At 69.0% G+C, this 53,099-nt stretch carries 58 protein-coding genes and 11 pseudogenes (2 of these 69 only partly in view); 29 read left to right on the top strand and 40 right to left on the bottom strand.

What is annotated here, in order from left to right:
• Positions 1–550 carry the 3' portion of a TetR/AcrR family transcriptional regulator gene (locus ACQUSR_RS02390; protein ID WP_431040845.1) on the top strand. It extends 44 nt beyond the left edge of the window, so the window shows 550 of its 594 coding nt (coding positions 45–594); its start codon lies off the left edge, out of view; its stop codon occupies positions 548–550.
• 176 nt (positions 551–726) lie between these two features.
• Positions 727–849 (top strand): PmrA, encoded by a 123-nt coding sequence (locus tag ACQUSR_RS02385; protein WP_431040844.1) that lies wholly within the window; start codon positions 727–729, stop codon positions 847–849.
• Between the two features lie 167 nt (positions 850–1,016).
• Here the strand turns inward: ACQUSR_RS02385 and ACQUSR_RS02380 are convergent, their stop codons facing one another.
• Together ACQUSR_RS02380 and ACQUSR_RS02375 are read right to left on the bottom strand one after the other, a co-directional pair.
• Positions 1,017–1,742, bottom strand: coding sequence for a LysR substrate-binding domain-containing protein (locus ACQUSR_RS02380; protein WP_431040843.1), 726 nt, complete (start codon positions 1,740–1,742; stop codon positions 1,017–1,019).
• Positions 1,743–1,752: 10 nt separating this feature from the next.
• Positions 1,753–2,370: pseudogene (locus ACQUSR_RS02375) on the bottom strand (transposase family protein); the annotation flags it as partial.
• Positions 2,371–2,556: 186 nt separating this feature from the next.
• Between ACQUSR_RS02375 and ACQUSR_RS02370 the strand changes: the two are divergent.
• Positions 2,557–3,045 (top strand): GNAT family N-acetyltransferase, encoded by a 489-nt coding sequence (locus ACQUSR_RS02370; RefSeq protein WP_431047329.1) that lies wholly within the window; start codon positions 2,557–2,559, stop codon positions 3,043–3,045.
• Positions 3,046–3,374: 329 nt separating this feature from the next.
• Here the strand turns inward: ACQUSR_RS02370 and ACQUSR_RS02365 are convergent, their stop codons facing one another.
• Positions 3,375–3,968, bottom strand: coding sequence for an MBL fold metallo-hydrolase (locus ACQUSR_RS02365; RefSeq protein ID WP_431040842.1), 594 nt, complete (start codon positions 3,966–3,968; stop codon positions 3,375–3,377).
• 130 nt (positions 3,969–4,098) lie between these two features.
• Between ACQUSR_RS02365 and ACQUSR_RS02360 the strand changes: the two genes are divergently transcribed.
• The 3 genes from ACQUSR_RS02360 (at position 4,099) to ACQUSR_RS02350 (ending at position 6,222) form a co-directional block, all read left to right on the top strand.
• The gene (locus ACQUSR_RS02360) at positions 4,099–5,007 is read left to right on the top strand and encodes a GlxA family transcriptional regulator (RefSeq protein ID WP_431047327.1); all 909 of its coding nucleotides are present in this window, start codon (positions 4,099–4,101) and stop codon (positions 5,005–5,007) included.
• A 212-nt stretch (positions 5,008–5,219) separates the two neighbouring features.
• Positions 5,220–5,537: a hypothetical protein gene (locus ACQUSR_RS02355; protein ID WP_431040841.1), complete on the top strand. Its 318-nt coding sequence runs from the start codon at positions 5,220–5,222 to the stop codon at positions 5,535–5,537.
• A 268-nt stretch (positions 5,538–5,805) separates the two neighbouring features.
• Positions 5,806–6,222 (top strand): VOC family protein, encoded by a 417-nt coding sequence (locus tag ACQUSR_RS02350; RefSeq protein WP_431040840.1) that lies wholly within the window; start codon positions 5,806–5,808, stop codon positions 6,220–6,222.
• A 106-nt stretch (positions 6,223–6,328) separates the two neighbouring features.
• Here the strand turns inward: ACQUSR_RS02350 and ACQUSR_RS02345 are convergent, their stop codons facing one another.
• The 4 genes from ACQUSR_RS02345 to ACQUSR_RS02330 all read right to left on the bottom strand — a co-directional run bounded on the left by ACQUSR_RS02345 (position 6,329) and on the right by ACQUSR_RS02330 (position 9,185).
• Positions 6,329–7,552 (bottom strand): RNA polymerase sigma factor, encoded by a 1,224-nt coding sequence (locus tag ACQUSR_RS02345; RefSeq protein ID WP_431040839.1) that lies wholly within the window; start codon positions 7,550–7,552, stop codon positions 6,329–6,331.
• A 7-nt stretch (positions 7,553–7,559) separates the two neighbouring features.
• The gene (locus tag ACQUSR_RS02340; protein ID WP_431040838.1) at positions 7,560–7,979 is read right to left on the bottom strand and encodes a YciI family protein; all 420 of its coding nucleotides are present in this window, start codon (positions 7,977–7,979) and stop codon (positions 7,560–7,562) included.
• A gap of 141 nt (positions 7,980–8,120) precedes the next feature.
• Positions 8,121–8,264 (bottom strand): hypothetical protein, encoded by a 144-nt coding sequence (locus ACQUSR_RS02335; protein WP_431040837.1) that lies wholly within the window; start codon positions 8,262–8,264, stop codon positions 8,121–8,123.
• 351 nt (positions 8,265–8,615) lie between these two features.
• Entirely contained in the window at positions 8,616–9,185 is a 570-nt protein-coding gene (locus ACQUSR_RS02330) for a pyridoxamine 5'-phosphate oxidase family protein (protein WP_431040836.1), read from the bottom strand.
• Positions 9,186–9,458: 273 nt separating this feature from the next.
• Between ACQUSR_RS02330 and ACQUSR_RS02325 the strand changes: the two are divergent.
• Positions 9,459–9,650: pseudogene (locus ACQUSR_RS02325) on the top strand (VOC family protein); the annotation flags it as partial.
• Position 9,651: 1 nt separating this feature from the next.
• Positions 9,652–9,929 (top strand): annotated as a pseudogene (locus ACQUSR_RS02320) (IS5/IS1182 family transposase); the annotation flags it as partial.
• Here the strand turns inward: ACQUSR_RS02320 and ACQUSR_RS02315 are convergent.
• On the bottom strand, positions 9,833–10,171 hold the full coding sequence (locus ACQUSR_RS02315; RefSeq protein WP_431048003.1) for a hypothetical protein: 339 nt from the start codon (positions 10,169–10,171) through the stop codon (positions 9,833–9,835). The pseudogene ACQUSR_RS02320 and the gene ACQUSR_RS02315 overlap by 97 nt on opposite strands.
• On the opposite strand from ACQUSR_RS02315, the pseudogene ACQUSR_RS02310 reads away from it, so the two are divergent.
• Both ACQUSR_RS02310 and ACQUSR_RS02305 read left to right on the top strand, forming a co-directional pair.
• A pseudogene (locus ACQUSR_RS02310) lies at positions 10,170–10,310 on the top strand (flavin reductase family protein); the annotation flags it as partial. The gene ACQUSR_RS02315 and the pseudogene ACQUSR_RS02310 sit on opposite strands and share 2 nt — an antisense overlap.
• 365 nt (positions 10,311–10,675) lie before the next feature.
• A complete protein-coding gene (locus tag ACQUSR_RS02305; RefSeq protein ID WP_431040835.1) occupies positions 10,676–11,332 on the top strand; it encodes a hypothetical protein in 657 nt (218 codons plus the stop codon).
• 31 nt (positions 11,333–11,363) lie between these two features.
• Here the strand turns inward: ACQUSR_RS02305 and ACQUSR_RS02300 are convergent, their stop codons facing one another.
• Positions 11,364–11,579 (bottom strand): hypothetical protein, encoded by a 216-nt coding sequence (locus ACQUSR_RS02300; RefSeq protein ID WP_431040834.1) that lies wholly within the window; start codon positions 11,577–11,579, stop codon positions 11,364–11,366.
• A 755-nt stretch (positions 11,580–12,334) separates the two neighbouring features.
• Here ACQUSR_RS02300 and ACQUSR_RS02295 point away from each other — a divergent pair.
• Positions 12,335–13,168, top strand: a complete 834-nt coding sequence (locus tag ACQUSR_RS02295) for a recombinase family protein (protein ID WP_431040833.1) — start codon at positions 12,335–12,337, stop codon at positions 13,166–13,168.
• A 227-nt stretch (positions 13,169–13,395) separates the two neighbouring features.
• Here the strand turns inward: ACQUSR_RS02295 and ACQUSR_RS02290 are convergent, their stop codons facing one another.
• The gene (locus ACQUSR_RS02290) at positions 13,396–14,130 is read right to left on the bottom strand and encodes an SDR family oxidoreductase (RefSeq protein ID WP_431040832.1); all 735 of its coding nucleotides are present in this window, start codon (positions 14,128–14,130) and stop codon (positions 13,396–13,398) included.
• A 71-nt stretch (positions 14,131–14,201) separates the two neighbouring features.
• On the opposite strand from ACQUSR_RS02290, the gene ACQUSR_RS02285 reads away from it, so the two are divergent.
• Complete coding sequence (locus ACQUSR_RS02285) at positions 14,202–15,149, top strand: LysR family transcriptional regulator (protein ID WP_431040831.1); 948 nt, start codon at positions 14,202–14,204, stop codon at positions 15,147–15,149.
• A gap of 46 nt (positions 15,150–15,195) precedes the next feature.
• Here ACQUSR_RS02285 and ACQUSR_RS02280 read toward each other — a convergent pair.
• Positions 15,196–15,756: pseudogene (locus ACQUSR_RS02280) on the bottom strand (HAD-IC family P-type ATPase); the annotation flags it as partial.
• Between ACQUSR_RS02280 and istB the strand changes: the two are divergent.
• Positions 15,706–16,534: pseudogene (gene istB / locus ACQUSR_RS02275) on the top strand (IS21-like element helper ATPase IstB). The pseudogenes ACQUSR_RS02280 and istB overlap by 51 nt on opposite strands.
• Positions 16,535–16,616: 82 nt before the next feature.
• Here the strand turns inward: istB and ACQUSR_RS02270 are convergent.
• Both ACQUSR_RS02270 and ACQUSR_RS02265 read right to left on the bottom strand, forming a co-directional pair.
• The gene (locus tag ACQUSR_RS02270) at positions 16,617–17,027 is read right to left on the bottom strand and encodes a RidA family protein (protein WP_431040830.1); all 411 of its coding nucleotides are present in this window, start codon (positions 17,025–17,027) and stop codon (positions 16,617–16,619) included.
• A 299-nt stretch (positions 17,028–17,326) separates the two neighbouring features.
• Positions 17,327–17,733, bottom strand: a pseudogene (locus ACQUSR_RS02265) (DUF305 domain-containing protein).
• A 40-nt stretch (positions 17,734–17,773) separates the two neighbouring features.
• On the opposite strand from ACQUSR_RS02265, the gene ACQUSR_RS02260 reads away from it, so the two are divergent.
• Positions 17,774–17,962 carry a hypothetical protein gene (locus ACQUSR_RS02260; protein ID WP_431040829.1) on the top strand — a complete coding sequence of 63 codons (189 nt, stop codon included), beginning with the start codon at positions 17,774–17,776 and terminating at the stop codon, positions 17,960–17,962.
• A gap of 561 nt (positions 17,963–18,523) precedes the next feature.
• On the opposite strand, the gene ACQUSR_RS02255 is transcribed toward ACQUSR_RS02260, so the two are convergent.
• Positions 18,524–19,015 (bottom strand): DUF4396 domain-containing protein, encoded by a 492-nt coding sequence (locus ACQUSR_RS02255; protein WP_431047325.1) that lies wholly within the window; start codon positions 19,013–19,015, stop codon positions 18,524–18,526.
• A gap of 829 nt (positions 19,016–19,844) precedes the next feature.
• Between ACQUSR_RS02255 and ACQUSR_RS02250 the strand changes: the two genes are divergently transcribed.
• Complete coding sequence (locus ACQUSR_RS02250) at positions 19,845–21,287, top strand: MFS transporter (protein ID WP_431040828.1); 1,443 nt, start codon at positions 19,845–19,847, stop codon at positions 21,285–21,287.
• Positions 21,288–21,376: 89 nt separating this feature from the next.
• A complete protein-coding gene (locus ACQUSR_RS02245) occupies positions 21,377–21,544 on the top strand; it encodes a hypothetical protein (RefSeq protein WP_431040827.1) in 168 nt (55 codons plus the stop codon).
• A 76-nt stretch (positions 21,545–21,620) separates the two neighbouring features.
• Here the strand turns inward: ACQUSR_RS02245 and ACQUSR_RS02240 are convergent, their stop codons facing one another.
• Positions 21,621–22,181: a CGNR zinc finger domain-containing protein gene (locus ACQUSR_RS02240; RefSeq protein ID WP_431040826.1), complete on the bottom strand. Its 561-nt coding sequence runs from the start codon at positions 22,179–22,181 to the stop codon at positions 21,621–21,623.
• Between the two features lie 139 nt (positions 22,182–22,320).
• On the opposite strand from ACQUSR_RS02240, the gene ACQUSR_RS02235 reads away from it, so the two are divergent.
• Together ACQUSR_RS02235 and ACQUSR_RS02230 are read left to right on the top strand one after the other, a co-directional pair.
• Positions 22,321–22,773 (top strand): VOC family protein, encoded by a 453-nt coding sequence (locus tag ACQUSR_RS02235; protein WP_431040825.1) that lies wholly within the window; start codon positions 22,321–22,323, stop codon positions 22,771–22,773.
• A 33-nt stretch (positions 22,774–22,806) separates the two neighbouring features.
• Complete coding sequence (locus ACQUSR_RS02230) at positions 22,807–23,760, top strand: pyridoxamine 5'-phosphate oxidase family protein (protein ID WP_431040824.1); 954 nt, start codon at positions 22,807–22,809, stop codon at positions 23,758–23,760.
• Positions 23,761–23,961: 201 nt separating this feature from the next.
• Here ACQUSR_RS02230 and ACQUSR_RS02225 read toward each other — a convergent pair.
• From ACQUSR_RS02225 to ACQUSR_RS02215, 3 genes and pseudogenes are all read right to left on the bottom strand, one after another.
• A pseudogene (locus tag ACQUSR_RS02225) lies at positions 23,962–24,690 on the bottom strand (IclR family transcriptional regulator); the annotation flags it as partial.
• Between the two features lie 677 nt (positions 24,691–25,367).
• Positions 25,368–25,805, bottom strand: a complete 438-nt coding sequence (locus ACQUSR_RS02220) for a DUF2511 domain-containing protein (protein WP_431040823.1) — start codon at positions 25,803–25,805, stop codon at positions 25,368–25,370.
• 122 nt (positions 25,806–25,927) lie between these two features.
• Positions 25,928–26,542: a TetR/AcrR family transcriptional regulator gene (locus tag ACQUSR_RS02215; protein WP_431040822.1), complete on the bottom strand. Its 615-nt coding sequence runs from the start codon at positions 26,540–26,542 to the stop codon at positions 25,928–25,930.
• Positions 26,543–26,693: 151 nt separating this feature from the next.
• On the opposite strand from ACQUSR_RS02215, the gene ACQUSR_RS02210 reads away from it, so the two are divergent.
• From ACQUSR_RS02210 to ACQUSR_RS02200, 3 genes are all read left to right on the top strand, one after another.
• Positions 26,694–27,152, top strand: coding sequence for a cupin domain-containing protein (locus ACQUSR_RS02210; protein ID WP_431040821.1), 459 nt, complete (start codon positions 26,694–26,696; stop codon positions 27,150–27,152).
• Between the two features lie 84 nt (positions 27,153–27,236).
• A complete protein-coding gene (locus ACQUSR_RS02205; RefSeq protein ID WP_431040820.1) occupies positions 27,237–28,043 on the top strand; it encodes an alpha/beta fold hydrolase in 807 nt (268 codons plus the stop codon).
• 109 nt (positions 28,044–28,152) lie between these two features.
• Positions 28,153–28,953, top strand: coding sequence for an alpha/beta fold hydrolase (locus ACQUSR_RS02200; protein ID WP_431040819.1), 801 nt, complete (start codon positions 28,153–28,155; stop codon positions 28,951–28,953).
• 254 nt (positions 28,954–29,207) lie between these two features.
• Here ACQUSR_RS02200 and ACQUSR_RS02195 read toward each other — a convergent pair whose 3' ends face one another.
• The 4 genes and pseudogenes from ACQUSR_RS02195 to ACQUSR_RS02180 all read right to left on the bottom strand — a co-directional run bounded on the left by ACQUSR_RS02195 (position 29,208) and on the right by ACQUSR_RS02180 (position 31,595).
• Complete coding sequence (locus tag ACQUSR_RS02195; protein ID WP_431040818.1) at positions 29,208–29,534, bottom strand: recombinase family protein; 327 nt, start codon at positions 29,532–29,534, stop codon at positions 29,208–29,210.
• Between the two features lie 651 nt (positions 29,535–30,185).
• Positions 30,186–30,749 carry an MBL fold metallo-hydrolase gene (locus tag ACQUSR_RS02190; protein ID WP_431040817.1) on the bottom strand — a complete coding sequence of 188 codons (564 nt, stop codon included), beginning with the start codon at positions 30,747–30,749 and terminating at the stop codon, positions 30,186–30,188.
• Positions 30,750–30,906: 157 nt separating this feature from the next.
• Positions 30,907–31,098, bottom strand: a pseudogene (locus tag ACQUSR_RS02185) (IS21 family transposase); the annotation flags it as partial.
• Positions 31,095–31,595: a hypothetical protein gene (locus ACQUSR_RS02180; RefSeq protein ID WP_431040816.1), complete on the bottom strand. Its 501-nt coding sequence runs from the start codon at positions 31,593–31,595 to the stop codon at positions 31,095–31,097. The gene ACQUSR_RS02180 and the pseudogene ACQUSR_RS02185, both read right to left, overlap by 4 nt.
• A 122-nt stretch (positions 31,596–31,717) precedes the next feature.
• Here ACQUSR_RS02180 and ACQUSR_RS02175 point away from each other — a divergent pair.
• Positions 31,718–31,933 (top strand): annotated as a pseudogene (locus ACQUSR_RS02175) (transposase); the annotation flags it as partial.
• Between the two features lie 216 nt (positions 31,934–32,149).
• Positions 32,150–32,335 (top strand): hypothetical protein, encoded by a 186-nt coding sequence (locus ACQUSR_RS02170; RefSeq protein WP_431040815.1) that lies wholly within the window; start codon positions 32,150–32,152, stop codon positions 32,333–32,335.
• Between the two features lie 380 nt (positions 32,336–32,715).
• Here the strand turns inward: ACQUSR_RS02170 and ACQUSR_RS02165 are convergent, their stop codons facing one another.
• Complete coding sequence (locus ACQUSR_RS02165) at positions 32,716–33,198, bottom strand: MarR family winged helix-turn-helix transcriptional regulator (protein ID WP_431040814.1); 483 nt, start codon at positions 33,196–33,198, stop codon at positions 32,716–32,718.
• A 110-nt stretch (positions 33,199–33,308) separates the two neighbouring features.
• Between ACQUSR_RS02165 and ACQUSR_RS02160 the strand changes: the two genes are divergently transcribed.
• From ACQUSR_RS02160 to ACQUSR_RS02150, 3 genes are all read left to right on the top strand, one after another.
• A complete protein-coding gene (locus ACQUSR_RS02160) occupies positions 33,309–33,653 on the top strand; it encodes an EthD domain-containing protein (RefSeq protein ID WP_431040813.1) in 345 nt (114 codons plus the stop codon).
• Between the two features lie 135 nt (positions 33,654–33,788).
• A complete protein-coding gene (locus ACQUSR_RS02155; protein ID WP_431040812.1) occupies positions 33,789–34,379 on the top strand; it encodes a dioxygenase family protein in 591 nt (196 codons plus the stop codon).
• Positions 34,376–34,618 carry a hypothetical protein gene (locus tag ACQUSR_RS02150; protein ID WP_431040811.1) on the top strand — a complete coding sequence of 81 codons (243 nt, stop codon included), beginning with the start codon at positions 34,376–34,378 and terminating at the stop codon, positions 34,616–34,618. Before ACQUSR_RS02155 ends, ACQUSR_RS02150 begins: the two co-directional genes overlap by 4 nt.
• 38 nt (positions 34,619–34,656) lie before the next feature.
• On the opposite strand, the gene ACQUSR_RS02145 is transcribed toward ACQUSR_RS02150, so the two are convergent.
• From ACQUSR_RS02145 to ACQUSR_RS02095, 11 genes are all read right to left on the bottom strand, one after another.
• Positions 34,657–35,808 (bottom strand): abortive phage infection protein, encoded by a 1,152-nt coding sequence (locus ACQUSR_RS02145; protein ID WP_431040810.1) that lies wholly within the window; start codon positions 35,806–35,808, stop codon positions 34,657–34,659.
• Between the two features lie 11 nt (positions 35,809–35,819).
• Positions 35,820–37,469 (bottom strand): ankyrin repeat domain-containing protein, encoded by a 1,650-nt coding sequence (locus ACQUSR_RS02140; protein WP_431040809.1) that lies wholly within the window; start codon positions 37,467–37,469, stop codon positions 35,820–35,822.
• Between the two features lie 338 nt (positions 37,470–37,807).
• Positions 37,808–39,295, bottom strand: a complete 1,488-nt coding sequence (locus ACQUSR_RS02135; RefSeq protein ID WP_431040808.1) for a S41 family peptidase — start codon at positions 39,293–39,295, stop codon at positions 37,808–37,810.
• 19 nt (positions 39,296–39,314) lie between these two features.
• A complete protein-coding gene (locus tag ACQUSR_RS02130; RefSeq protein WP_431040807.1) occupies positions 39,315–40,202 on the bottom strand; it encodes a dimethylarginine dimethylaminohydrolase family protein in 888 nt (295 codons plus the stop codon).
• The gene (locus ACQUSR_RS02125; protein WP_431040806.1) at positions 40,199–41,059 is read right to left on the bottom strand and encodes a DUF1028 domain-containing protein; all 861 of its coding nucleotides are present in this window, start codon (positions 41,057–41,059) and stop codon (positions 40,199–40,201) included. The genes ACQUSR_RS02130 and ACQUSR_RS02125 overlap by 4 nt, the downstream gene beginning before the upstream one ends.
• A complete protein-coding gene (locus ACQUSR_RS02120; RefSeq protein ID WP_431040805.1) occupies positions 41,056–41,493 on the bottom strand; it encodes a YybH family protein in 438 nt (145 codons plus the stop codon). The genes ACQUSR_RS02125 and ACQUSR_RS02120 overlap by 4 nt, the downstream gene beginning before the upstream one ends.
• A gap of 93 nt (positions 41,494–41,586) precedes the next feature.
• Positions 41,587–41,778 carry a ferredoxin gene (locus tag ACQUSR_RS02115; RefSeq protein WP_431040804.1) on the bottom strand — a complete coding sequence of 64 codons (192 nt, stop codon included), beginning with the start codon at positions 41,776–41,778 and terminating at the stop codon, positions 41,587–41,589.
• A gap of 82 nt (positions 41,779–41,860) precedes the next feature.
• Positions 41,861–43,174, bottom strand: coding sequence for an NADH-ubiquinone oxidoreductase-F iron-sulfur binding region domain-containing protein (locus ACQUSR_RS02110; RefSeq protein ID WP_431040803.1), 1,314 nt, complete (start codon positions 43,172–43,174; stop codon positions 41,861–41,863).
• Positions 43,175–43,177: 3 nt separating this feature from the next.
• Positions 43,178–44,356 (bottom strand): cytochrome P450, encoded by a 1,179-nt coding sequence (locus ACQUSR_RS02105; RefSeq protein ID WP_431040802.1) that lies wholly within the window; start codon positions 44,354–44,356, stop codon positions 43,178–43,180.
• Positions 44,353–45,315, bottom strand: coding sequence for an LLM class flavin-dependent oxidoreductase (locus ACQUSR_RS02100; RefSeq protein WP_431040801.1), 963 nt, complete (start codon positions 45,313–45,315; stop codon positions 44,353–44,355). Before ACQUSR_RS02100 ends, ACQUSR_RS02105 begins: the two co-directional genes overlap by 4 nt.
• Positions 45,316–45,330: 15 nt before the next feature.
• Entirely contained in the window at positions 45,331–46,560 is a 1,230-nt protein-coding gene (locus tag ACQUSR_RS02095) for an MFS transporter (protein ID WP_431040800.1), read from the bottom strand.
• Between the two features lie 26 nt (positions 46,561–46,586).
• Between ACQUSR_RS02095 and ACQUSR_RS02090 the strand changes: the two genes are divergently transcribed.
• On the top strand, positions 46,587–47,171 hold the full coding sequence (locus ACQUSR_RS02090; RefSeq protein ID WP_431040799.1) for a TetR/AcrR family transcriptional regulator: 585 nt from the start codon (positions 46,587–46,589) through the stop codon (positions 47,169–47,171).
• A gap of 8 nt (positions 47,172–47,179) precedes the next feature.
• Here the strand turns inward: ACQUSR_RS02090 and ACQUSR_RS02085 are convergent, their stop codons facing one another.
• The 3 genes from ACQUSR_RS02085 to ACQUSR_RS02075 form a co-directional block, all read right to left on the bottom strand.
• Positions 47,180–47,944 carry an alpha/beta fold hydrolase gene (locus ACQUSR_RS02085; protein ID WP_431040798.1) on the bottom strand — a complete coding sequence of 255 codons (765 nt, stop codon included), beginning with the start codon at positions 47,942–47,944 and terminating at the stop codon, positions 47,180–47,182.
• On the bottom strand, positions 47,944–49,080 hold the full coding sequence (locus ACQUSR_RS02080; RefSeq protein ID WP_431040797.1) for an aromatic ring-hydroxylating oxygenase subunit alpha: 1,137 nt from the start codon (positions 49,078–49,080) through the stop codon (positions 47,944–47,946). The genes ACQUSR_RS02085 and ACQUSR_RS02080 overlap by 1 nt, the downstream gene beginning before the upstream one ends.
• A 78-nt stretch (positions 49,081–49,158) precedes the next feature.
• Positions 49,159–49,752 (bottom strand): TetR/AcrR family transcriptional regulator, encoded by a 594-nt coding sequence (locus ACQUSR_RS02075; protein ID WP_431040796.1) that lies wholly within the window; start codon positions 49,750–49,752, stop codon positions 49,159–49,161.
• 153 nt (positions 49,753–49,905) lie between these two features.
• On the opposite strand from ACQUSR_RS02075, the gene ACQUSR_RS02070 reads away from it, so the two are divergent.
• Positions 49,906–50,037, top strand: coding sequence for a hypothetical protein (locus ACQUSR_RS02070; protein WP_431040795.1), 132 nt, complete (start codon positions 49,906–49,908; stop codon positions 50,035–50,037).
• A 566-nt stretch (positions 50,038–50,603) separates the two neighbouring features.
• Positions 50,604–51,881, top strand: a complete 1,278-nt coding sequence (locus ACQUSR_RS02065) for an IS110 family transposase (protein ID WP_431040794.1) — start codon at positions 50,604–50,606, stop codon at positions 51,879–51,881.
• Positions 51,882–51,914: 33 nt separating this feature from the next.
• Here ACQUSR_RS02065 and ACQUSR_RS02060 read toward each other — a convergent pair.
• The 3 genes and pseudogenes from ACQUSR_RS02060 to ACQUSR_RS02050 form a co-directional block, all read right to left on the bottom strand.
• Positions 51,915–52,154 (bottom strand): annotated as a pseudogene (locus ACQUSR_RS02060) (transposase); the annotation flags it as partial.
• A 40-nt stretch (positions 52,155–52,194) separates the two neighbouring features.
• Positions 52,195–52,458: a transposase gene (locus tag ACQUSR_RS02055; RefSeq protein ID WP_431040793.1), complete on the bottom strand. Its 264-nt coding sequence runs from the start codon at positions 52,456–52,458 to the stop codon at positions 52,195–52,197.
• A 293-nt stretch (positions 52,459–52,751) separates the two neighbouring features.
• Positions 52,752–53,099, bottom strand: partial view of an EamA family transporter gene (locus ACQUSR_RS02050; RefSeq protein WP_431040792.1) — the 3' portion only. Its footprint extends 558 nt past the window's final position; 348 of the gene's 906 nt are visible here — the last part of the coding sequence; its start codon lies off the right edge, out of view — the gene reads right to left on this strand; its stop codon occupies positions 52,752–52,754.

Raw genomic sequence — 53,099 nt, 5'->3', positions numbered from 1 at the left:
AGCGGGCACCGCCATCACCGAGCAAGGCGTCGACGTGTCACTGCGCGACATCGCGCGGAGGGCCGATGTCGGGCTCGCGACGCTGCTGCGTCACTTCCCGACGCGCGAGGCGCTGCTCGATGCCCTGCTCCGCACGAGGTTCGACGAACTGACGGCAAAGGCAGGCGAGCTCGAGACGTCGAGCTCGCCCGAAGACGCTCTCGTTTCGTGGCTACGCGACTGCGTCGCGTGGACAACCGAGTATCGGGGCGTGACCGTGCTGATGGCAGCCGCCATCGAGGACACCGAATCCGCACTCCACGCTTCGTGCGTCACCCTGCGCGCAGCCGGTGCGCGGCTCCTCACCCGTGCCCAGGCCGCGGGCATGGCGCGGAGCGATATCGATGGCGCCGATTTGTTTGCGCTGGTGGCCATGCTCGCTTGGCTCGGCGATCAACCCTCGCTCGCGCCACGCGCCGATCGCCTCTTCGATGTTGTCGCGAGCGCGATTCTGACGAGCGCGGGGAGCAGCCGTGCCAAGGGGGAACGCCGCCCTCAGACCCGTAGCTGACATGGCCACACGCTGACCAGCGGACTCGGCCGCGCGCTCGGCAAGGAGCGGTTCGACGCCGAGTTCGCCAAGGCGGTCAAGGGCACCGGCGTCGAGCCGCGCCCGACGGCTGGACACTGCACCGGATCCGCCACAGCACCCTGACACACGACGCCGAGGGCGGTACCACCACCCCGATGCTGGTGGCCCGCTCCCGCCACGTCTCCGTCCGCTCCCTGGAGCGGTACGCACGTCCCAGCGTCGACGCGGTCGCCCGGCACGTCGCCGAACGCGACCCCGCCGCCAGACGGATGCGCTGACACCTCAAGATCAACAATTGGCGGCTTCTGGGCTCACCTCGGCGACACCCCAGAAAGGGAAGGCGTCCCGCCGCGGAGCTGGTACGTCCACGACGCCAGCGTATGGGCGCCTGGCCAACTCCTGTTGCGGGTTGGACGCAAACCGGCGCGCTGGCCAGCCGTGAAACTCAGATCATGCGTCGTAGCGCGGTCTCAACGGCATCGATCAGCGGATCACCTTCGGATCGTGGGTGCCGTGCGAGGCCGAGCTCGACGTCCGGCAGGGTGGGCAGGGCGTCCGCGTCGTGGCAGGCCATGGCCGGTTCAAGGTTCGTGGGCATGAGCGCCGCGACGCCGAGCCCTGCCCGTACCGCGGCGAGCACACCGACCAGGCTGTTGCTTTCGAACGCCACCCGCCAGGGCCGATCGGCACGTTCCAGGGTTTCCAGCACCGACGTACGCCAGGAGCACGTGTTCGAGAACAGCACCACCGGCAGCGGATCGGCAGCCACGTCCACACCCTGGCCGATCGCCCAGACCAGCGGGCGGCGTACCGTCCAGCGCGGCGGCCCGGGAACGGCCGGCACCTCGTTGAGCACGAGTTGGACGCGGCCCGTGTCGTAGGCCTCGCACATCGCGGCGTTGGACATGCTGAGCACCTCCAGGGTTGCGCCGGGGTGCAGCCGGGCGAGGTCGGCGAGGGCCTGCGGAAGCTGGGACGCGGCCAGGTCTTCGAGCAACCCGACGCCGCAGCGGCCGGTGAGCGTGCGCCCGGTTTCGGTGAGTGCCTGCGCGGAGAGCGAGAGAATGCGTTCGGCGTACGGCAGGAGCTCCTCGCCCGCCCGGGTCAGCGAGACACCGGACGGTGATCGGTGAAGCAGTGGACGGCCGATGGCCCTCTCGAGCTTGCGCACCTGCTGGCTGAGCGCGGGCTGGGTTGTGGAGGCGGGCGACGCCGCTCATGGCGTCCTGGACACCGTCGCCCTTGAGGCGGCAGTCGCGCAGGATCTTCCAGGTCTTCATGCCGGCGAAGGCGTGCTCAACCCGAGCGCGGACCTGCTTGTGGGACTTGTTGTGCGCCTGCTTCCATTCGGGGAGTTCTTCGCCTTTGCGGTGCCGATGGGGCATCAGAGGCCGGTGCCCGGGTAGCCGCCGTCGGCGATCGTCATGGTGTTGCCGACGGCGGCCTTGGCCCCGGATTCCACGCATGCCTTGCAGTCATTGCGGTTGCCGGGCACCGGTCGGCCGAGGCTTGCGCTGCCGCAGGGCCAGTAACGGCCCGAGCTGATCGACGATCCGGTCCGCAGCCGACTTGGACACCCCGAACAGCGGAGCGAGTTGCCGCAGCGTCAGGTTCGTTCGCCAGTACGCGGTGACCAGCAGGACCCGGTCCTGCAGCGGCACTCTCCACGGCCGACCCTTGCGGACCGGGTCCGCACCTTCGCGGCGCAGCGCGGTGACCAGCTTGCCGAACTGCCGCGGGCTCAGCCCGGTGAACGGGGCTATCCAGGACGGCTCGGACGCCGTGATCACACCAGACACAGCAAGATCATCTCAACTGCCGGTCATTCGCGGTGGCCTCTCGCGGCTGGCTTCGTTCGCTTTCAGTAGCAGCGTTCGTCTGATTGCTTGAGCAGTGGTGGCCCGTGAGCCAGGAGTGTGGGTAGAGGAAACGGCTTTGTGCCCTGTGTGATCGGCATGGATGCTGGCTCGCCGGAGGTACTGAAGATGATCAACGTTGTGTTGAAGCTGTCAGCCCGTGATCTGGTGCATGCGGACATGGCGTCGTGCGGGTGGGCAGGGTCTGACCACCACCTGGCCAGCGTCGCCAAGCAGTTGGAACGTGCCCGGATCGGCGAGGTCGACTACCTTGCGGTCTGCCCTGCAACGGACATCCCTGTGGCAAAGGGCGGCGTCGACTACCAGGTCAAGAAGGGTGTCGGCACTTTGTGGCAGCTGGCAGTCCAACCCGCATTGCAGTCGTGCGGGATCGGCACGTTCCTTGTTGAAGCCGCAGAACTGCGGATCAGGAACCGCGGTCTGCGGCAGGCCGAGCTCGGTGTGGAGGAAAGTAACCCCCGGGCACGTGCGCTATACGAAAGGCTGGGTTATGTCGCGTACGGCCGTCAGCCGGACTCGTGGGACGAGCAAGCCCCTGATGGATCGTTGCGCCGCTACGAAACGATGTGCACGTTGATGCGGAAGGAACTCACGTAGGCTCAGTCACCTTCGCGGGATCTGTCAGCGGACGCGTCGTCCCAGGTCATGTAGTCATCAGATCCGGGCGCCGTCCTCCAAGGCTGTCGGCCACGGCGGAGGCTTCTTCCTCAGATCCAGCCAAGCTGTGGTCGCGTGGCGGGCTCATCCGCACCCAGTTCGCCCTGCCCGTGCATGCTGCACTGCGGCACGTGCGTACTCGATGGAACGCAGCCAGACTCTGCGGGACGGCTTGCCCGACGGCGAGAGCGTGCGGACGTGGCGACGTAGCCCGAGCGGTGACGAGATAGCCCACCACCGCCCCCCGACGATCTTTTACGGGACAAGCCTTAGCGTGGCGTGGTGTCGTCGGCCCTGAACGGGCCGCCGTGGCCGGGCACGATCAGGTCCGCGGCGGTCAGCACCCGCAGCCGGGAGGCGCGCAGCACCTCACGGTCGGGGGCTACTGGGTCGTCCGCCGGGCCGTCCGCGTGCCACCACAGGTCACCGGCGAAGGCGACCACGCCCGATTCCGTGCCCGCCAGCAGTGTGATGTCCTCGGCGCTGTGGCCCGGAGTGCGGATCAACCGTAGCGACGGGGTGAGTTCGTAACCCTCCGCATCCCGGTTCCTCCACTGATCGCCGAGGTACTCCACCTTGTGGTCGTGCACCCGGGCCCGTGGGAACAGGCCCACGTTCATGGTGTTGTCCGGGTGGTGGTGGCTGAGCACCACGTCGGTGATGTCGTCGGGGCCGAGCCCCAACTCCTCGAGCGGGGCGAGGATACGGTCGCGGCTCGCCACCATGCCCGGGTCGAAGATCACATGCCGGCCAGCGTCGGATACGTAGGAGACGGTGGCGGCGACTCCGGGGCCGGTGGAGCCGACGTATCCGGTGGTCAGGATCGTGTACACGGCGCTGCGGCCGAGCGGTGCGTCTGTCATGGCCTCAATCCTTCCGGGCAGGCCGATCGTTCACGAGTGGCACAGCTGCCGCTGATCGCAGGATTAGTGCCACACTGCACGTGTGCCTCCCTTCGTGACCGTCGCCGCGTACACCCCGCCCGGAGTCGGCATGCTCGCCGTCGGCATCGTCACCGAGGTCTTCGGCCCGCACGGCCAGACACTGCCCGGCTTCGACTTCGCCCTGTGCACCGACCGGCCCGGGCCGGTCCCCACTGACCTCGGCGTGTCGCTCACCATCACGCACGGCCTGGACCGGCTCGCCTCAGCCGATCTGGTGATCGCCCTGCCGTGGGCCGGCTTCCGCACGCCACCCGCTCCCGCCGTGCTCGATGCGCTGTCGGCCGCACACGAGCGCGGCTCACTGGTCGCGGCCCACTGCGTCGGCGCTTTCGCACTCGCCGCCGCCGGACTGCTCGACGGTCGGCGGGCCACCACCCACTGGCGGTTCGCCGAACTGCTCGCCCGCCGCCACCCCAACGTCACCGTCGAACCCGACGCCCTCTACATCGACGAAGGACGCATCATCACGGGCGCGGGAGCCGCCGCGGGCTTCGATCTCTGCCTGCACCTGCTGAGGCGGGAGTACGGAGCCGCGATGGCCAACGCTGTTGCCCGGGACGTGGTGCTGCCCTCCCACCGCGACGGCGGGCAGGCACAGTACCTGGCCGCCCCCGTCCCCGAAGACTGCCGCGACGAGCGTCTCGCCGAGGTACTCGCGTGGGCCCGCGAAAACCTCCACGAGCCGCTTCCCGTCGCGGAACTGGCCCGGCGTGCCTTGATGAGCAAACGCTCCTTCGCCCGCCGCTTCACCGCCGCGACCGGCACCACCCCCCACGCCTGGCTGCGGAGCCTGCGTCTGAGCAGCGCCGAGGAGCTCCTGGAGACCACGGACCTGCCGGTCGAGGAGATCGCCCACCGCGTCGGATACGCAAGCGCGGCCGTCCTGCGCGAACAGTTCGTGCGCCGCCGGGGAGTGCCGCCCCGCTCCTACCGCCGCTCCTTCACGAACACGCCGTAACGAACAAGCGAGCCAGGCGGGCCAACGCCGCTCCGAGCAAGCCCGCCTCCCACTCCCGCAGGCGCCCAAAGAACCATCCGGGCATCCGCGCCCGGGAGCTGCACCGGGGGCGGGGTGTCCGGCTTGAGGCGCCGGACTCTGCCCGGGTATTGCACGCCGCTGTCACTGCCGGTCGAGAGCGGCAGCGACCTGGTTCAGGATGTGCTGCCAGTGTGTCCGCTGCTGTTCGCGCTCTTCGGCGCTCGCCAGGTGCTCTTGGTGGCGTCGCCTCGGGGACCAACAGCGCCATCCGCGAGCTCGGCGGCGTCTTCGGGGTCGCCGTCCTCGCGGCCGTCTTCACCGGCCCGGCCGTCTACGGAACGCCGGACGCCTTCGTCGACGCCTTCAAGCCCGCCCTGTGGGTCGGCGCGGGCCTGGCGGCGGGCGGCATCGTCTCGGCGCTGCTCGCACCCCCGCGCGAAGTCCAGCCCCCGGAGGCGACGACGCGCCGGACCGCCCTGCCCGCCGACGTCGGACCGACGGGCGCGTAGCCGGGACACCGTGCCGATTCGCGCCGCTGACTCGCATAGAGCCGCCGCACTGGCGGAGATGGTGAGAGTGGGCCGCCGTCCCGTGCAGGCCGTGCAGGGAGACCGCCGACAGGGGAGAGGTCATCAGGCGGGCTGACCCGCGAGAGTGACGGAACCAATGCCGAATTCGCCGGCCAGGCGGGAGTGACCACGACCTTCAGGTCATCCGGTTTCGCCTCTGACGCACGTAAGCTGCCCGCACTGATTATCCGTCATGAAAGGACTGGTCGTGGCCTCTCGTCTCAACCCGTATATCAGCTTCTCCGGTGAAGCGAAGCAAGCCATGGAGTTCTACAAGGAGGTCTTCGGCGGCAATCTGGCCGTCCACACCTATGGCGATTTCGGTTCCGAGGTGCCTCCCGGATACGGCGACAAGATCATGCACAGCATGCTCGAGACCGTCGGTGGATTCACGCTGATGGGGGCCGATAATCCGCCCGGGACGGAGCACAGACCCGGGAACAACATCGCGGTGAGTCTGAGCGGCGACGATGCGGACGAGCTGCGCGGCTATTGGGACAAGCTGTCCGGCGGCGGCGCGGTGTCCGTCCCCCTGGAGAAGCAGATGTGGGGCGACGTGTTCGGCATGTGCACGGACACGTTCGGTATCACATGGATGGTCAACATCAGCGAACAGCGGACCTGATCCGGCGTCGACGCGTCGCGACCCTGTGGGGCGCCGACGTGTGTCCGCGTCCAGGTCCCGCCGGGGCGCATCCGACGGGTCCGTCTCCCGACCCATCGCGCAGGTCTCAGGGCCGCAGACGGGCCGCTCTTGCCCGGAGGTAGCGCTGTTCCGGCAGGCTCAGGGCCTGGGCGGCCGCCGATTCGTAGGCGGCTCGGGCAGCCTCGGTCTCGCCGGTACGTTCCAGGAGGTGGCCGCGGACCGCGTCCAAGCGGTGCCCCTTCAACTCACCCTCCAGCGAGTCAAGTTCGGCCAGCCCGGCGCGCGGGCCGTGGACCATGGCGACGGCGACGGCCCGGTTGAGGCGTTCGACGGGGCCGGGGATCAGGCGTACGAGGATGTCGTACAGGCCCAGGATCTCCCGCCAGTCCGTGGCCTCGGCCGACGGCGCCTCGTCGTGCACAGCGGCGATCGCGGCACGCAGCTGGTAGGGGCCGGGGTGGCCCCGTGGCAGGGCGCGGGTGAGCAGCGCGACGCCCTCCTCGATCGCGGCCTTGTCCCAGCGGTCGCGATCCTGTTCGTCGAGCGGGACGAGGTCGCCGTGAGGGCCGGTGCGCGCGTCGCGGCGGGCGTCGGTGAGCAGCATCAGGGCCAGCAGGCCGGTCACCTCGCAGTCGTCAGGCAGCAGCCGGTGGACCCTGCGGGTCAGCCGGATGGCCTCGCCCGCCAGGTCGCGCCGTTGGAGGGCGGCGCCGGAGGTGGCCGTGTAGCCCTCGTTGAAGATCAGGTAGAGGGTGTGCAGCACGGCCGGGAGTCGCTCCTCCCAGTTCTCCGGATGCCCGAAGCGCACGCCCCGCACCTTGCGCTTGGCCCGGCTGATGCGCTGTGCCATCGTCGCCTCCGGGACCAGGTACGCGCGGGCGATCTCCGCCGTCGTCAGACCGCCGACCGCACGCAGGGTGAGCGCGATCTGCGCGGGCGGGGTCAGGCCGGGATGGCAGCAGAGGAACAGCAGCAAGAGGGTGTCGTCCTCGCGTGGGGCCCGGTCATCACCCGGCGGCGGGGTGGTGAACGTGTCACGCGGGGTGAGCGCCGCTGCCCTCTCCTCGCGCTGACGGCGCGCCTCCTCACTGCGCAGGGCATCCGTCAGCCGCCGCGAGGCGACCTTGATCAGCCAGCCGCGTGGGTTGTCCGGGACGCCGGTCCGCGGCCACTGCCGGGCCGCCGCGAGCAGCGCCTCCTGTACGGCGTCCTCGGCGGCGTCGAAGTGCCCGTACCGCCTGACCAGCGCACCGAGGACCTGCGGCGCGTGCCCGCGCAGCAGGTCCTCGGTTTCGGTGGTCGCTCTCATAGGCACCTCAGCAGATGTCCCCGGCGCCGCCTTCCATGATGGGGCGGATCACCACCGGGTACTCGGGTGCCCCGGCGGGCTGGGGGCACCGGGCGACACGCTCGGCGATCGCCGTGACCCGCTCCAGGCTCGCGCAGTCCAGCACCCAGTAGCCGGCCAGCAACTCCTTGGTCTCGCCGTACGGCCCGTCGGTAATGACGGGATTGCCGTCCGCGTCCAGAGAGACCAGCCGGGTCCGGTCCGGATCGGCCAGTCCCTGGCCGTCGACGAACTCGCCGCTCTCGGAGAGGTCGTCGTTGATCGCGTTCATGTACGCGTACATGGCCTGCAGCTCCTTCTCGCTCCAGGCGGGGGAGTGCTCGGACGCCTTGCCCTGCATGGCGTCGTAGTCCGCGTGCGTACCCTGCACCATGACCAGGTACTTCATCAGTCCGCTCCTTCGGTGTGCGTCGGCTCGGCCGCCCCTCGGTGGGCGGCTCTCACAGGGGACGTCGGAGCCGGGCAGGGATTCTCGACATGGCTTCGGGGCTCGGGGTCATGATTCTTCTTCCGTGGCGGACAGGCCGGGCTACCCCTCGTGCTCGGCGCCCTCCTCGACGTACACCTCGCACTCGACGAGCTGTCCGTGGACGGGACGGGCCTGCTCTCCGCTGCCCATGGCCTCAGGGTAGGCCGGGGCGAGCAGGTCGGAGAGCCGCGATGTCCTCGGCATCGGGGCAGAGCCGGCCCTGCGGACATGGCCCAGCGAGGACCCGGTTCCCACCAGCCGTGGAATGGTCCACGGCCTCACAGCGCACCGCGTCGTGCCCTGCCACGCGAGGCAGTCGCTCGACCGCCTGGCGGCGCTTCTCGGGGTCCCGTCCCGTGACGATCACGTACCCGCCCGCCCTGAGCGGCCAGCCCTCTGCGCGACATGAAAGCCGATGTCGGACGTGGTCACGGTGACGAGGAGACATGTCGGCGTCGGCGTGGAAGCTGCTGGTCCGTGGGTTCACGGCGTGGTCCATATCGGTGACCGGCACGACGACCACCTCAAGAGGCCATTCCGGTAGGCGTACCGCTCTCAGCGAGTGAAACGCCAGCGGGTCTGGCTGAAGCCCTCGCCCCTGCCGAAGCCGAAGGCGGTCCGCGGCGACACCTCGAACACCACGGCACGGCCCGCGTCCCTGGTCTCTTCGGTCGGTGGCGGGGCCGCCGTCGTTGTAGCGAGGCTGAAGGCCCCGTCCCGCACGTCGAAGTGCCAGTCCGGGCCGTACTTCGCCTCCCAGGCCGCCGCCAGCTCGACCAGCCGCTTCTCGTCGGTGATCCGGACCGCCTCGCCCTCGACCACCAGATCGCAGCCCTCGCTGTAGGCGTTGGTGCCGGTGGTAAGGACGACGTGGGGGTTGGCGGCGAGGTTGAGCCCTTTGCGCTCCCGCTCACCGGTGGTGAAGTGGAGCGCCCCGTCCATCCACACCGTCATCAGCGGCGTGACGTGGGGGCGGCCGTCCGGACGGACCGTCGAAAGCCAGAAGATCTCGGCCTTCTCGAGGCGGGAGACGGCCTCGGCCCAGGGCGTGGCGGTGGCGTCGGGGGAGCTGTAGCGCGCGTCCAGGTCGGTCTGCGGTTCCTGCCTGTGCGCTTGTGCCGGCATGGCGGACTCCTCTCGGCCCTCGGTCGTTTCACATGGTCCCCCTCTCATCCTGAATCCGCCCGCCGACCGGACTCATCGGAAACCGGTGCCTGGGGCTGATCTCGGACCCGGACCCGGTCCTTGATCGGGATGGGGATCGGCTGCTGTGCGAGGCCGCACGCCTGGCGGCTCACGCTTTGCGACGCCCCTGCAAGTCGCCCGATTGGTGAGGTCGCCGTGGCACGTGCCTGCTGCCTGCGCCCCTTTGGCTGCTGTTCGCGGCACAGTAGGGCCATGAGCGCAGGCGGCAGCGATGTTCTGGCCCGGGCACGCGTGGCGACCAGGCTTCCAGCCCAGGACCTGGACCGGGCTCGGCGTTTCTACTCCGAGCGGCTCGGTCTGGAGCCCGTGGATGAACGGCCCGGTGGGCTGCTGTACCGGTGTGGAGGCGTGGACTTCGCGCTGTTCCAATCGACGGGGGCCTCGGGCGTACGTGATCCTCGACGGCACGCTGCTGCCGATCGACCGGCTCGCCGCCGACCGGCCCTTCTACAGCGGCAAGCACAAGAAACACGGCATGAACGTCCAGGTCATCGCTGCCCAGCATGGCACGCCCGCCTCGGCGAAAGGGTGCCCTTCCGCGGTAGTTGGGAGAACCTCTCCGCAGGTCAGCGGGCGGTGAAGGCGCGGGTGTCCTCGGCGTCTTCGAGCTGCCGGTCGACACCGGCCTCCAGGCCGAAGCGGTCGGAGGAGATGCGTAGGTAGGCGCCGGGGCGTCGAGGGAGGTAGGCCGAGAGCTGGTCGTAGAGGTTGAGGGTGACCCGACCGCGTCGGGCCTGCGGGGGGGGATCTCGAAGTCGTCCCAGGTGGGGAGTGTCGACATGGGGATGTTGCTCCGGTACTCGATGCCTACCGATACCGGGCACCTTCTGTCGGACATCGGAGTTGGGCCGGGCCGTCGATCCGCTGTGAGGTCGTGCCGTCTCGATGTGGATACTGGCTGGCATGCGCATCGACTTCGACCCCGAGCAGTGTGACCGCAACGCGTTCTACCGGCTGCTGACCGCCACCGTCGTGCCCCGCCCCATCGCGTGGGTCTCCACCGTCTCGGCGGACGGCACCGACAACCTCGCCCCTGCGAAGTTCTGAAGAAAGCGGTATCGGCGGTTAGTGACGTTAGCCGAGGGCGGAGGGCGTGACAACCGTTGAACGTGTGCGTTGGCGCACCAGGGGATGGAGCGAGCAGCGGAAGCCGCCGGGCGAACGCGGTCACCGCGTGGAAGGGAAGCATGTGAATGGTGACGTCCCGTACGGCTGAACTGCGGTGATAGCGGACTGCGACTGGAGTACCAGTCGAGGCCGAGGGCGCGGTGGATATCCGTATCCGAGACTGTCTCGCCCTTGTTCATGACTGAGCTGCATATGGTCAGGTTCGCCTCCATACCGAGCCCTTACCTAAGCGACGAGCGTGTCTTCTGGCCGTCAACGAAGCACTCCATGATGATCTGGTCATGGCTACGACCGCTCCACAGGTAACTGCTGCGTACATTGCCGCGTCAGCTGCTGGTGCCACCGCTGTGGTTGGCCTCCTGGCAACTGTCTGGAATGGGCGCTGGCAGAGATCTGCGGAGATGCTCATGTCGGCGCTGAAGCAGTTCGAGGGCCAGTCACAGCCGCGCAGCGCAGGCATCGCGGCCCTTCGTGTACTCAGTCAGAAACGTGTCCTCAAACTGCCGTGGGGTTCTGTGCCGCTGCCATTGGGTGCCGCGGCTGCCTGGCGGTCGTACCAGGAAACCGTGAGTGAACTGTTCTACCGGCAGCTGCTCTACCTCTTCGCCCATGGACGTAACCGGTGGCAGTCGCACGAGATTGAGAACATCATCGCGATGACCGACTGGCTGCTGTCTGGGAAGTCGCTGGAATTCGACGATGCAGACAAGAAGATGCATCTTTATGGAGCGATGACCCGCTACCTGGACGACTGGCGTATGATCGTCAAGGCGGAGTCGAAGAGATTGGGCTCCAGGCCGGATGCGTCAGAAAAAATTGAAGAGCGGTTGAGGAAAGTTGGCGACGTTTCAGCGGTGAGCCGCTTGGAAGGTAAGATTGCCAAGTGGGAGAAGTCCCTGAAGGAAGCGAAAGTTTCAGGTGCCGGTCAGGAAAACTGACGGGTACCGGTGGCAAGGGTCGCTCGACGTCCTACCGGATGCGGCCGTGGAACTTCGTGTGGCCCAGAGAGTCGATCCGGCCCCGGTGTCGCCCCATCGCATACTCGCTCGCCAGGAAACGGATGCCGAGCATCGCCTCCATATTGGCCTCGATCAGCGTCTGCAACTGCCGCTCCAGCGCCACGGACGAGCCCGGAATCTCCTTCGCCTGCCCGCCACTCACCCGGAACGCCTTCAGATTGCTCATAGGCCTCCCCGACTCCACCTCGATCACTCCGAACGAACAATCGAGCCCAGGAGGCATTTATTCCGGCAGGACCTCGGAGCCGACGAGTATCACGCCCAGCCCTCTATTCCTGCCCGCCCAGCGGCTCTCCGTACGATCGCCGTACACCGCTGTCGGAGTCCGAAGAGGCCCACAGGTGACCGCCTATGTCATAGACACCCAGGAGCAGCATCGCACGCGCACCGAGGGAACCACCTAGCCCAGGCTCTTGCCCTCGTACAGGTGCTTGGGAACACCCCTGCAGGCGCGGGGACCACCCGGGGTGCGGGCCGATCGTCGCCGCCCGCCTGGGACCACCCCCGCAGGCGCGAGGACCACGCCACGCAGAACTGGACCGTTGCGGTAAAGCCGGGAACATCCCCGCAGGCGCGAGGACCACCCAGGGGCCGACGAGAAGCCGCTACGGTTCCGGGGAACACCCCCGCAGGCGGGGACCACACCGACCTCTACGCGGCGGTGGCGACGGCCCGGGGAACACCCCCGCAGACGCGGGGACCACCACCTCCACCGGGCAGACCTGATCGTTTTCGGCCTCGGGGATCAATGGAACCGTGGTTGGCGCTGAGATTGATCATGGTGCGGGCTTGGCCGCTGTTTCATAGGTGGTCGCTCATGAAACACCCCACCGCCCGGCGCCCCACCTGCAGCGATCACGTTTCATGAGTTGTTGCAAACGACTGGACGCCTGAAACGCCCCCATGAAACAGTCCAGGGTCGTGAGCGACGACTTCAAGCGCGTGGAATCGCACGACTGCCCGATGTCCACCTGCGCCGCTCCCGCGGGCTCCCCGTGCCGGACTGGGAAGGGCAAGGTGGCCATCCAGTACCACACCGCCCGCTTCCGCTTCGTACCCCAACTCGCCAAGGCGCTCAGCGTGCCGACCCCCGCCGTACGCAAGCCGGGGTCGATGTGGACCGAGCTACCGCGGCCGGTCAGCGCCGGCGCCGAACCGGCCGGGCATGTCCGCCTCGGCTACGCCCGGGCCTCGACCGCCCGGCAGTCCCTCGACGCGCAGCTCGACTCACTCGCCGAGGCCGGAGTGACGCGCATCTTCTCGGAGAAGATTTCCACCCGCGCCACCAAGCGGCCTGAGTTGGAGGCCGCCGTCAAGCTCGCCGGGGAGATCCGTTCCTCCGGCGTCGCCGTGACCCTCGTCGTCCACGAGCACAAGCGGCTCGGCCGAGGCATCGAGCCCGCCATGCTCGCCGAGGAGCTGAAGGCGAGCGATGTCGGGCTGGAGTTCCTCACCGGCGAGCTGAAGGGCTCGCACGACCCGTCCGGGATCGTGTTCACGGTGCTGGCCGCGATGTCGGGCATGGAGCGCGAGTACATCCGCGACCGCACCCTGGAGGGCCACGAGTCCGCCCGCAAGCGCGGCAAGACGATCGGTGGCGCGGGTGTCACCGACGAGTTCGATGCTGTCCATGGCCCTCCACCTGCGCGAGCAGGAGATGAGCCTGCGCGACATCGCCAAACGCCTCGTCATCACCACCGGCACGAAGAAAGGCCATCACCCCTCACCCGCCACCGTCATGCGCATGCTGCGTGAACACGACGAGCACACAACCGCGATGGAAACCACCGGCTGACCTGCGGACCAGCCCTTGACGCTGATTCCGCGAGATGAGTGATCACCTTGTGCCCGTCTTGGCTTGTGCGCCCACCAACTACCAGTAAGGCCCGTGGGGATGGGCGCCGCGCAAGAGGCCAGTGATCGTCACGGCGGAGGTTGAAAACACCCCGGCAGGCTTCGGGCGGAGACGGCGCGGCATGGTCTCACCAGTGAATCGGCCCGTCCTCGGCCAGAAAGGCGCCCGTCGAGCCGTCCTCGCCCACAGTCGCCAGGTCCACCGCGACGGCTGCGCCCTCCTCCGCCGTGCGTATCCCGGTGTGGCGGTTGAGGTCGGTCGCGCAGTAGCCGGGACTCACCGCGTTGACCAGGATCCCTTCGGCGCGCAGTTCATTGGCGTAGAGCACGGTGATCGCGTTCAGCGCGCTCTTCGAGGTGCAGTAAGGGAGGAGGATCGAGGAGTAGGCAGACCACGGGCTGCCCGGGTCGGCCAGGTGGGTGAGGGAGCCGAGTTCGCTGGACATGTTGACGATGCGTGCGGCGGCGGAGCGGCGGAGCAGGGGGAGCATGGCGTGGGTCACCGCGATGACGCCGAACACGTTGGTCTCGTAGACCTGCCGGACGGTAGCGGCTGGGGTTTCACTCGGTTTTTGCGGTCCGGCGGCGATCGCGGCGTTGTTGACGAGGATGTCGAGGCGGCCGAACGTGGCGTCGATGTGCTTGGCGGCGGCCTGGACCGAGATCTCGTCGGTGACGTCCAGCGGAACGAACCGTACGTCGGCGCCGCCCGCGCGAAGCTCCTCGGCCGCCGCCTCGCCACGCTCGGCGTTGCGGGCGCCGATCAGCACGGTGATGCCGAGGGCCGCGAGCCTGCGCGCCGTTTCCTTGCCGATGCCCTTGTTCGCGCCGGTGATCAGAGCAGTCTTCTGCGAAGTCGTCATGGCACCCAGCCTCCCCTCACCCACGGGCGTCAGGGAAAGACCAGAAGACTCTGGATCTATAGTCCACAGATATGAGTGAGCTAGAGGTGCGGGAGCTGAGGTACTTCATCGCGGTCGCCGAGGAACTGAACTTCAGCCGGGCCGCGCAACGCCTGGGGATGGCGCAGCCCCCGCTGTCGAAGGCGATCGCTCAGATGGAGTCCCGGCTCGGGGTACGCCTGCTGGAGCGCACCACCCGGCAGGTGAGGCTGACCAACGCCGGTCAGGTGCTGCTCGACCAGGCCCGGATCGCGGTCGACGCGGTGCACGCGGCGGCCCGGCGTGCACGCCGGGCCGGTCAGCCGACACCCCAGCTCGTCGTGGCGGTCAAGCCGGGAGGCGATGCCGGGCTGCTGCGGGAGATCCTCGCCGCCTACCGGGGAACGGGTTCGCATCTGCCGCTGCCTGAAGTCGTCGTCGGCGGCAGCGGAGAGCCGATCGCCATGCTGCGGGACGGCCGTGCCGATGTAGCGCTGCTGCGCAGCCCGTTCGACGGTCAAGGGCTGGATTCCCAGACGCTCGTGGTCGAGCCGCGACTGGCCGTCCTCCCCGCCGGGCACCGCCTGGCCGGACGCCGGCGACTGCGGCTGACCGACCTCAAGGGTGAACCGATCCCGCGCTGGAAGGGGGCCGCCCCCTCCACCACCGCCTACTACACAGGATGCGACGGAGCGGAAGCAGGCGATGGCCACACAGGCTTGGCGCCGGCTGACACTCCTGAGGGGCCGCTCGTGGCCAGCGTCGAGCAACTCCTGGAGGTGGTCGCGCTGGGGCAGGCGGTGGCGTTCCTGTCACGCTCCACCACCGAGCGGCACCAGCGTCCGGACATCGTCTACCGGCCGGTCACCGGCCTCAGCCCCAGCGCGGTCATGGTCGCCTGGCCGGAGACCTCGCGATCCGCGGCCGTCGCCGCCTTCGTCCAAGCCGCCCACGACGTCGCCGCCCACCACCCCGACCACATGACCGCACTGGCCTACTGACCAGGGGCACTCACCCCTCGCCATGACGATCACCGCAGAACCAATATCAGACAACCACCAGCGCGAAGAAAGGCCAGCACCCCCTGGCCATGGCGGCCGCGGCGATGATGGGGCTGAGGCGGATGCCCCAGAGGGGATACAGGGCTCCGGCGGCGAGGGGGATGCCGACGGCGTTGTAGACGAGGGCGAAGAACAGGTTCTGCCGGATGTTGCGCATGGTGGCCCGTGAGAGCCGGATCGCAGTGACGACTCCGGTCAGGGAGCCGGAGATCAACGTGACATCGGCGGCCTCGATCGCGACGTCGGTGCCGGTGCCGATCGCGAGCCCCACATCGGCGGCGGCCAGCGCCCGGGCGTCGTTGATGCCGTCGCCGACCATACCCACCGTGCGGCCTTCGCCTTGCAGGCGGCGGATCTCGTCGGCCTTGTGCACGGGCAGCACCTCGGCCAGGACACGCCGCACGTCGACCTGGGCGGCGATGGCGGCGGCGGTGTGGGCGTTATCGCCGGTGATGATGACCGTGTCAAGGCCGAGCCGATGGAGGGCGGCGATGGCCTGAGCGGAGTCGTCCTTGACGGTGTCGGCGATGGCGAGCACCCCGGCCGGTGCTTGACCGAGCAGGCCGCCGACGCCGCCATCGACAGCGCCTGTCGGCTGCTGCGGCTGCCCTCGATCCGCAACGAGTTCCCCGACATCGCCGAGCGGGCGCTCAAGGACCAGATGAGCTACCGCGGGTTTCTCGCAGAGCTGTTGATGGCCGAGTGCGACGACCGGGCCCGCCGTCGCTCGGAGCGGCGGATCAAGGCGGCTGGCTTCCCGCGGGAGAAGTCGCTGCGGGCGTTCGACTTCGACGCCAACCCGAACATCGACGCGGCGACCATCCACACCCTTGCCAGCTGCGAGTGGATCAAGAAGAGCCAGCCGCTCTGCCTGATCGGGGACTCCGGCACCGGCAAGTCCCACATGCTCATCGCCCTGGGCACCGAGGCCGCGATGAAGGGCTACCGCGTCCGCTACACGCTCGCCACGAAGCTGGTGAACGAGCTGGTCGAGGCCGCCGACGAGAAGCAGCTGAACAAGACCATCGCCCGTTACGGACGCGTCGATCTTTTGGGCATTGACGAGCTCGGCTACATGGAACTGGACCGCCACGGAGCCGAACTACTCTTCCAGGTTTTGACCGAGCGCGAGGAGAAGAACAGCGTCGCCATCGCCTCCAACGAGCCCTTTGGCGGCTGGACCAAGACGTTCACGGATCCCCGACTTTGTGCGGCCATCGTCGATCGTCTCACCTTCAAACGGCACCATCATCGACACCGGCACAGACTCCTACCGCCTCGCCAGTACCCGAGCACGTGCTGAGCAGCCCGCCAAGGCCGGCTGACCGCAGCCTACGTTCCTCGACGGCCAGCCGTCCTGGCGGACGGCTGGCCGTCCCACGTTTGCGGTGTCCTTTGGAGAAGGTCTCAAGAATCGAGCACGGCGGCGACGGCCTCGATTTCGACGAGTTGGTCCTTATAGCCGAGCACGGTGACGCCCATCAAGGTGCTGGGGACGTCATGGTCAGCGAACAAGTCCCGGACTACCTGCCAGGCAGCCACCAGGTCCTCCCGCCGGGCCGATGCGACGAGGACCCGGGTACTGATGACGTCCTGCAGTGACGCACCTGAAGCAGTGAGAGCGGCCTGCATGTTCTCCATGGCTTTCGCTGCCTGGCCCGCGTAATCCCCGATCGCCGCTGTGGAGCCGTCATCGTTCAGCGGACACGCGCCAGCGAGGAAGATCAGGCGTGACTCGGCGGGCGCAGTGGCCGCGTAGGCGTACTCGGCGACGTCGGACAGGGAGGCGGAGCGGATCAAAGTGATGGCACGAGCCACGGTCGTCGGGTCCTTTCCCATCGGATGTTGAGCGCGGACATCCTGCCAACGGCCAGTTGGCTTCCGCCTTCCCTTTTTCTCGCCGCCCCACGGCAACGCCGTCATTTCTGCGCGACATTCCCGAACCGGATGATCACCAACTGACTCCGGAACCCATCAAGAAACGCTGTTCCTAGAGATCAACGTAGCCAGCACGGCATACACGCGGAGCGCGCTGCGGCATGCGGTGAGGGAGGCGTACGGGGCCGTTCCGGGCCTGCGCACGGAAGGCCCGGAACGGAACGGTGCGACGGAGGGGATCAGAGCCGGTCGACGATGCCCTGCAACTGCTTGACCTCGGCGGACTGGTTCTTCACGACGTTGCCGGCGAGCTTCTTGGCGGCGGCGTTACGGCCGTTCTCCTGCTCGTCCTTCGCCATGTCGATCGCGCCGTTGTGGTGCTCGATCACCAACTCCGCGAACTTGCGGTCGAAGTCTGTGCCCTTGGCGGCCATGAGATCCTTCATGTCCTGCTCGGACATCATCCCGGACATCCCGCCGCCACCGTGGCCCGCGAGCCGTGGTCCATGCCGGGCGACTCCGGCTTGCCCCAGGACTTGAGCCAGGACTGCATGGTCCTGATCTCAGGGTCCTGGGCCTCCTCGATCTGCCCGGCCAGGGTCTTGACCTCCTGGTCGGACGCGCGGCCGTCGGCCAGCTTCGACATCTCCAGCGCCTGCTGGTAGGGGGAGGTCCTGGCCTCTGCGATGTGCGAGGTTTCCGCAGGCCGGGCCCCGCAGGCCGCCTTCGGCGCGGGTGGGCCCGGTGCGCTGATCCGGCTGCGCCGGGTCCTCACACCGCAGCCCAGGCCGCCCCGTACGACGTGGCTTGGGGTCGTCTTCGCCGTGGTGGCGCCACTCCTGCCGCTGTTCGCCTGCGGGCCTGTCGTCGGCTGACTGGCTGGGTCTGGCTGTGGCTGTCCGGCGCCGGTGACCAGTCGGCGCCGACATCGTCATGGCACCCACTCGCCGGGAGCCCTCCCGCGGGGATGACGGGGGATACGGAAGGGCCCCTACCTTCGAGGTGCTTCGCCATGCCGGCCGGGCATTCCACCCGACGTTTCAGCACAGCTGGACCCCGAGTAGCACGGGTCGCTCGTGGCGATCAGGGCGGCTGAGACGGAGGCTCACGGCGCACGTGACGTTGACGACTTCGCGAACTGCCGTGCGTAGGAGGCGTCCCAGACCGGGGCAGGCCGTGAGCGGTCGGAACCCGCGGGGGAGGGAGCTGCACGGCGTAGACCTCGCTCTGGCCCTAGGCGAAGTGGCCGAACTGGGCGGGGAGTACGGGCACCGTCACGATGCGCCTGTTCCCGAACCAGAGATCGTCCACATGGCCTCCGCGTCGCTGTGGACCGGGCTCGACTGAACGCTGCGAAGCGGAGCGTCGGTTGAACGCGAACCGCCTCGCGCTGGGTGCGCGAGGCGGTCGCCGGGGTTGCTGGGGCACTGCCCGGGTCAGTGGTAGGCGTGGACGACGGCGTGTCCCTTGCCGCGGGCGATCAGCCAGCGGTTGACGGGGACGGTCAGGAAGAAGGCGACGACCAGGGCGAAGGCCAGGGCGCCCCAGAACAGGAAGCTGGCGAGGCCCGCGTCCATGGCGCCGGGGACGGTCATCATCACGGTGTTGTCGATGATCTCCATGACGAGGATGGAGACGGTGTCGGCGGCGAGCGCCACCTTCAGGGCCTGCCGGACGGGCAGTCCGGCCTTGAGGACGCCGCGCATGGTCAGCGCGTAGCCGAAGACGAAGGCCAGGGCGACGGCGAGGGCCACGGTCGCGCCGGCGGAGAGGGCGAGGGCGGTGCCGATGACCATGCCGAGTATCTCGCCGATGGCGCAGCCGGTGAGGCAGTGCAGCGTCGCCAGCGCGGCTGTCCGCCAGGAGGAGCCGCCTCCCGCCGGGTGGTGGTGGCCGGCGTGACCGTGCCCCGTGTGGCCGATGTGCATGGCGGCATGGGTCGCGTGGTCGTGGCCGGTGTGAGCGGCGGCATGGTCGTGCTCTGCGTGCGTGGCGTGCTCGGCGTGGTGGTGGCCGTGGTGCTCCATGACGTTCCTCGCATCCCCTGCTTTGTTTGCGGGCGTTCTGCCCGCCGACCCAGAAGCTATACCCCCCGGGGGTATATCGCAAGAGGGTTTGCCGGCTTGAGGGGCGAACTGACGCGCCTCCCCGTCCGATATTCGGAGACGGCGGCCAGATACCCGGAGCCGGTGCCGCGAGGGTGTGCCCATATGTGCGGGACTTGCGGCTCATTGAGGGGCGATCAGGGGTGGTCACCGAATGCCGGGAGGGCTCCCGGCGCGGCCCGGTTGGAGCAGAGTGGGGGGAGGTTGAGGTGGTCAACGGGCCCGGCAAGCCCGGGCCGGAACCGACCTCCGCCGCCGCAAGGGTGGCGTCCGCGTGATCCGGATGCCCACCGGCGCTATGGCTGAGGCTGTTGCGGCCGGTACCTGACTGGAGCCTCGGTGGCCGCTGGCCCGCCGCGCCAGGAGTGCGGCGGGGTGTGTGCCCGCCGTGCCGCCGGGCGGGCCGAGTCCGCGCATCGCCAGCAGTCCGAAGGGGCTAGTCGGCGTGCGTGGCAGACGCGTCCGCGGCCGCTGAAGCCACGCTTGTTGACGGATCGTCACGGGCCTCGCTGTGGAGGACGCTCTCATCCGAGCGGCTGAGTCTGAAGGGTTGCCACGCGAACTCGCCCTGCCATTTACATACCCCCTGGGGGTAGTGCTATGTTCGCCCTCGCATACCCCTATGGGGTACCTGGCGAGGGAGGGAAGGATCATGTCGACGACCGTTAATCCGCGTCGATGGTGGGCACTTGTGGTGCTCGCGGCGGCTCAGTTCATGGTGATCATGGACACGTCCATCATTGGGGTGGCGCTGCCGGACATGCAGAAGGAGCTGGGCTTCTCCCAGGGCGATCTGCAGTGGGTGTTCAACGCGTATGTCATCGCTTTCGGCGGCCTGCTGCTGCTCGGCGGACGACTCTCGGACCTGCTGGGCGCGCGAAGAGTCTTCGTCACCGGCTGGGTGGTGCTGATCGCCGGCTCCGTGGTGGCCGCCGCGGCCTCGACTGCGTGGGTGGAGGTGACGGGCCGCGCGGTCCAGGGTGTCGGTGGTGCGCTGATCACGCCCGCCTCGATGACGCTGCTGATGATGCTGTTCAGTCATGACCCGAGAGAGTTGGGCAAGGCGATGGCGCTCTACGGCGCGGCGGCCCCTGCGGGCGGCACCGCCGGCGTCTTCCTGGGCGGTGTGATCACCGAGTGGCTGAGCTGGCCGTGGGTGTTCATCATCTACATCCCGATTGGTGTCGCCACGCTGCTGGCGACCGGGCTGCTGCCCGCCGTCGCAGCCCGCCGTGGTTCGGTGGACGTCGCTGGCGCCGCCGCCGTCACCGCCGGACTCGCCCTCGCCGTGTTCGCCGTGGTCCGCGCCCCCGAGGTCGGCTGGGGCGCCGGGGAGACCGCGCTCGAACTCATCGGAGCGGCGGCGCTGCTGGCGGTGTTCCTGCTGCTCCAGCGGTCGGTGCGGGAGCCACTGATGCCGCTGAAGGTATGGCGCACTCCCGGCCTGGCCGCCTCCAACCTCTCCATGGCACTGCTGGGCGCCGCGTGGATCCCGATGTGGTACTTCCTCAACCTCTACCTCCAGCAGGTCCTCGGCTACGGGGCGTTCGCCAGCGGAGCGGCGCTGCTGCCCATGACCACGCTGCTGATGGTCTTCATGGTCGCCATCACCGCCCGGCTGCTGGGCCGCTTCGGACCCAAGCCGCTGATCGCCGGCGGACTGCTGGCGCTGGCCGGCGGGCTGCTGTGGCTCTCCGCCGTCGAGCCGACCGGTACCTTTGCGGTCGACGTACTGCCCGCTTCGCTGGTCGCCGCACTGGGCATGTCCCTGGCGTACATCCCGGCCATGATGACCGCGATCTCCGGAGTGCCGCAGGAGCAGGCGGGCCTGGCCTCCGGCATCGTCAACACCACCTACCAGGTCGGTTCCGCTCTCGGCTTGGCCGCCCTCACCGCTCTGGCCACCTCCCAGGGCGCCGGACAGCTGGGCGATCTGCCCGCACTCACCGACGGCTTCAGCGCGGCCTTCCTCGGCGCCGCAGCCGTGGCGGCGGCGGGGGCGCTCTTCACCCTGCTGCTGATGCGCGGTGGCAAGCCGGGCCCGGCAGCCCAGGAACCCTCGCCGCAGGCGCAGGGGGACCATGTCGGTGTGTAACCGACGAACCGAGATGACGGTGAGCCGTCCGACGCCGACTCCGGCGCCGGACGGCCACGTTCGTGTAACCGATGGAAGGGAGAGAGGCCGTGCTGTCACTCATCGAGAACCTGGCGAAGCGACCCCCGGCCCGCACTTGCGCGGCGATCTGTGGCCTGCTCACCGCCGAGATCGTGGTGAAGGGGCGCGTGCTCGGCCTGTGCGTCAATGTGCGCGCCGCCACCTCCTGCGGGCGGCTGCCTATATCTCGTCGCTGATGCCTCCGTGGACTGTGGCGCGGCGTCCATCAGTGGGCTCCGCCGCAGACCCGAGAGGCCAGGGGCGAGGCTGGCTTCAGGAGTGCTCGTCCCGGGAACGGGCGTAGTGCCGGGATGCCTTGGCCCGATTACCGCAGCCCGCCATGGAGCACCAGCGGCGCGTGCCATTGCGCGAGGTGTCGAAGAAGTGAAGGACGCAGTCCTGGTGGGCGCAGGCATGGATGCGGTCCGGCGCGGTGCGCAGCAGCCGCAGGTAGTCGTAGGCGGCGGTCCACGCCGGGCCCCAGGCCGGATCGTCGAACTCTGCCGTCTCCGAGGGCCCCTCGGGCGTCAGTGTCGCCCGGAGCCGTCCGTGGGCGAGTACGGCGTCGACCCGCCGCGCCGCGTCCGGGTCTCCGGGGGAGTCGACCGCGGCGGCGAGTGCTTCCCGGGCGCTGAGCAGGGCGTTCAGGGTCGCCTCGATGCCCTCGGGGGTGTCCTGGAGAAGGCCGGTCAGGGAGTTGCTGCCGAGCCAGACGCGCAGCCCGTCGGCCGAGGTCAGCAGATCCTGGAGTGACCCCTGGGACATCCACCGGGTGTTGAGCAGGTCGAGGGAGACCGGCTCGCCGAGGAGCGGGCGGGGATCGGCTGATGGCATCGCTGTCTTCCTCTGCTGCGCCGTATTCCTAACCCCTCAATCGTACGAGGCCGGTTGACGCTGATCATCTATAACCTCTAACCTCACTATCAGTGGTTAGCCCGGGGCTGGCCCGGATGCCCAACGGGAGGGGACGGCCATGGCTATGGCTGCACTGCGCACTGGGCACATCGGCCTCAATGTCACCGATGTGGACCGCTCGGCTGGCTTCTACACCCAGGTCTTCGGCTTCGAGGTGATCGGAAAGGACACCGAGGACGACCGCCGCTTCGCCTTCCTCGGCCGCGACGGACGGCTGGTCCTCACCCTGTGGCAGCAAGCGGGCGGCCCCTTCGACGGTGGCCGAGCCGGGCTGCACCACCTCTCCTTCGAGGTGGACACCATCGCGGAGGTCCGCGCGGCCGAGGAGCTCCTGCGTGAACTCGGCGCGGACTTCGCCCATGACGGCGTGGTCGCCCACGGCGAGGGTGCCTCCTCCGGCGGGATCTTCTTCACCGACCCGGACGGCACCCGTCTGGAGATCTACGCACCCACCGGGGCCGAGGACGCCCCCGTGCCCTCAGCGGCAGCTCCCACCTGCGGTTTCTTCTAGTCAGAACCGGAACTGAGAGGAAGGGAAGCAGCCATGACCGACAGCCCGAGTCCGAGTCCGTACGGGCCTGGGGAGCGTGCCGTGCAGCGCCGGGCCGGAGTGATCGCCCAGGCCGATCACTCCGGGCGCGCCATCGGTAACGGGATCCGGGATGTGGCCGCGGCCTTCCTCGGTCTTCAGCCGATGCTGGTGATCGGTGCGGCGGATCAGGGCGGGCAGGTGTGGAGTTCGCTGCTCACCGGCCCGCCCGGGTTCGTCACCGCCACCGGCCCGCACTCCATCGGCATCACCGGTCGGGTGCACCCAGGCGATCCGCTAGCCTCCACCCTGGCGGAGGGCTTCACCAACGTCGGCACCATCGCGTTGGATCCACGTACCCGACGCCGGATGCGGCTCAACGGCACAGCCCGGCCATCCGCGCGCGGGCTGGCCGTGGAGGCGAGACAGGTCTTCTCCAACTGCCCCAAGTACCTGCAAAAGCGGTTGCTGGAGGGGGCCGTACCGGGCCGGGCCCCCGGCGCTGTGCGCCGAGCCGCCGCGCTCAGCGAGGCGCAGGCGGACGCCATTCGCGCCGCCGACACCTTCTTCATCGCCACCGTGGGCGCCGGGGACGACGCCGCCACTGTGGGCGCCGGGGACGGTGCTGCGGCCACGTCCGGCCCCGCCGACGCAAGCCACCGCGGCGGCCTGCCCGGCTTCGTCACCGTGGTCTCGCCCACCCGGCTGAGCTGGCCGGACTATCCGGGCAATGCGATGTTCCTGACCCTGGGCAACCTGGAATCCGATCCACGTGCCGGGTTGCTGTTCGTCGACTGGGTGTCCGGAGACACCCTGCAGCTCACCGGCACCGCCCGCACCGAGTTCAGCGACGCCGGGCGCACCGTTCACTTCGCTCTCGACGAGGTGGCCTGGACTCCGGCCGCCAGCCCACTGCGCTGGTCCGCCCCGGAGTACTCGCCCGCCAACCCTCCTCTGAGGGGAGCGTGAACGCCGCATGGTGTTTGCGACAGGTTGAAGTGGCCCTGCCGAAGTGGGGCCACGCGAACCTGTCACAGACACGCGGTGGACGGCCGCGAGCCGGGACCGCAGCGTGTCCACCGTTCCGATCAGGTCGTCCTCGTCGGCTGGGCGGTCGGCGGTGAAGAAGTCCTCTTGTACCTGGGTGGGGGCGAGCGCCAGCAGGACGAGTCCGGGAGCGGTGGCGTGCAGCGGGAGCCGGCCGCCGACGCGGTACATCACGCGTGTGGCGTCTCGCGCGGACAGCCGCTCGACCAGGACGCCTTCGAGGCCCTCGCGCACGACAAGTTGGACGTGCTGGCGTGTGGCGTGCCAGAGGTCTTGCAGGTAGGGCAGGGCGACTGTACGCAGGCCGTGGCCGCGTGGTGCCACGGTAGCGATTTCCAGCAGCCGTAAGCCGATGGTGTAGTGGCCGGAGTCGGTGCGTTCCAGGGCGCCCTGCTCGACGAGTTGGCGGGCGATGCGCAGCGCGGTGGCCTTGGGCAGGTCAGCCCGTGCGGCCAGGGTGGTCAGCGACAGCACCGGCGTGTCCGGCCCGAAGCAGGCGAGCAGGCGAAAGGCCCGGTTCAGGAGGGGTTCGCCGTGGGCCGGGCGGTGACCGCGGACACGGGAGGGTTCCTCGTTCGTGCTGTTGCCGTCGTGCGAGCTGTTCACCACGAGCTCCGCGGATCGTGCCGGATGGGTCCGCTCAATGAAACCAGGGGTGGTAGGCCGCCGACAGACCGGCGAGCGTCTACGGCATCGGGCGCAAGGCCCGTCGGCATCGGAACCCAGGAAGGTGATGTGCCATGCAGAGGTGAGCGAAGATCGGCACGACTCTTGCCGCCATGATCGCGGCTCTTGCCGTGGGAGGAGCGGTAGCACCTCAGGTTCAGGCTGCCGGCAACGACGAAGAGGCATGTCGGGCAAATATCACGCGATCTGGCCGGGCAGCGAGCCCCTGCCGAGCGCCTCGCTCACTCGGCGGCATCGGCCACCACTCGCGCGATCCGATTTCATTGTCTCTAAGGCGACATGTCTCGTTGCATGCGCACCAAGATCCGGAGGGTTTCCCGGGCCTCCCGGCGACGGCTCGGCCGCTTCGAAAAGGTGGCCACAAGCGCGATGGCTGCGGCAACACCGACATAAGTCATGCAGCAGATAAGCGAGATCATCCCGAGCACAGTCGGGACCAATTCGGCCATGAAGCAGTGGGGTTATCGCCCCCCTCGGCGACTAGACATCCTTTTTCCGCCAGTGTACGGCCTCTGGCTCATCGGTGTCTGCTCGCAAACAAGCCACACGCCCGCCCGAAAGACCCTCATGACACCCACGTACCGCGTGCCGGTATGCGACTTGTACCCTGACCGGCTTCTCGACCACCGAGGTCTCGCGCTGACAGACGATCTTGATCCCAGACAACCGCCCCCGACCAGCACGAGTACACGACCCGAATCCCACACCAGCCCCGTGACCAGCAACTTCAGGATGAACAAGGCTCAATGTGCCGCCCGCGAGGCGCCGGGGTTCCTCACGCGCTCGCGCGCTGACACATTGTGTCGCGGTCTTGGCAAGCGAACAGCGGCATACAGGGGCCATCAGCAGAGACTGAGGCCGTAGTTCAGGACCTCGGAGATGTCGACTTTCAAGCCGTGTCCGAGGGCTGGATCGTCGGCCCAGACGGGTTTCACGGATGGGTAGCCCGCATCCTGCGCGGTGCCGTTGACCCCGTACTCGGTACCGTCGGCCTCGAAAGTGACGGACGCACCGTCACGGCACCGGAGAGTGCCGGCGTCAACGGTGAACGGCCACTTATCGAATCGTGCATCGGTCACCCTGATGCTGTGCGTGCCAGCCGAAGCATCATCGAAGGAATCTTCGTTATCGCTACTCGTGCTGCTTGCAGTCGGATCCTCGGACGGGGTGGCGTCCGGAGTGCTGCAGCTCTGTGCGAATGCCAGGATGAGCATCAGCATGAGGAAGCCGCCCGCGATGGCCGTTCCGGCCTTCTTCGGCTGTCTCGTCTCGTCGAGCAATTCGCCCCCTCTGTCGGCGGAAGGTGAATGTAGCCGTCTGCGGCCGCGGCGGTCGTGCGCGTTACCGAACCGCTACACCGCAACGGGACGACGTAGAGCGCTGAACTCCCTGCGCGACAGCCTCACTCCTGCGTGGCCGCGCGGACCGCTGCTTCGGTCAGTGTGGTCGCGGTCCGTACGGCGCTTGTGACGGCCGAGTCGGGGTCGAGCCCGCACAGATCGGTGAGGCAGAAAAGGGCTTCCGCGCTGACCGTCACCGCGAGGTCCCGCTTGAGCTGGGCGAAGGCGTCCGGATTCGTCGCCCCCAAGGTGTCCTGGAGGGGCGCGAGCGCGTGGTCGATGAGCCCGAAGCGGATACCCGGTCTCGCGGTCGGAGCGTCGGGCCGGGTGATGGTGGCGGCGATCATCGCGCGCACCGCGCCCTGGCGGGCGAGTGTGCCGCGGAGCAGGAACTCGCAGGCGAAGGCGGTGCGTTCGACGGGGTCGCGGGAGTCTGCGACCGGCCGAAGCGCGTCGGCGGGCGCGGGCCAGACGCCAGCAAGGGCCTCGCTGATCAGTGAAGGGAGGTCGGGGAAGTACCGGTAGGCAGTGGCCTCGGAGACCAGGGCCGCGCGGGCGATCGCTGGCATGGTCACCTCGGCGCCCGTGCCGATGAGTGCGCGGGCGGCCTCGACGATCGCCGTACGCGTGCGCTTCTTCTGGTTGCTGCGGCCGGAGTCCGTCTGTGTCGTCGCCATCGGTACGTCCTGTCCTCGCTTCTGCTGGTCCGTCCGTCCCCCATTCGTGCCCACTTTACCATTGTCGGCTCTCGTTATGAGAGTTCACTTGCATGACGAGACCATCCCTCCCTAAACTCCCTGAGAGTGGACTCTCATAAAGGAGGCGGCAATGACCGAGGTTTCCGTGGTCGGCCCGGGTGGCGGCGAGACGATCCGCCTGGGTCGGATCCAGATGCGCATCCTCGAAGACGGGAGCACGACCGGACATCGGATCGGGATCGGCGAGATTACGCTCGCCCCGCACACCGAAGGCCCGCCGCAACACCGGCACGCCCAGCATGACGAGGGCTTCTACGTCGTCTCCGGCACCGTGCACTTCACCATCGGGGACACCACCCACATCGCCCCGGCCGGCACGCTCGCGATGATCCCGCCCGGCGCCCCGCACACCTTCGCCAACCTCGGCGACGAGCCCGCGGTGATGCTCAACACCTTCACGCCCGACCTGTATGTGCAGTACTTCCGCGACCTGCGGGACATGATCGCCAGCGGTCAGGAGCTGGGCGCCGAGTCGACCGTCAGGGTCATGAGCCGCTACGCCACCGTTCCCGCCACCGACTTCGCCTGACCGTCGGCCTTCACCGACTTCGCCTGACTCTGGCCTCCCGGCCAGCCAGCTCTCTTACCTCACATGCCCACGCAAGGACACTCCATGACCAGCACCGTCCACAGCCTTTCCTTCGCCTCCAGTGACCTCGACGTCACCGTCGACGACCAGGGCCGGGGCCACCCCTTCCTGTTGCTGCACGGCGGCGGCGGTCCGCAGACGGTCGCGCCGTTCGCCGGGCTGCTCGCCGACCAGCGACAGGCCAGGGTCATCACCCCCGTCCATCCCGGCTTCGGCGGCACCGCCCGGCCCGACTGGCTGACCGACGTCCCCACCCTCGCCCGCGTCTATGCGCGGCTGCTCGACGAACTCGGCCTGGAGGACGTCGCCGTCGTCGGCAACTCCATAGGCGGCTGGATCGCCGCCGAACTGGCCCTGCTCGGCAGCGACCGGATCAGCAGCGTCGTCCTCGTCAACGCCGTCGGCATCCAGGTCACCGGTCACCCGATCGCCGACACCTTCTCCCTTACCCCTGCCGAACTGTCCCGGCTCGCCTTCCACGAACCCGCGAAGTTCGCCATCGACCCAGGGGCCGTCCCCGAGGCCGCCCGCGCGGTCATGGCCAGGAACCGCGCCGCGCTGGAGGTCTACTCCGGGCCGCACGCCATGGCCGACACCGCCCTTCGCGAGCACCTCGCCAAGGTCACGCACCCGGCCCTTGTCGTGTGGGGAGAGAGCGACCAGGTCGTGGACGCCGAGTACGGACGCGCCTATGCGGCAGCCATCCCCGAGGCCAGGTTCGAGCTCCTCGATCGCACCGGGCACATGCCTCAGCTGGAGACGCCCGAGCAACTCCTTCCCGTGGTCTGGGACTTCGCCGACGCCCACGCCGCCAACCGCCCGAACCGCTAGTCCGAAGGGTGTGGCACCGTTCCCGAAGTCCCACCCGTCCGAGAGGAGAAGGCCAGGTCACCGTCGACGAGTGCTCCACCAGCCCCGCCAACTACAGAAAGCAGCACAGATGATCACTCGACGAACCTTCACCGGTGGACTCGCCGCAGGAGTCGCGACGGCCGGTGCCACGTCCTTCCAGGCGGCGGCTCGCGCCGACGAGACTCCGGAGCCTCACCTTGGGGTCCCCCCGGCGCGCAACGTCGTCCTCGTGCACGGCGCGTACGCGGACGGCTCATGCTGGTCGGACGTGATCGAACGCCTCCACGCGGCCGGCATGAACGTGACCTCCGTACAGAACCCGCTGACCTCGCTCGCCGACGACGTCGCCGCGACGGAGCGGGCCCTCGCCCTCCAGGACGGACCGACGATCCTTGCGGCCCACTCGTGGGGCGGCACGGTCATTTCCCAGGCGGGCCTGGCCCAGAACGTCACCGGCCTCGTGTACGTCGCCGCCCGGGCACCCGATGCCGGAGAGGACTACACGGCCCTGGCCGCGAAGTTCCCCACTCCGCCCGCCAATTCCGAGATCGTCGAGTCCGGCGGCTTCAAACAACTCACCAAGAGGGGCTTTCTCAGAGACTTCGCAGGCGGCGTCCCCCGACCCCGAGCCCTGGTCCTCTACGCCGCCCAGGGCCGCATCGCCAGCTCGCTCTTCCCCACCTCGACGACCACGGTCGCCGCCTGGCGCCACCAGCCCACCTGGTACGCGATCTCCAGCCAGGACAGAACGACGGACCCTGGCCTCCAGCGTTTCCTGGCCGCCCGCATGGGAGCCCGGACCATCGAACTCCCCACCAGCCACCTGTCGATCCTCACCCACCCCGACGCCATCGCCCACCTGATCCTCCGGGCAGCCCACGGCGGCTGACCCTCATGGTCGGCGAGCGTGCACATGGCGCCACCTACTGAATCATCCCTTCGCAGGAGGGCACGACTACACAGGCACGACGCGCGGGACAGCGCTTTGGTTCACATGTCGCCCATGGACCCGGATCGGTTCGCACTCCCCGTCGTGCGGATAGTTCACGGCGAGCTCCACGGATCGCGCCGGATGGGTCCACCCAATGAAACCAGGGGTGGTGTGCCGTCGACAGACCGGCGAGCATCGTCCCGAGCCGGTTCTCATCTTGTTGGCGCCGTTGCCGCGTCGAGTCCTTCGAGGTTCGACTCGCGGATGTTCTCCCGCTCGGTCTTCGCCATCGAGGCAAAGAACGCGAACAGCAGGCGGCCGGGGCCGCTGGGGTCGTACATCCCGGGCAGGGGCCCGGCGAGCATCTCCAGGACCAGGCCGTGGGCAGTGAGGTGGTCGGCGAGCGCGGTGAGTTCGGCGGCGTCGCGGCCGAGGCGCTTCATCTCGTACACGGTGAAGATGACCCGGCAGTGCGGGGCGTGGGCCTTGATTTGGCGGGCCAGCGCGAGCGCGGCCTCGAACTGGGGCCGGACGTGCACCCGGTGCTGATCTTCTCGGAGAACACCTTGTCGCGCGGGATGCCGTGCTTGGCGAGGGCGTCCAGCTGCGACTGGAGTCCTGGGTGAGGGTCGAGCACTTCGCGTACCCGATGCGGATGTTGGCGGTCGGGGTGTCCGGTGCGAGGGCGAGCGGGACGGGGGTGCCGGGCCGCCACGGCTGGCCGGGCCCGCGGTCGGCGGGGGTGGGCACGCGCAGGAGCTTGGCGAGCCGGGGCACCTTGGTGAAGCGGCCGGTGTGGTAGGTGCCGGCGACCGCGCCGGAGCGCGAGCGGCATGGCGATCTGGGGGCGGGCGGCCTTGCAGCGGAGGCAGGGGCGCCGCTCGACGTCGTCGGCGTCGATCGGGGAAGCTTCTTGAGGGACCGTCATGCCCACGGATGCTGTCACGGACATTTTCTCAGAAGTACCCCGAACCCGCCTTTGAGTGAGAACGAGTTCTGCGAAGAGAAGCAGGGCTTCGCGGTCTCCGCCCGGTCGTAATTGATCTTGCTCTGGGAAAGGACCGTTTGTGAGAAGAGTGTCCTGTGACAGCGATTCCTTGACCGATTGCCATCGAAGTCTGACGACCGGGCAGTTCGTGTCGCCGAAGCTTGACCGGACGGAATTCCGCAGCCCACACCGGACAGAGCGGCTAGCGCGGCGTGGTGTCGTCGGCCTTGAACGGGCCGCCGTGGCCGGGCACGATCAGGTCCGCGGCGGTCAGCACCCGGAGCCGGGAGGCGCGCAGCACCTCACGGTCGGGGGCTACTGGGTCGTCCGCCGGGCCGTCCGCGTGCCACCACAGGTCACCGGCGAAGGCGACCACGCCCGAGTCCGTGCCCGCCAGCAGTGTGATGTCCTCGGCGCTGTGGCCCGGAGTGCGGATCAACCGTAGCGACGGGGTGAGTTCGTAACCCTCCGCATCCCGGTTCCTCCACTGATCGCCGAGGTACTCCACCTTGTGGTCGTGCACCCGGGCCCGTGGGAACAGGCCCACGTTCATGGTGTTGTCCGGGTGGTGGTGGCTGAGCACCACGTCGGTGATGTCGTCGGGGCCGAGCCCCAACTCCTCGAGCGGGGCGAGGATACGGTCGCGGCTCGCCACCATGCCCGGGTCGAAGATCACATGCCGGCCGGCGTCGGATACGTAGGAGACGGTGGCGGCGACTCCGGGGCCGGTGGAGCCGACGTATCCGGTGGTCAGGATCGTGTACACGGCGCTGCGGCATCTCCTCGACGGAGGAGAAGGCCCGGCCGGACAGGACGTGGTCACGGACGATGAGGATCTGCCGTTCGATGCGGCCTTTGCCGGTGGGCCGGTATGCGGCGAGCACGTCGATGTCGAAGTCGTAGTGGCCGGCGAAGCCGACCGCCTCCGGATGCAGCGGGACCGCCTCACCCGGGGCGACGTGGCGGCGCACGACGGTCTTGGTGCGGTCGTACACGATCGTCATCGGCACCCCGCCGAAGTGCGCAAACGCCCGGCGGTGGCAGTCGAAGAAGGTCTGCAGGTCCTGGCTGGTGGTGAAACAGCAGAACGGGTCGCGGGGGTACGACAACGTCATGTGGAAGGAGTAGACCTTCCCGATGCCCATGTGGGCGAGGATCTTCCCTTCATCGCCCCAGTCACCTGGGCCTGGGCGCCCGGGATGACCTCGAAGCGGCGGTGCATGCCGGCCAGCTCCTTCGGCGTGATGCCCAGTTCCTCGGCGATCCTGGGCCGGGCTTCCTGGACATAGAGCTTGACCCGCTGGTAGTTGCCGGTGAACCCGTACTCGCTGGCCAGCCGCTCGTGGATGACCGCGGACTTCATCAGGACCTCGGCCCGCAGTATCGAGTCGACCAGCGGCGCGAACTCGTCGATCACCCTCGCCCGGGACCGCCCGCTCGGCGACCGCCGCGGAGGAGTCGCCGGGCCCGGCGCCGAGAGGTACTTGCGGACCGTCTTCCGGTCCAGTCCCGTCTCCCTGGCGATCTCCGACAGGCTCATCGCCCCGGACTCCAACAGGCCACGGAAACGCCGCAGTTCCAGCCAGCGATGCGGATCCAAGACCACCGTCAACCGCCCTCCGCCGTCCCGCATCGATCAAGCAGCAGAGTGCCGAGCAACAGGTCTCACCGCATCAACAACTGTCCCCTTTCATCCGTACGCGGGTGGGGACGTTCACGTGTACGCCGACACGAGGCAAGCGCACCGGCGTACGCATCGCCCGCAAAGGTATCGAGTCCAGCGAACGCCTGGGCCGCCGCAGGTGGGTGATCGAGCGGACGATCTCGTGGCTGTCCGGCTACCGCCGACTCAGCCCCCGCTACGAATGCAATTCCCGCAATTACCTCGCCCTTCTCGGCCTCGCAGCGGCCCTGTGCTGCTACAAGCGATTCCTCAAGCTGACCATGTAGCACACGGTCTGAGGAACAAGCTCAACGGCCGGTGGCGAGCATCCAGATCCCGATGGCCGTGAACAGGGTGCCGCCCGCGAGACGAGCCGCGACCTCCGCAATCCGTCTCCTTTGGAGGTCGATTCGCGCGCTCTTCGGGGCCTCGGGAAGGTAGCGCACCGGGACCCCACGGCCCACGGGAAGGCCCTTGACTCCGGATGACCCGGCCTGGAACGCGTGCCGACTACCCTGCGCATCAACGAATTCGACCACCGCGAAGTAGGCAAGGCCACCATCAATTTCGGAGCCTTCTACGTGGTGGCGGACCACCAGGCCCCTGACGCGGATCCCCTCGCGCTGGAGGCGGTGCTGGACCATGGCCTCATGGGTGCCGAACCCGAGGAGGGTGAGACCTGCCAGTAGCGACATCGCAACCCACACCGCTGCCTCCCCTTCCACGCTTTGCACGACTCTTCGGGTACCTCCTGTCGCAGGAGGGGACGCCACATCGACTGGAGGCGGTTCCTGGTGAAAACGCTGGGCTGTGCGGAGACGCCGACAAGGCCATAAGGGGTAGCGCCGAGGTAAGCCCGTAACGGTCCAACATCCGCCTCGCCACATAGGACACGGTCTTAGTGGCTGGTGCGCCGATTTATTGCATTCTTTATGTGGCGCGACGTGTTTGACATCGCAGACAATGGTGACATGTCGCCTCACGCAACATGCGCGACCATGCCGGTGACAGGTAGTTCGGCAGTGCGCCGCGAAACGAAGGCCGCGCGCCGAGCGGGCGGTGAGCGCACTCACCCGGTGGGACCACCGGCCGCCTCCCGCCGCACGGTCTCGGCGACGCTGGAAAGTGCCGCGCCGAAGTGGCGGCGCTGCGCAGCGGTGAGAGGGTCGAACACGAGTCGGCGCACCTGCGCGACATGCCCCGGCGCGCTGTCGACCACCTTCTGCCGACCACTGTCGGTCAGCGTGGCCAGGGTGTAGCGACCGTCGCTCGGGTCAACTCGACGAACGATCCACTCTCGCGCCTCGAAGCGGTCCATCAGCTTCGACAGCCGCGGGAGAGTGCTGTTGCAGTCCCGGGCCAACTCGCTGAATCGCATGGTGACCTGATGCGCCATCGACAACCGGGCGAGCACACCGTACTCGAAGTTCGAGATGCCCGCGTCGCGCTGCAGCTGGCGGTCCAGGGCCGCAGGCAGCGCGATCACGACGGTGAGAAGGTCCTGCCAAAGTTCCTGCTGCTCGGTGTCGAGCCACGGTGACGGTTCATACATATGATCCATCCTACTTGCCCAGGCAAGAGACATCTGTTGCCTAGGCAAGTCAGTGCCGTCTACCTTATGAGTTGCCCAGGCAAGTTAAACGCGGTCTCAAGGAGTCCTCTGTGATCAAGCTCAGCATCTTCCTGACCCGGCGGGCAGACCTCTCCCACGAGGAGTTCGTGGACTACTGGACGCAGAAGCACACCCCGCTGCTCTCGAGCCTGCCCGGCGGAGAGGTCCCGGTCCGGCGCTACGTCCAGCTCCTGCCCACCGACGACGAGATCCCCGGCATAAGCACCGCCGTCTACGACGGTGTCGCCGAGGTGTGGGTCGACGGCATCGCCGACGCCGCCCGCTGGTTCACCTCCGACACCTACACCACGACCGTCGCCGCGGACGAGGAGAACTTCCTCGACCGCTCCCAGACCCGTTTCCTCTACTCCACCGAGAGCCCGATCTTCGGCTGAGCACCGCCGTCGGCGACGACTCGCCCCCGGGCCAGCAACCGGCCACAGGTGAATCACCCGGAATGAGTCCCGGGCGACCTGACGATCAGGCCGCCCGGGCCACGCCCGCCCCCGTTCGGTAAGGAGCGACACGCTATGACCGCCCTGCACACGCCCCACATCCCGGCCGGGGCCTACGACGATCACCTCGCCCGGGTCCTCCCTCGGGCCCACGAACAGCGGCTCTGGGTCCCTGCCGATGGGGCGCTGCCGAGCCTGTTCATCAGCCACGGAGCGCCCTTCACCCTCGACGATCCGCAGTGGCTCGACGACCTGTTCACCTGGGCGCAGTCCCTGCCCAAACCGAAAGCCATCGTGATCATCTCAGCGCACTGGGAGGACGCACCGGCCGCGATCTCGGGCGCGGCGGCGGGCACCCCGCTCTACTACGACTTCAGCGGCTTCCACCCTCGCTACAAGACCCTGCCTTACGCGACCCCGGACGCGACCGACCTCGCCCGTCGGCTCGCGGCCGCGCTCAGTCCGGCGACCATGGTGCACGAGCACCCTGACCGAGGCCTCGACCACGGCGCGTTCATCCCCCTCATGGCCATGTATCCCGCGGCCGACGTTCCGGTCGTCCAACTGTCGATGCCCAGCCTTGACCCCGCTGCGTTGCTCGAGTTCGGGGCACGTCTGCGATCCCTGCGTGATGAAGGAGCCTGGTCATCGGCTCGGGCTTCATGACCCACAGCTTCGCGGTCTTCCGCCGTCCGGACCTCGCCGCACACACCAAAGCCTTCGACGAGTGGGCCGTCGACGCACTCGGGCGGGGCGATGTCGATGCCCTCACTGACTACCGGCGCAAGGCGCCCGGCGCCTCGGTCGCCCACCCGACGGCCGACCACTACGTGCCCCTGCTGGTCGCAGTCGGCGCCGCGAGCGACCCCAGCAGCGCCACCAGCAACTCAGAAACAGGCTCCTGACCAGCACGAATAGCGAACTGCGACTGGAGTACTAGGGGCTACCGCGCCATAGCGCGCCGTGCGGCTTCGCGGTTGTGGCGTGCGAGCGCATGGAACGCGTGCTTTGGCTCCCAGTGGTACGGGGAGGCGGAGTTCTCGTGGTCTTTGCGGATCGCCTTGACGATCCCGAAGCTGCCCATGTCGAGGTCGTAGCGGGGGTCGGGGGAGTAGGCCGCCACCGGCTCGATGAACGCGTAAACCGACGCGGCGTAGATGCGCTGAGACTCGAAGATGTCGAGCAGCTCCACGATGTGGCGGGCCTGCTCGGCCTCGCTGCGCACCGGATTGCCCAAGACCTCGGGGTGGGGCTTGTTCCAGTCGACGATGGCGTCGCCGTCGCCGCCCTTCTTGGCTGCTCCCTTGTGGGTGGTGGAGCCGAACTCGCAGATCACGATCGGCTTGCGCCAGTCGCGGTAGCCGCGCAGTTCCTTGACGTAGCCGACGCGCTGGCGGTGATAGGAGTAGTAGTCGAGTCCGACGAAGTCGAATGGAGTCCAGTCGATGGACTCCCAGGCACCCGAGGCGTAGGTGACGCGACCGCGAAAGTGCGACCGAGCCACCGCGGCGGCACGCGCGACGAAGGCGTTCAACCGGCGCGCCAGCCGCTCGAAGTCAACGCCTGGATCCGCCAGCGCCGCCGAGCGCTCCTGCCAGCTGTCGCCCGGCAGGATCCCCGGCACGAAGATGCTGTACTCGCAGCCCACGTTCAACGTCACCCGCCCGTAGCGACGGCGCAGCCGCTCCGCCTCCCGCGCGGCACGCGCGAGGTGCTCGAGCACCCGCTCCTGCGGCGAGTCCACCAACCGCGGCTGCAGCCACACGTGCAGGCCGCGCCGCAGCGCCGCCGCCGACGTGTCCATCAGCCGCTCCAAGCTCGAGCCGAACACGTTCACCGAGTTGCACTGCAGCCCACCCCGAATCGCGTCCAGCTCACCCTCCAGCAGACGCCGACTCCACACCTCACGCGACAGATACCCCGGCGCGAAGTTGACGCCTGTGTCATAACAGACACCCCGATAGGCCAAGGCCCGGCCCGCGTCAGCCCCGGCCTCTGCAGCCAACGCCAATGGGCCCGCCTGCGCCAACAACCCCAACGCCGCAGCCCGCTTCAGAAAACCCGCCCGATCGAACACAGCCACTGAATCGCTCACGTCCTCCGACGCTACGACACACCGCACGCCCCCACATCAGCCCCAAGCATGAACCGCCTCCGACTCGATGATGAGGGGTGGGAACCAAACCTGACGAGGACTGGCTGCCTTCGGACCGGCCGCTGGGCGCGCGGGCCTGCCGACAACGCGATCCCCCTGGACCGCCCGGACTGCTCCCTGGCCAGTCCGACGGTGACTAGCCAGGGAGCTTTGCGCGCTCTATGCCCCAAGAGTCCGCAGATAGGCCGCCACACGGTTCCTGCCGCTGTACTCAGCCCAGCCCAGCGGGGTGGAGCCGTGCTCGGTGTCCTTGACGTCGGGTCGGCGCCGAGTTCGATCAGCGTCCTGGCCGTCTCGACGTCGTCGTTCCAGGCCGCTTCGTGCAGCGGGGTGCTTTGGTGTAGATGGTTCACGTCGAAGCCGAGCCCGGCGAGCAGCCTCACCGCCGCTGGCTTGCGCTGCTCGGCCGCACGATTGATCAGTTCCGGGGACTCGGTACGGGCACGTGCCAGCAGGTCCGGGGCGAATCCGGCCACCACGTCTGCGTCGGCGCGCATGCAAGCGGCGGTGAACCCGTCGATCTCATCCAATGCTTCCGAGGCGCCGGCCGCGGCGAGGATCTCGGCGACCTCGGTATGTCCGCCCAGCAAGGCCAGTTCGTACGGCGTGCGCCTGCCGTACGCGGGATGCTGGCCGATGCCATCCACCTCCGCACCGTGTGCGAGGAGCAGCCGGGCCCGCCGCGGGCCGCCCCGCAGCGCGGCGGTGGCCAGCTCATCGCGCAGCATCTGCTGCGGGGACTGCAGCGTCGGCCCCAGGCGGGCGTGCCAAGGCCCTCCCTCGCCACGGCCCAGGCCGAACTCCAGCAGCAGCTGAAGGTGCGCGGTGTCGTCCGAGAAGGACCCGCCGAGCCCGCGGTTGTACAGGGTCTGGCTGTCGTTGGGGTCCGCCCCGGCTTCCAGCAACAGCCTGGCCAGCGCCATGCCGTGCGGATGCGGTGACTGGTCGCCCTCTCCGCCGCCGAACGCGCCGGTGAGCGCGGTGAACGGCGAGGTGAGCCCCTCCCATAGGAATCCGGCGTTCGGATCAGCGCCGTGCTCGAGCAGGACCCGGGCCGCTGCCACACAGCGGCCGGGAGCCTCAAGACGTGCGTAGGCCAGGTACAGCAGCGGTTCCCAACCGAAGGGGCCGCCCTGTGCCCGGGCGAGCTGTGGATTCTCGGCCAGCGCGTCAGCGAGTTCGTCGGCCGCACCGGTGGCTGCCATCGTGAAGACGTTCGCGGTGAGCAGCTGCGGATTCCGGGCCAGCAGCAGGTCGGCCTCCCGTGTGCGACCCGGATAGTCGTCTCCGTAAGTGAGGCAGGCGAGCCGCAGGAACTCTTCCGGCAGTTCGTGGCTGGTCTCGACACGGTGCGGTGCTCGGGAGTACCGCTCGAAGGTGTCGATGTGCTCCTTCAGCCGGGGCCAGCTCGCAAAACCGTACATGCGGGCAGTGACCAGCTGCGCGTCGGACAGTTTGAGCCTCTCCGGCGGCCGGGGGTGGAACTCGTTGACGAGTCCGAGCGCCTCGGGCCGTTGCGCCTTCACATACTGAAGCAACGTCTTGGCGTGCTTGCGGAGCCGTTCGAGGCTGGGGTTGTCGGGCAGGCGATGGATGGGCACGAGGCCTCCATTCCGTTTGCGCCTGGTGTCCGCATCGTCAGGCCGGAAAAGAGGTCGGATCGGGTCGATCGACAAGCATCAGGTGGGCTTAGCCCTTCCCGCGGACCGGGTGCGCCCTAAGCGCGCACCCAGCGTACACCAACAGGTTTCCTCACCTGCTCAGACCCTCGGTCGGAGTGTGTATGGCCGAGTTGTGTGCATTGCCCGGACGCTCCCGTGCCCGCCGACCCTGGAAGCCGTCAAGCAGCAGGCCGGACTGCTGCCCCAGCAGGTCAACCTCAACCTCGACTGTGGTTACGACAGCGGCGAGACCCGCGGCGCACTGGCGGCACCTGGCTTCACCGGCGAGATCGCCAGCAAGGGTGTGCGCGTTCCGGTCCAGGCCGGCAACCGGTGGGCGGTCGAGCACAGTCATTCCCGGATGAACGGCTGGTCCTCGTCGACTCGGTGCCGAGCTCGTCGTCGAACCCGACGATCATCTCCAGTTCGGCGACGGTCTCGTCGGCGAGCAGGGCCTCTTGGTAGCTCGGGGGTGCGAACCAACCAAGCACCAGGAGGCCCTGTTGCCGCCGTCTTTCGCGCTCGCGTGCGTGGAGTCCAACTCGCCCCTCCTGTCGTGTGACTGCCTCGCGCACAGGTTCGGCAACGCGGCGGACCGCACCCGGTGTGCTATGTCTCCGACATGGGTGCAGTTCCTCTGAAGGGACTTCGAGTCGGGATGACGTAGGGGCGACAACAGCCCCGTTGGTTGAGAGGCTGGAGCAGTAGGGAGTCGGCGCCAGCCCGGGTGGAGGAGCTTCGTCGTTCAAGTCTGGAGCCATGCCACGGCGGAGGCGAGAGCATCCCGTGCGGGCATGATCTTGTCCGGCAGGATGGGAGCGTTGCCGTACACACGCGGTCCGTACGTTTTCCTTTCCCAGGAAAGCGATGAGCGTGGCCTCCGCGGCGCTCATCGTTTCGCCGTCGATGAGCACCGCCACACGTGCCTGGGAGACTGCGGGCAGGTACGGATTGGGCACCGGCGACATCGCTTCCTCGTCGTGATAGACGATGCCGTCGCACAGACTCCATCGGCCTGTTGTTTTCCCGTCCCCATCCACGAAGGAGCCAAGCGGCCCGTCACCGAGCAATGGTGCGAGGACGGTCATCATCGGGTACATGTTGCCGCCGGTGTTGCCGCGAAGGTCGACAACCCAGCCATCTGGCCGGTGTGCGTCTGGCTCTCGTATGAGTGCGGCGCCCGTATCGACGTAGCGCCGGTCGGCCTCCTCGGTTCCCGTCGCTTCCGGAACGACGACCAGCGGGTGGTGCCCGTCGACCAGCCGTCCGCTCGGCATGGGGGCCGCGGCCGTTGCTTCCTCGCTGAAGGCTGTGGCCACCTCATCCGGCGTGAGGAAGACCGTGTGGGGGTCGTCCAGAGCGGTGATCGCCTTGCGGATCTGGTCGTAGGTCTCTCGCGGGGATGTCGCGTCCGCGATGGCCTCGTACGCTTCCCGGCGAAACCCTTCCCAGTCCACCTTCCGACGGTTGAGGGCGTTCTCCTGGATCAGGTTGAGAACCCTGACAAGTAGTCTTGCGCGGTCTCTTGCATCATTTCTTTCCTTGTTGCGGGCGGGGTAAAGGTGTTCGTGTTCGCAAGCGAGGTGATAGCGCCGGTAGGGGTCGAAGTCGCCATTGCTGATGCGAGCGCGGAGCCTGATGACGGCTTCGACGCCGGTGAGCCCCCAGCGGGCTCCGGTGATAGCGAGCCGGTCGCCGATCAGGGGACGCCCGGGCCGGCGGCTGCCGGGCGCCCTGCGCGACCTCGGCGCCGCCGAACCGGGCACGCTGGGGAAGCTGTCGCCGTTACTCCCTGACCAGGGGGAGCGTCGCGCAGTGCAGGCCACCGGGGAAGCGGGTGATTTCTGAGAAGTTCACCGGTACGGGGGTGATGCCGTGCCGGGACAGCTCGGCCTCAAGCCGCTCGAGCCCGGTCTGGATGAGCAGCCGGTCGGGCCCGAGCGCGACCGTGTTGATCGCGAGCGCCCGTACCTCCCCTGGTGTCACGGTGATCAGCTTGAAGCGGTTCTTCAGGTGGTCGAGGCTCTCGGCGTCGAAGGCGGCGGGGTTGACGAGGCCGACCTCGGGAGAGGCGAGCGTGAAGTGCACGTCCAGGTGGACCACGCCCCGGTGGGAGAAGCGCATCGGCACCACCTCACGCGACAGGCCGGCGGCGGCCATAGCCCGGCGCAGCGCCTCGACACCCTCCTCGTCGGTGCTGTCACCCAGCCCGACCAGCACCTCGGAGGGGGTGACCAGTACGTCGCCGCCCTCGATGAAGCCGGCGTCCAGCGCGCGTACCTTGGACATGCGCGACTGCAGGCTCAGCAGCCCCGACTGCTCCCGCTGCCGGGTGGGGGTGGCCGGACGGGCCAGGAAGAAGACGTCGTCGATGGCGAAGCCCATGTCCCGGGTGTACATCTGGATGGAGCAGTCGACGGGGTCCGCCCAGCGGACGGTCACGTCGTGCTCCTCCAGCACCGCTATGAGTTGGGCGTGCTGCTTGGCTGCGATCGTGGGGTCGGGGGCCTCGAGGGAGTAGCGGGCGAGCATCTCGGTGAGGAGCTGCTCGTCGCCGTCACCGCCGTCGACCTCCCCCTCGCGAATGAGGTCCTCCAGGGTGAACGCCTTGAACGGGCCCACGACCACGTCCCGGAGTCGGCCGATGTCGCTGGTGACACTGATTTCGATCATGATGTCCTCTTCGATGCAGATGTGATGGTGTGGATGCGGTGATAGAGCTCGGCCCAGCCTGGGTTCTCCCGGACGAGCTCGTTGAGCAGGCCCTCGGCGGAGCGGTCGGCGGCGGCCAGCGCGAGGCACCGCCAGAAGGAGGGCTCCCGGTTGCCGGCGCCGAAGGCCTGCTGGGCCAGGTCGAGATCGGTCAGGATCGGCTCCGGCTCGCCGCCGGCGAGCATGGCGGCGATGGATGAGCGCATCAGGCGGTCGCCGCGCCAGAGCCCGACCAGGCGCTCCAGCTCAGAGAGCGGATCGGGGTGATCGTCGACGCGCAGGTCGAGCAGGACGTCGCCGTCCGGCGTCGCGTCCACGACACGCAGGCTGGCGGCCTGCTTGCCGCGCACGTCGCCACCCGCCTCCTCGGCGGCGCGCAGGGCGGTCAGCAGCCGGTCGGCCAGGTCGCCCGGCGTGGTGGTGAACCGGTCGACCATGAGTTCCCACAACCCGTCGGCGGTGAGAATGTTGCCCTGGGCCACGACGCCCGCGCCGGCCCGCCATCCTGCGTGGCCCCCACAGGAGGCGCCGGTGTGCCCGGCGGTGCGGCCATGGACGTCCACGAGCCCGATCTGGCGCAGCGCGGCGTTCTCGTCGTCGGCCAAGGCGATCTTCAACGCCATCTGCGGGGCCAGGCCGCTGGCCAGCATGTCGGAAAGGAGCCGGCCGTACCGCTGGTCGGTGAGCGCCTGGGTGACGCCGGCGCCCACGCCCGGGCGGGCCCACGGCACCACCCCGCCGACGGCGAGGGAGTGCGAGGCCACCGCGACGCCCATCTGGCCGGTGCGCGCGCAGCGCGCGGCAATTGAGAAGGTCATGACCCGCCCATGACGCCGGGCTGGTGGGGCGAGCCGTGGTAGTGGATCATCTTCCAGTCGCCGTCGCGCCGCTGGTAGACCTCGGTGGCGCGGTAGCGCTCGTCAAGGTTGCCGCCCGCCTCCTCGCCGCCCGGCCCGAAGTCGACGGTCAGCCGGCACAGGTAGCTGACCACGGCCAGATCCCCGCCGACCATGATCCGCTCGTCCCAGGACTCCGAGACGACCTTCCCGGGTTCGGCCTCGCCGGCCATCGCGATCAGCTGCTTCCAGAGCTCGACGATGCCGTCGAGGCCGAAGAAGTTGCTGCCCAACGTGTTCCACATGACGAAGTCGTCACCGGTCAGATGGGCGCGCAGCCAGTCGATGTCACCGGTGCCGTTGGCCGTCACCCAGCCGTCGTGCAGTTCGCGGATGCGCCGCTCGTCGTCGCTCATGTCACACTCCTTCCGATGAGCCGCCGGCACGGAGCCAGCGGATGGTGAGGTCCGCCGCCGGTCGAGGCGGCGGGCTGCAAGGGGGGTCCGCCGTCATGTGAGGCGGCGGATGGCCCGGGCCGGGCAGGCTTCGATGGCTTCCCCGGCCGCCACCTCCAGCTCCGCCGGGACGTCATCCCGCGTCGCCACGGCGTAGCCGAAGTCATCCAGGTCGAAGATCTCAGGCGCGATCTCCGCGCACAGCGCGTAGGCGGCGCATTTGGTCCCGTCGACGTTCACGCGCATCTGTCAGCCCTCCGTACTTTGTTGTGTGGGCTGAGCGAGCCATACGTAGGGTTGGCTCACCCAGGGATGCCTGATGTGGCCTTCAGCCCTCCTCGGGTTCGGGTGGGTGCACCCGGAAGCGGGTGTCGGCGCCCACCGGCAGCCGGACGCAGCGCGCGCACGACTCGGCCAGGTGGTGCCGGATCTCGTCCGGGAAGTGGCGCAGCAGGCTGTCTGCGGTCAGGCAGGCGGCGTCGAGCGTGCCGCAGGCGCCGCGGCCGCGCAGCCGCCCCGCCCACTGCTCCAGCCGGTCCACCTGCTCGGCCACCGCCGTGCCCGCGCGCAGCGCCTCCGCGACCCCGGCCATGGCGCTCGTGCCCTTGACGCAGCTTCCGCACTGGCCGGCGTTGGCCCGGTCGAAGAAGGCCAGCACGTCGGCGGCGGCCGCCACCGGGCAGTCGTCGTGCCCGATGGCCACCAGGGCGCCGCAGCCCAGCGTGCTGCCGATTGCGCGCATGGCCTCGTGGGTCAGGGGCGTGCCCCCGGCCGAGGGCGGCAGCAGCCCGCCGGAGAAGCCGCCGGCCAGGAAGCCCCGGCAGGCGTCGTAGCCGAACCGGGCGGCCAGCTCGGCCAGCCGTACCCCATGCGGGACCTCCGTCAGCACCGGCGGCGCACCCGAGCCCGAGAGCGTCACCAGCAGGCCGCTGCGCCGGAACCGGGTCAGCAGCGCCATCCTGGCCAGCGACTCGACGTTGAGCACCAGCGTGGGCCGGCCGGCGACGCCCTGTTCGAAGGGCCGGGGCGGCTTGGCCGTGGGTTTGGCAGGGCCGCCGTCGATCGCGCGCACGAGCGCGGTCTCCTCGCCGCTGACGAAGCCGGGCTCGGCGTCGAAGATCTCGACCCCGGCCACACGTTCGGCGGGTGCCTGCCGGTGGTCGAAGGCCTCAACCTCGGTCGGTGCCTGCCGTTTCGGCCCGTGGTCGAAAATCGCGGCCGCACGCTCCGCCAGCGCCCGCCGCACTGAGCGGGCGGAGGGGGCGTCGGAGACGTACAGGACCGCACGGTCGGCGCCCGCCAGGTGCCCGGCGAGGAGCATGCCCTCCAGCACCAGGTGGGGCCGGATACGCATCAGGTAGCGGTCCTTGACGCTGGCCGGCTCGCCCTCCTCCCCGTTGGCGACGAGCACGCGCGGGCCGTCCGCGGCCCGGACCGCCTCGATCTTCGCGGCGACCGGGAACCCGGCCCCGCCCCGCCCCCGCAGCTCGGCGGCGCGGATCGCGGCCAGCGCCGCCTCCGGCGAGTGTCGCAACGCGCTGTCGCCACCCGAGGCGAGATACCGAGCAAGATCCTCCCTGACACTCCCCACCACGGCCGTGCCGCCCCCGGCCGGTACAGCCACAAGGGTCGCGTTGTTCATCGTTCAGCACCTCCTGATGGGCAGGCGTTCGAAGGTGCGCAGCGAGCCGGGCGTTGCCGGCCGCACCGGCGCACCGGGTCCGAGCTCGAAGGACGGCCAGGCAGCCAGGAGTGCGCTCAGCGCGATCCGTGCCTCCATGCGGGCCAGGGGCGCGCCCAGGCAGTGGTGCATCCCCATCCCGAACGCCAGGTGCCGGCCGCCCTTACGGGTGATCAGGAAGCGTTCCGGGTCGGGGAACTCGGCCGGGTCCCGGTTGGCGGCCGCGCCGAACAGGACGATCGGGGCCCCGGCCGGGATCGTGGTCCCGTCCAGTTCGATCGGCGCGCGGGCCACCTTGAGCCCGAACTGGAAGGACGGCTCGAACCTGAGCACCTCCTCGACGGCGCCGGTCAGCAGCGACGGCGTGGCCCGCAGCAGGTCAAGCTGGTCCGGATGTTCGAGCAGGACGTGCACGGCGTTGGCGATGAGCGCGGTGGTCGTCTCGTGCCCGGCGTTGAACAGCAGCAGGGCGCTGGAGACCACCTCCTGCGGCGTCATGACCGCGGTGAGCGCGGTCAGCAGATCGTTCCGCGGTTCTCTCCTGCGCCGCTCGACCAGGTCGAGGAAGTAGGCGGTCGACTCGGCCAGCGAGTCCGCGGCCGCCTCCAGCACCGTGGGCGGCACGACCGGTGCGAGTGTGCGCCCGGTGAGCTCGGCCCGGCGCACGCAGTCGGCGCGGTCTTCCTCCGGCACGCCGACCAGCTCGCCAATGAGCGCGGTCGTCAGCGGCAGGGCGAACTCTGACACCACCTCCAGGGAGGTTCCGGCCGCCTTCATCAGCTCGGCCGCGGCCGCCTCCAGCCTGGGGCGGAGTGCCTGCACGGAGGCGGGGGTGAACGCCTGCTGGAACAGTTGCCGCAGCCGCCGGTGCTCGGGGTCGTCCATGAACACGAACATCGAGCGCTGCCAGCGGGCCACCGGCCCGTCCACCCCGTCGAGGTGCTGTTCGGCCCAGTCCCGGTAGTCCGGCCGGGCCGCCGGATTGCTGGTGGCGCGCGGGTCGAGCAGCAAGGCCCGCACGTCGGCGTGCCGGCTGATCAGCCAGAGGCCGTCGGGTGTGCGATGGACCGGCGCGCGCTCGCGCAGCTCACGGTAGAGCGGATAGGGGTCGGGCACGATCAGGCCCTCGATGGTGTAGGTCATGGCCTGGCCTTTCCGAGTAGCTCCAACAGGCCGGGCAGTTGGTCGGGCGGGTTGACCAGGCCGAGCGCGACCTCGTCGATCCCGGTCGCGGCCAGGCGGCCCAGTGCCGCGGGAAGCGTGCTCGGCGTGGCGACCAGCGCCAGCTCGGACAGGGCGGCGATGGTCAGCAGCGCGGCCATCGGCAACCGCCCCGCTTCGGCGTCCGCCAGCGCGGCGGGGTCGAACAGGCCGGGCGCGGTCACCTCGAACCCGGACGGGCTGAACCCGGCCAGGATCGGCACGAGCATCGCCGCGGCGCTCTCCTCGTCCTGGCCGATCGAGCCGAGCACGGTCGCCGAGATCCGGAAGTCCGCCCGGTCGCGCCCGGCGTCGGCCAGCGTCTTGACCACTGAGGAGACAGAGGCGGCCAGGTAGTCGAGCGAGGCGCCGGCGGTCAGTGAGACGCCGTCGGCGACCCGCCCCGCCAGTTCCAGCATGCGCGGCCGTACGGCGAGCAGGTCGATGACGGGCGACACCTGCGGCGAGGCGATGGCGCAGCCGTCGAAGCGGTGCCCGGCCAGCTCCCCGTCGACGCGTTCCCCGGCCAGCAGCCGCCGCAGCACGCCGACCAGCTCTCCGGCGATGCGCAGACCCCGGCGGTGGTCGCCGCCGAGCATGCCGGCCAGCAGGGCGTCGCCGAGTCCGACCTGGACCCGGACCCGTCCGGGGGCGAGCGCGGCCAGCGAGGCCAGCTCCATCGCCAGCAGCGCGGGATGCCGGGCAATCGGGGTGGGTCCCACCAGGCCCACCTCGAGGCGGCCGGTGCGGGCGAGTACCGCGGCGGCGGGCACTACGGCGTCGGTGAAGCCGAGGTGCTCGCACATCCACACGCCGTCCAGCCCGGCGGCCTCCGCGGCTGCGGCTGCGCGCAGCGTGGGCGGCAGCGGCCCGAACCCGCTGAAGCTGAGGCTCAATCGCACGGTGTACTCCTTCGGCTAGCGGACCGCGGTGATCCGGGTGACGGTGAAGGCGGCGCCAGCCATGCACAGCGCGGCGGCGGCGTAGAGGCCGGTGAATCCGGCGCCGGACAGCATCACGGCGCCGAGGGCGGGGCCGGCCAGGCTGGGCAGGGTGTTGGCGCTCTGTAGCACGCCCAGGTCGCGGGCGCGCTCGTCGGCGCGGGGGAGCACGTCGGCGGCGACGGCGAGGTCCATGGTCGAGTAGACGCCGAAGGCCAGCCCGGTGACGGCGGCAACGATGAGGATGCCCGTCCACGTCGGCCAGGCCAGGTTGGCCACCGAGCACACGCTGAGCACGAGCCCGGCGCCGACGACGAACGGCTTCCTGCGCATCAGCCGGTCGGAGACGATGCCGACGACCACCCCGGAGACCACGGCCACCAGCGCATACACGGACGTGGAAACAGCTATGTACTCGGCCACCTCGGCCGGTCCGGCGCCGGGAGCGAGCACTTCTTGCACCCAGTAGAGGCTGAACCCGAGCGAGAGCGCCAGCCCGAGGAAGACCAGGAAGCGGGTCAGCCACATCCAGCCGAGGTCGGGGTCACGGCGCGGGTTGAGCCGGACACAGGCCAGCCACTCCTGCCAGTCCCACGGCCGGACCGCGTCCGAGCTGCTGGACGGCTCGCGGACGGTGACCAGCAGCAGGAGCCCGCCGCCCAGCATCAGCACGCCGAGCACCAGGTAGGTCGCCCGCGCGTCTCCGCCCAGCAGGCTGAACACCCAGGCGCCGAAGACGGGGGAGAGTGCGCCGGCCACCCCGAACACCCCGGAGATCTCGCCCCGCTGCCCCTGCGGCACCTGGTCGGCGACGAGGGCGAGCGAGCTGGCGATCACACCACCGATACCGATCTGGAGCACGCCGAAGGCCAGCATCAGCGCCGGGGTGGTGGCGGCCGCGGCCAGACCGGCCAGTCCGAGCGCCCCGATCACCGCGCTGGCCAGCGCCCAGGTGCGGCGTCTGCCGTACCGGGATCTGGTGCGATCGGAGACCATGCCGACCAGCGGGGCCGCGAGGACGCCCGCGAGGCCGCCGAGGGAGGAGACCAGCGCCAGCGTGCCCGCCTTGGACTCGCCGCCCAGTTTGGCGGCCTGCAGCGGCAGCAGGATCTGCGCAGGAGTGAGCAGCGCCGCCAGCATGCCGAAGGAGATGGCGCCGAGGCCCAGCCGAAAGCCCACGCCAACGCGTACGTCGGCGGTGGTCATGAGCGGCTGCCGTAACATGCGGAGCTATGCCGAAGGTGGTTGACCATGCCGCGCGCCGTGAGGAGCTGATCTCGGCGACCTGGCGCACGATCCGCAGGCTCGGGCTGGCTGGCACCACCACGCGGGAGATCGCCAAGGACGCCGGTTATGCGCACGGACTGCTGGCCTACTACTTCCCCGACAAGGACGCGATCCTCGACGCCGCGCTGGAGCGTGCTTACGAGGCGGCGCGCAAGCAACTGACCGCCCGCCTCGCAGGTCGTTCCGGCCGCGACGCGGTGCGGGAGGTGTTGCTGGCGGCGCTGCCCATCGGCGACGCCGCCGTGGAGACGCAAGTACTGGTCATGTCGTGGGGCGCGATGGCGACGTCCGAGGCGACACGGGCGCGGCGCCACGCCAGCTTCCGCGAGTGGCGCGACACCGTTCGCGTGCTGGTGCGCATCGCGGCCGCGCTCGGGGAGATGACCTCCGAGCAGGACCCCGAGGAGATCGCCGACGCGCTGGTGGCGCTGGTCGACGGGCTGACACTGCACGGGATCATGAACCCAAAGGAGTATCCGGAGCGCCGCCTGGTCGCCACGGTCGACAACCTCCTTGACCGCTACCGCTGAGCCGTCCCTCATCTCTGCCTCCAAGAGCTCGCGATCAGGGCCGCGGCCAGGTCCGGCGCCTCGGCCATGGGCAGGTGACCGACGCCCGGCACGGTGTGCAGCTCAGTGCTCAGCGCCGCCGCCGTCTTCGCGGCCGCCCCGTGAGGGCAGGTCCTGTCGTGCTCGCCGCGCGCAACGAGAACGGAGCAGCCCACCTCTGCCGCCGCCTGCCGGAAGTCGGCAGTGAACCCCGCTTCCAGCAATCGGGCGACGGTTGCCGGCGAGTTGGCGGCAGCCACCCGGTTGGCCTCAGCCACCAAGCCGGGATCGGCATCGGGGGGAAAGGTCCACTCGCGGGCGATCGCAGCGAAGAAGCCCATGACCCCGGCGCGGGCCAGAAGGTCCAGGGCCGGTTTCAAGATCTCGGGAGCCGGGTCCAGCGCGGTGCCGAACATCGTGACCGTGGCAGCCCGGCCGGGGTGTGCGGCGGCCACGGCCAGGGCGAGGCCGCCGCCGAAGGAGGAGCCGACGAGGTGGGCCCTCGGCCAGCCGAGCCAGTCGATGACGGCGAGCACGTCGGCCGTCTGGCGCGCGATCTCGAAGGAGCCCTCGCGGGTGGAGCCGCCGTGCCCCCGCAGGTTCATGGCGGCCAGCGCGCGGTCGCGCGGCAGCAGGTCGAAAACGGCGCTCCAGACGTCGGCTGAGCTGTTGAGCCCGTGCAGGAACAGCACGGGCGTGGCGGTGCCGCCCTCCCGCACCACGACGGCCAGCCGACCGCCGGGCACCGTGACCATCACCGCCCCGTCTCCAGCGGCACGTAGTCGAGGACGTTGCGCTGGAAGGCCTGGATGCCGCGCTCGTATCGGTAGGCGATCGGGCCGACGGAGAAGCGCGGCGACCTGATGCCCACCTGTACGGCTTCGCAGCAGAAGACGTCCTCCTCGATCAGGTCGTACGTGCGCTCCTTGCGCAGGACCCGCCTGGTCAGGTCGCCCACGGCTGCCTTCAGCCCCGCCACGGCGAGCTTGCCGTTCTGGCCGGGCTGGAAGCGGGTGCGCATCTCGAATGTGGTGGTCTCGGGGCCGGTGGGGATCACCTCGATGCTCGACCACCAGACGGCCGAGGACAGCACGAACAGGTTGGGGAAGATCAGGCCGAACGCGGAGCCGTACCAGCGGGGCTCGGTGGCGATCGGCTTGAGCCCGGCCTCGGCCTCCATGGGTGTCAGCTGACCGGGCTTGAGCGGCGGCTCGTAGAAGAACCAGTGCCGGTCGCCGCAAGCGGCCTGTTCCTGCCGCTTGTGGTCGTAACCGACCAGTGTCTCCTTGTGTACGTAGCCCAGGTGATAGTTGTCCAAGGCGTTCTCCATGAACACCTTCCAGTTGGCCTTGATGTGGTACCGCTGCGGCTCCCCGAATTCGGCGAGCTGTTGCGGGTCGTAGGGCGCCATGCGGTCGGGCAGGTCTGCCAGCCAGTCGGTCAGCGGCTCCGGGGCGGGATCCGGGTGGACGAACACCAGACCGCGCCAGACCGCCACAGAGGCTTGGTGCAGGCCGAGCTTGGAGCGGTCGAGGTTCGGATCGACCTCGTTGCGCTGGGTGACGGCCAGCAGGCAGCCGTCCAGCCCATAGGTCCAGTTGTGGTACGGGCAGACGATCTGCTTCTCCACCACCCCGCTGCCCGACAGGACGGCGGTGCCGCGGTGGCGGCAGACGTTGTGGAAGGCGCGCAGCTCGCCGTCCTTGCCCCGCACCACGACCAGCGGATGCCGCCCCACCTGAACCGCCCGGTAGGCGCTTGGAGATTTGAGGTCGTCGGTGGTGCCGGCGTAGCGCCAGGTGCAGCTGAATAGCTCCAGTTGCTCCCGTTCGTACCAGTCGGCGTCGAAGTAGGCACTCGGCGGGAGGAACTGCGTCGCGGTGTCCGTCATCCCACTCACCCTTTCCTGGACAGGGGTCCAATATCCGTTGTTGAACTTCTGTTCAAAAACAGCCCATAGGAGTACGGCTCAGCCGAACAGCCGGTGCAGTTGCCGGTCGACCAGGCGCTCGGCCATGGCCGGGGGCAACCCATCGGGATCGGCGCAACCGTGCAGCGCAACCCCATCGACCAGCGTCCACAGCAACGCCGCTTCCTCATCCGGATCCCGGTCGGCCGCGACCTCTCCGGCGGCCTGTGCCTGCGCGATGGCCGCGGCGAGGTCGGCCCGGGCTGCGGAATACAGCGCAACCTGCACTCTGCGCAGAGCGGGATTGCTCACCGCCCTGCCGCAGAACACCTGATAGACCCTGATCTCAGCGATGCGCTCGTCGTCCAGCGCAAGCAGCTCCAGCAGGCAGCGGCGCAGGCGCTCCCTGACCGGGCCGCCCGCCTCCCAGGCTTTCTTGAGCCGCTCCACGAGCTGTGCACCGAGGAACTCGAAGGTCACCAGCAGCATCTCGTCCTTGGACGGGAAGTAGCGCTGCACGAGCCCCACCGAGACCCCCGCCTCCGCGGCAACCTCGGCCACTGTGGCCCCCTCCATCCCGCGGGCCGCCATCACCCGCATGGTCGCCTCCACGACCTGGCGGCGGCGCTGTGCGTGATCGGCAACCCTCGGCATAGGAATAAGCGTACGGGGATATTTTTATTTTGTCGAGCACGTTCTCCGAGAGCCCGCATCTCCTTCTCGATCCCAGCAGGATCCTTTGAGCGCAACACCATCCGTGAAGGACCGTGTGGCACAGCGGGCCGAGGCCCGACTCGATCTCTCAGCGTGATGGAGCCGGACCAGCTCATCGAATCCACGCCGCCCAAGGACGACTCTGATGGTCCGATGCGGAAGGACACGATGACCTGGGACCTGGTCGGCAACTTCACGACCCAGACGGAGCCCGAGAGCCCGTAACAGGGATCATGAGTTGGCCCTCTTGAGGTGCCTCCAACAGATCAGGCTGCAGGCCAACGAGACGAAGGCGACGTGGAGTTCGAGGCGTCGTTCTCAACGCACAACGAGCCGTTTGAACTGGTGGAGCAGAGCGAACGTCTGCTCCACGACGTAGCGGAGCTTGCCCAGCCCCTTGATGTTCGGGGCGCCCTTGCGGGGGATCACCGGCCGGATCCGGCGGCGACGCAGCTCGCGCCGCGTGGCCCGGGAGTCATACGCCTAATAGGCGCTGTGGGTTGGCTTTTGGGTCAGTCCCAGCGGGGGCCGGGCGAGACGTCTGGTCTGTATGCAGCGCCTGCGAGTGCTTCGACAAGAGGGACGCGTGCGCGGCCCCTGCTGTTTCGGGCGCGGTCGCCGTACCGTGCCGTGGTTCGAGCCGTTCCCAGGGCCACCTCCCGATCAACCGGAGCCGTAGAGCTCTTCACGAGAGCGAGGCCCCCGGGCTCAGCTGGGGCCACGGACGGCTGGTGGGGTGGTGCGCCAGCAAGCGCTTCTATTAGGTCGCCGGGTGGTCCTGCCGCGGCTCGATGCCGAGGGATAGCAAGGCTCGAAAGGAGCGCGCGTTGCACGTGACCTGCGGAATCGACTGGGCTGAGGACCACCACGACATAGCGGTGGTCGACTCCAACGCCCGACTGCTCGGCAAGCTCAGGATCAGCGACGACGCGGCGGGCTTCCAGGACCTGCTGCAACTGCTCGCTCAGCACGGCGACAGCCCGGACGATCCGATCCCGATCGCGATCGAGACCTCCCGCGGACTCCTGGTGGCCTGCCTGCGGGCCTCCGGCCGCCACGTGTATGCGATCAACCCGATGGCCGTCGCCCGCTACCGTGACCGGCACGTCGTCTCCCGCAAGAAGTCCGACCACCAAGACGCCGTCGTCCTCGCAAACATCCTTCGGACCGACGCAGAGCTCCACCGGCCGCTGCCGGACGACTCCGACCTGGTCAGGGCGATTGCCGCCCTCGCCAGAGCCCAGCAGGACGCGGTCTGGGACCGCACCCGAGCCCACAATCGGCTCCGATCGCACCTTCGTGAGTACTACCCGGCGATCCTGGAGGCGTTCGCCGACAAGCGGGAGCGGCTGCTGGCACGTGAGGCCCGCGCGATCCTGGTGATCGCGCCCACTCAGGCCGAGGCGGCTCGGCTCACGCGCACTCGGATCAGGGCCGCCGTCACGAAGGCAGGACGCCAGCGCCGGATCGAGGCCGAGACCGACCGTCTTCTCGAGATACTCCGCCGGACCCGTCTCCGCCAACCGGTCCTGGTGGAGACGGCAATGGGGCGCCAGACACTTGCCCTGCTCGCCCAGCTCGACGCCGCCTGCCGGGCATCCGACGACCTGGCCCGCGACACCGAGGAACTCTTCCTCCAGCATCCCGACGCGGAGATCATCACAAGCTTTCCGGGTCTTGCCGTGCTCACCGGCGCGCGGATACTCGCCGAGATCGGCGACGACCGCACCCGATTCGACACGGCCCGAGACCTGAAGGCCTACGCCGGAAGCGCGCCAGTGACGCGGGAATCCGGCAAGAGCCGCCGCGTCAGCCACCGCCGGATCAAGAACAGCCGCCTGGCCGCGGCCGGTCGGCACTGGGCATTCGCCGCGCTCACTGCCTCACCCGGAGCTCATGCTCACTACAACCGCCGGCGGGATACCGGAGACCGCTACCACGCGGCCCTCCGCCACCTGTTCAACCGCATGCTCGGCCAGCTCCACCACTGCCTGACCACCCGCCAGAAATTCGACGAAGCGATCGCCTTCGCCCAGCCGGGCGGGACCCCACTCGCCGCAGCTGCTTGACCCGATAGCTGCATGGGGTGTCTTGTCGGCCCGCACCGACTCGGGACGCCGACGCGGACGGCCGGGACGTCCAGCAACCGGCGGGACGCCATCGACCAGGGCCAGGGTCTGGGTGATGTCGTTGATGTTCGCCGCAGTCGTGATCACCCTCAGCGGGGTGCCCTTCCCATCGCAGATCAGATGGTGTTTGCTGCCAGCTTTCCGCCGGTCGACCGGCGACGGACCGGTCGCGGCACCCCCTTTTTCGCGCGGACGTGGGAGCCGTCCACGCACGCGCGCGACCAATCGAGTTCGCCGGCCGCGTTCAGACGGGCTAGCAGGAGACGGGCAGCTGCTCGAAGACCCCGGCCTGCTGCCAGCGGTCCAGGCGCCGCCAGCAGGTCTGTCCGGAGCCGAACCCTAGCTCCAGCGGCAACAGTTGCCAGGCAATATCGTTGGCCAAGACGTACAGGATGCCCTGCAGGCACAGTCGGTCGTCCACCAGCTTCGGGCCCCGCGATCGCTCGGGCCAGGGCGGCAGCAGCGGTTCGATCAGTTTCCACAGGTCGTCGTCCACCATCCCTGGTCGAGTACTCACACGGCCTTCAGCGGCCGGATCGTCACACGGACACGCTCGCCCAGCACACCTCACCAAGATCGCGTTACGAGCTCCAAGGGCAACCTGCCGAATGCGGACCCGGCCGAGTTCACCACCACCTACGTCTACGACAAGATCTACCAGCCGACCGACGTGCTGAACGCCCGACCAGCACGAGATCACCTACGCGCGTATGGCGACGTCGGCGGGCTCGCGGTGCGCTCACGGCCTCGGGTGGCCACCAGCCCTTACCAGCGCCCCCCGCATCCCGGATCTGCGCCTGCCCGAGGCGATCACGGCGCTGCGCAGCGGCGACTATCGCAATCCCGGCGAGCTGCCTGACGGGCCCGTGCTGGTGGTCGGCCCGCGCGTGTGGGCCGGCCCAGGACGACTCCGGCCAGGACGAGTGCCAGCCCGCACAGTTGCTGGACGGTCAGCACCTCTCCGGCGACTGCCGTGCCGAGCAGCACGCCGGTAACGGGGTTGAGCAGTCCGACCAGGCCCACTGTCCCTGCGGGCAGGTGCCGCAGCCCGGTGAACCAGGCGGCGAAGGCCAGCGCGGTGGCGACCAGGGTGACGTAGCCGCACGCGAGGAGCGCCGGTGTGGAGAGTGCGGGCGGAGGGCCCTCCACGGCTGCGGC

This window comes from Streptomyces sp. P1-3 (assembly GCF_050613155.1).
Classification (GTDB): domain Bacteria; phylum Actinomycetota; class Actinomycetes; order Streptomycetales; family Streptomycetaceae; genus Streptomyces.
This window is presented reverse-complemented; position numbering and strand designations above follow the sequence as displayed.

Excerpts from the sequence above, each read along its gene's own strand:
- ACQUSR_RS02370 (WP_431047329.1), top strand. The coding sequence starts at position 2,557 with ATGATCAACGTTGTGTTGAAGCTGTCAGCCCGTGATCTGGTGCATGCG.
- ACQUSR_RS02155 (WP_431040812.1), top strand. The coding sequence starts at position 33,789 with ATGACCGCCCTGCACACGCCCCACATCCCGGCCGGGGCCTACGACGAT.
- ACQUSR_RS02120 (WP_431040805.1), bottom strand. The coding sequence starts at position 41,493 with ATGAGCGACGACGAGCGGCGCATCCGCGAACTGCACGACGGCTGGGTG.
- ACQUSR_RS02255 (WP_431047325.1), bottom strand. The coding sequence starts at position 19,015 with ATGCACATCGGCCACACGGGGCACGGTCACGCCGGCCACCACCACCCG.
- ACQUSR_RS02210 (WP_431040821.1), top strand. The coding sequence starts at position 26,694 with ATGACCGAGGTTTCCGTGGTCGGCCCGGGTGGCGGCGAGACGATCCGC.
- ACQUSR_RS02250 (WP_431040828.1), top strand. The coding sequence starts at position 19,845 with ATGTCGACGACCGTTAATCCGCGTCGATGGTGGGCACTTGTGGTGCTC.
- ACQUSR_RS02105 (WP_431040802.1), bottom strand. The coding sequence starts at position 44,356 with ATGACCTACACCATCGAGGGCCTGATCGTGCCCGACCCCTATCCGCTC.
- ACQUSR_RS02115 (WP_431040804.1), bottom strand. The coding sequence starts at position 41,778 with ATGCGCGTGAACGTCGACGGGACCAAATGCGCCGCCTACGCGCTGTGC.
- ACQUSR_RS02130 (WP_431040807.1), bottom strand. The coding sequence starts at position 40,202 with ATGATCGAAATCAGTGTCACCAGCGACATCGGCCGACTCCGGGACGTG.
- ACQUSR_RS02330 (WP_431040836.1), bottom strand. The coding sequence starts at position 9,185 with ATGCCGGCACAAGCGCACAGGCAGGAACCGCAGACCGACCTGGACGCG.
- ACQUSR_RS02305 (WP_431040835.1), top strand. The coding sequence starts at position 10,676 with ATGGCTACGACCGCTCCACAGGTAACTGCTGCGTACATTGCCGCGTCA.
- ACQUSR_RS02090 (WP_431040799.1), top strand. The coding sequence starts at position 46,587 with ATGCCGAAGGTGGTTGACCATGCCGCGCGCCGTGAGGAGCTGATCTCG.
- ACQUSR_RS02360 (WP_431047327.1), top strand. The coding sequence starts at position 4,099 with ATGCTCGCCGTCGGCATCGTCACCGAGGTCTTCGGCCCGCACGGCCAG.
- ACQUSR_RS02095 (WP_431040800.1), bottom strand. The coding sequence starts at position 46,560 with ATGACCACCGCCGACGTACGCGTTGGCGTGGGCTTTCGGCTGGGCCTC.
- ACQUSR_RS02285 (WP_431040831.1), top strand. The coding sequence starts at position 14,202 with ATGAGTGAGCTAGAGGTGCGGGAGCTGAGGTACTTCATCGCGGTCGCC.
- ACQUSR_RS02260 (WP_431040829.1), top strand. The coding sequence starts at position 17,774 with ATGTGCGAGGTTTCCGCAGGCCGGGCCCCGCAGGCCGCCTTCGGCGCG.
- ACQUSR_RS02315 (WP_431048003.1), bottom strand. The coding sequence starts at position 10,171 with ATGCCAGCCAGTATCCACATCGAGACGGCACGACCTCACAGCGGATCG.
- ACQUSR_RS02150 (WP_431040811.1), top strand. The coding sequence starts at position 34,376 with ATGACCCACAGCTTCGCGGTCTTCCGCCGTCCGGACCTCGCCGCACAC.
- ACQUSR_RS02110 (WP_431040803.1), bottom strand. The coding sequence starts at position 43,174 with ATGAACAACGCGACCCTTGTGGCTGTACCGGCCGGGGGCGGCACGGCC.
- ACQUSR_RS02235 (WP_431040825.1), top strand. The coding sequence starts at position 22,321 with ATGGCTATGGCTGCACTGCGCACTGGGCACATCGGCCTCAATGTCACC.
- ACQUSR_RS02205 (WP_431040820.1), top strand. The coding sequence starts at position 27,237 with ATGACCAGCACCGTCCACAGCCTTTCCTTCGCCTCCAGTGACCTCGAC.
- ACQUSR_RS02340 (WP_431040838.1), bottom strand. The coding sequence starts at position 7,979 with ATGAAGTACCTGGTCATGGTGCAGGGTACGCACGCGGACTACGACGCC.
- ACQUSR_RS02165 (WP_431040814.1), bottom strand. The coding sequence starts at position 33,198 with ATGTATGAACCGTCACCGTGGCTCGACACCGAGCAGCAGGAACTTTGG.
- ACQUSR_RS02075 (WP_431040796.1), bottom strand. The coding sequence starts at position 49,752 with ATGCCGAGGGTTGCCGATCACGCACAGCGCCGCCGCCAGGTCGTGGAG.
- ACQUSR_RS02345 (WP_431040839.1), bottom strand. The coding sequence starts at position 7,552 with ATGAGAGCGACCACCGAAACCGAGGACCTGCTGCGCGGGCACGCGCCG.
- ACQUSR_RS02200 (WP_431040819.1), top strand. The coding sequence starts at position 28,153 with ATGATCACTCGACGAACCTTCACCGGTGGACTCGCCGCAGGAGTCGCG.
- ACQUSR_RS02215 (WP_431040822.1), bottom strand. The coding sequence starts at position 26,542 with ATGGCGACGACACAGACGGACTCCGGCCGCAGCAACCAGAAGAAGCGC.
- ACQUSR_RS02290 (WP_431040832.1), bottom strand. The coding sequence starts at position 14,130 with ATGACGACTTCGCAGAAGACTGCTCTGATCACCGGCGCGAACAAGGGC.
- ACQUSR_RS02125 (WP_431040806.1), bottom strand. The coding sequence starts at position 41,059 with ATGACCTTCTCAATTGCCGCGCGCTGCGCGCGCACCGGCCAGATGGGC.
- ACQUSR_RS02335 (WP_431040837.1), bottom strand. The coding sequence starts at position 8,264 with ATGCCGAGGACATCGCGGCTCTCCGACCTGCTCGCCCCGGCCTACCCT.
- ACQUSR_RS02065 (WP_431040794.1), top strand. The coding sequence starts at position 50,604 with ATGCCGAGGGATAGCAAGGCTCGAAAGGAGCGCGCGTTGCACGTGACC.
- ACQUSR_RS02240 (WP_431040826.1), bottom strand. The coding sequence starts at position 22,181 with ATGCCATCAGCCGATCCCCGCCCGCTCCTCGGCGAGCCGGTCTCCCTC.
- ACQUSR_RS02300 (WP_431040834.1), bottom strand. The coding sequence starts at position 11,579 with ATGAGCAATCTGAAGGCGTTCCGGGTGAGTGGCGGGCAGGCGAAGGAG.
- ACQUSR_RS02385 (WP_431040844.1), top strand. The coding sequence starts at position 727 with ATGCTGGTGGCCCGCTCCCGCCACGTCTCCGTCCGCTCCCTGGAGCGG.
- ACQUSR_RS02080 (WP_431040797.1), bottom strand. The coding sequence starts at position 49,080 with ATGACGGACACCGCGACGCAGTTCCTCCCGCCGAGTGCCTACTTCGAC.
- ACQUSR_RS02365 (WP_431040842.1), bottom strand. The coding sequence starts at position 3,968 with ATGACAGACGCACCGCTCGGCCGCAGCGCCGTGTACACGATCCTGACC.
- ACQUSR_RS02085 (WP_431040798.1), bottom strand. The coding sequence starts at position 47,944 with ATGGTCACGGTGCCCGGCGGTCGGCTGGCCGTCGTGGTGCGGGAGGGC.
- ACQUSR_RS02230 (WP_431040824.1), top strand. The coding sequence starts at position 22,807 with ATGACCGACAGCCCGAGTCCGAGTCCGTACGGGCCTGGGGAGCGTGCC.